The 56870-nt window shown below is 60.2% G+C and carries 51 protein-coding genes (1 of these 51 running past the window's edge); 25 read left to right on the top strand and 26 right to left on the bottom strand.

Annotated features, from left to right (window positions below):
• A protein-coding gene (locus IB254_RS13825) for a cation:proton antiporter (protein WP_192417749.1) crosses the window boundary here: on the top strand, positions 1 to 886 show its 3' portion. It extends 878 nt beyond the left edge of the window; the window shows 886 of its 1764 coding nt (coding positions 879-1764); its start codon lies off the left edge, out of view; the stop codon is at positions 884 to 886.
• A 21-nt stretch (positions 887 to 907) separates the two neighbouring features.
• Here the strand turns inward: IB254_RS13825 and IB254_RS13820 are convergent, their stop codons facing one another.
• The 4 genes from IB254_RS13820 to uvrD form a co-directional block, all read right to left on the bottom strand.
• Positions 908 to 1315 (bottom strand): SMI1/KNR4 family protein, encoded by a 408-nt coding sequence (locus tag IB254_RS13820; protein WP_003187120.1) that lies wholly within the window; start codon positions 1313 to 1315, stop codon positions 908 to 910.
• A gap of 137 nt (positions 1316 to 1452) precedes the next feature.
• On the bottom strand, positions 1453 to 2325 hold the full coding sequence (locus IB254_RS13815) for a Tim44 domain-containing protein (RefSeq protein WP_192229995.1): 873 nt from the start codon (positions 2323 to 2325) through the stop codon (positions 1453 to 1455).
• A 178-nt stretch (positions 2326 to 2503) separates the two neighbouring features.
• Complete coding sequence (locus IB254_RS13810) at positions 2504 to 2944, bottom strand: EamA family transporter (RefSeq protein WP_007934436.1); 441 nt, start codon at positions 2942 to 2944, stop codon at positions 2504 to 2506.
• A 149-nt stretch (positions 2945 to 3093) separates the two neighbouring features.
• Positions 3094 to 5277, bottom strand: coding sequence for a DNA helicase II (uvrD, locus tag IB254_RS13805; RefSeq protein WP_008027451.1), 2184 nt, complete (start codon positions 5275 to 5277; stop codon positions 3094 to 3096).
• Between the two features lie 258 nt (positions 5278 to 5535).
• On the opposite strand from uvrD, the gene IB254_RS13800 reads away from it, so the two are divergent.
• Entirely contained in the window at positions 5536 to 8403 is a 2868-nt protein-coding gene (locus tag IB254_RS13800; protein ID WP_192417747.1) for an EAL domain-containing protein, read from the top strand.
• A gap of 59 nt (positions 8404 to 8462) precedes the next feature.
• On the opposite strand, the gene IB254_RS13795 is transcribed toward IB254_RS13800, so the two are convergent.
• Complete coding sequence (locus IB254_RS13795; protein ID WP_192417745.1) at positions 8463 to 8777, bottom strand: hypothetical protein; 315 nt, start codon at positions 8775 to 8777, stop codon at positions 8463 to 8465.
• A gap of 352 nt (positions 8778 to 9129) precedes the next feature.
• Here IB254_RS13795 and hexR point away from each other — a divergent pair, with 352 nt between their 5' ends.
• Both hexR and IB254_RS13785 read left to right on the top strand, forming a co-directional pair.
• Positions 9130 to 9996 (top strand): transcriptional regulator HexR, encoded by an 867-nt coding sequence (gene hexR, locus IB254_RS13790; RefSeq protein WP_008027445.1) that lies wholly within the window; start codon positions 9130 to 9132, stop codon positions 9994 to 9996.
• 217 nt (positions 9997 to 10213) lie between these two features.
• A complete protein-coding gene (locus tag IB254_RS13785; RefSeq protein ID WP_008030742.1) occupies positions 10214 to 10423 on the top strand; it encodes a PA3496 family putative envelope integrity protein in 210 nt (69 codons plus the stop codon).
• Here IB254_RS13785 and IB254_RS13780 read toward each other — a convergent pair.
• A complete protein-coding gene (locus IB254_RS13780) occupies positions 10365 to 11327 on the bottom strand; it encodes a LysR family transcriptional regulator (protein WP_008038154.1) in 963 nt (320 codons plus the stop codon). The genes IB254_RS13785 and IB254_RS13780 overlap by 59 nt on opposite strands.
• 190 nt (positions 11328 to 11517) lie before the next feature.
• Here IB254_RS13780 and IB254_RS13775 point away from each other — a divergent pair, with 190 nt between their 5' ends.
• Together IB254_RS13775 and oadA are read left to right on the top strand one after the other, a co-directional pair.
• Positions 11518 to 12933, top strand: coding sequence for an acetyl-CoA carboxylase biotin carboxylase subunit (locus IB254_RS13775; protein ID WP_008030739.1), 1416 nt, complete (start codon positions 11518 to 11520; stop codon positions 12931 to 12933).
• An 11-nt stretch (positions 12934 to 12944) separates the two neighbouring features.
• A complete protein-coding gene (gene oadA / locus IB254_RS13770) occupies positions 12945 to 14753 on the top strand; it encodes a sodium-extruding oxaloacetate decarboxylase subunit alpha (protein ID WP_008038148.1) in 1809 nt (602 codons plus the stop codon).
• Positions 14754 to 14943: 190 nt separating this feature from the next.
• On the opposite strand, the gene IB254_RS13765 is transcribed toward oadA, so the two are convergent.
• The 3 genes from IB254_RS13765 to IB254_RS13755 form a co-directional block, all read right to left on the bottom strand.
• A complete protein-coding gene (locus IB254_RS13765) occupies positions 14944 to 17001 on the bottom strand; it encodes an autotransporter domain-containing protein (RefSeq protein ID WP_192417744.1) in 2058 nt (685 codons plus the stop codon).
• A 233-nt stretch (positions 17002 to 17234) separates the two neighbouring features.
• The gene (locus IB254_RS13760) at positions 17235 to 18071 is read right to left on the bottom strand and encodes an amino acid ABC transporter permease (RefSeq protein WP_008030736.1); all 837 of its coding nucleotides are present in this window, start codon (positions 18069 to 18071) and stop codon (positions 17235 to 17237) included.
• A complete protein-coding gene (locus tag IB254_RS13755) occupies positions 18068 to 18889 on the bottom strand; it encodes an ABC transporter substrate-binding protein (protein WP_008038142.1) in 822 nt (273 codons plus the stop codon). Before IB254_RS13755 ends, IB254_RS13760 begins: the two co-directional genes overlap by 4 nt.
• A 110-nt stretch (positions 18890 to 18999) precedes the next feature.
• Here IB254_RS13755 and IB254_RS13750 point away from each other — a divergent pair, with 110 nt between their 5' ends.
• On the top strand, positions 19000 to 19899 hold the full coding sequence (locus tag IB254_RS13750) for a homocysteine S-methyltransferase family protein (protein WP_192417737.1): 900 nt from the start codon (positions 19000 to 19002) through the stop codon (positions 19897 to 19899).
• Between the two features lie 127 nt (positions 19900 to 20026).
• On the opposite strand, the gene IB254_RS13745 is transcribed toward IB254_RS13750, so the two are convergent.
• Genes IB254_RS13745 through IB254_RS13735 form a run of 3 tightly spaced genes read right to left on the bottom strand, consistent with a single transcriptional unit; the run spans position 20027 to position 21795 of the window.
• On the bottom strand, positions 20027 to 20698 hold the full coding sequence (locus IB254_RS13745; protein ID WP_008030727.1) for a GNAT family N-acetyltransferase: 672 nt from the start codon (positions 20696 to 20698) through the stop codon (positions 20027 to 20029).
• Between the two features lie 17 nt (positions 20699 to 20715).
• Positions 20716 to 21162, bottom strand: a complete 447-nt coding sequence (locus IB254_RS13740; protein ID WP_008038140.1) for a GNAT family N-acetyltransferase — start codon at positions 21160 to 21162, stop codon at positions 20716 to 20718.
• A gap of 9 nt (positions 21163 to 21171) precedes the next feature.
• A complete protein-coding gene (locus IB254_RS13735; RefSeq protein WP_192417735.1) occupies positions 21172 to 21795 on the bottom strand; it encodes an FMN-binding negative transcriptional regulator in 624 nt (207 codons plus the stop codon).
• Positions 21796 to 21885: 90 nt separating this feature from the next.
• On the opposite strand from IB254_RS13735, the gene IB254_RS13730 reads away from it, so the two are divergent.
• Positions 21886 to 23436: a PLP-dependent aminotransferase family protein gene (locus IB254_RS13730; RefSeq protein WP_192417733.1), complete on the top strand. Its 1551-nt coding sequence runs from the start codon at positions 21886 to 21888 to the stop codon at positions 23434 to 23436.
• A 132-nt stretch (positions 23437 to 23568) separates the two neighbouring features.
• Here IB254_RS13730 and IB254_RS13725 read toward each other — a convergent pair whose 3' ends face one another.
• The 6 genes from IB254_RS13725 to aspA form a co-directional block, all read right to left on the bottom strand.
• Entirely contained in the window at positions 23569 to 24669 is a 1101-nt protein-coding gene (locus IB254_RS13725; protein WP_008038136.1) for a polyamine ABC transporter substrate-binding protein, read from the bottom strand.
• 5 nt (positions 24670 to 24674) lie between these two features.
• Complete coding sequence (locus IB254_RS13720; RefSeq protein WP_192417731.1) at positions 24675 to 25712, bottom strand: histone deacetylase family protein; 1038 nt, start codon at positions 25710 to 25712, stop codon at positions 24675 to 24677.
• A 239-nt stretch (positions 25713 to 25951) separates the two neighbouring features.
• Positions 25952 to 26944: an AraC family transcriptional regulator gene (locus tag IB254_RS13715; RefSeq protein WP_008030718.1), complete on the bottom strand. Its 993-nt coding sequence runs from the start codon at positions 26942 to 26944 to the stop codon at positions 25952 to 25954.
• 145 nt (positions 26945 to 27089) lie between these two features.
• Positions 27090 to 28094, bottom strand: a complete 1005-nt coding sequence (locus IB254_RS13710; RefSeq protein ID WP_192417729.1) for an asparaginase — start codon at positions 28092 to 28094, stop codon at positions 27090 to 27092.
• Between the two features lie 142 nt (positions 28095 to 28236).
• A complete protein-coding gene (locus IB254_RS13705) occupies positions 28237 to 29688 on the bottom strand; it encodes an alanine/glycine:cation symporter family protein (RefSeq protein ID WP_008030716.1) in 1452 nt (483 codons plus the stop codon).
• 501 nt (positions 29689 to 30189) lie between these two features.
• Positions 30190 to 31614 (bottom strand): aspartate ammonia-lyase, encoded by a 1425-nt coding sequence (gene aspA / locus IB254_RS13700; RefSeq protein WP_008030715.1) that lies wholly within the window; start codon positions 31612 to 31614, stop codon positions 30190 to 30192.
• Between the two features lie 180 nt (positions 31615 to 31794).
• Between aspA and IB254_RS13695 the strand changes: the two genes are divergently transcribed.
• The 5 genes from IB254_RS13695 (at position 31795) to IB254_RS13675 (ending at position 35734) form a co-directional block, all read left to right on the top strand.
• Complete coding sequence (locus IB254_RS13695) at positions 31795 to 32712, top strand: LysR substrate-binding domain-containing protein (RefSeq protein ID WP_008030714.1); 918 nt, start codon at positions 31795 to 31797, stop codon at positions 32710 to 32712.
• 296 nt (positions 32713 to 33008) lie between these two features.
• Positions 33009 to 33500, top strand: a complete 492-nt coding sequence (gene purE / locus IB254_RS13690) for a 5-(carboxyamino)imidazole ribonucleotide mutase (protein WP_008030713.1) — start codon at positions 33009 to 33011, stop codon at positions 33498 to 33500.
• Positions 33501 to 33511: 11 nt separating this feature from the next.
• The gene (locus IB254_RS13685; protein WP_192417727.1) at positions 33512 to 34594 is read left to right on the top strand and encodes a 5-(carboxyamino)imidazole ribonucleotide synthase; all 1083 of its coding nucleotides are present in this window, start codon (positions 33512 to 33514) and stop codon (positions 34592 to 34594) included.
• Positions 34595 to 34864: 270 nt separating this feature from the next.
• Positions 34865 to 35110 carry a GlsB/YeaQ/YmgE family stress response membrane protein gene (locus IB254_RS13680; RefSeq protein WP_033059272.1) on the top strand — a complete coding sequence of 82 codons (246 nt, stop codon included), beginning with the start codon at positions 34865 to 34867 and terminating at the stop codon, positions 35108 to 35110.
• Between the two features lie 87 nt (positions 35111 to 35197).
• A complete protein-coding gene (locus IB254_RS13675) occupies positions 35198 to 35734 on the top strand; it encodes a DUF3299 domain-containing protein (RefSeq protein ID WP_192417726.1) in 537 nt (178 codons plus the stop codon).
• Between the two features lie 75 nt (positions 35735 to 35809).
• On the opposite strand, the gene IB254_RS13670 is transcribed toward IB254_RS13675, so the two are convergent.
• Positions 35810 to 36709 (bottom strand): D-hexose-6-phosphate mutarotase, encoded by a 900-nt coding sequence (locus tag IB254_RS13670; protein WP_192417724.1) that lies wholly within the window; start codon positions 36707 to 36709, stop codon positions 35810 to 35812.
• Between the two features lie 57 nt (positions 36710 to 36766).
• Complete coding sequence (locus tag IB254_RS13665) at positions 36767 to 37171, bottom strand: acyl-CoA thioesterase (protein WP_007896491.1); 405 nt, start codon at positions 37169 to 37171, stop codon at positions 36767 to 36769.
• A gap of 361 nt (positions 37172 to 37532) precedes the next feature.
• Between IB254_RS13665 and IB254_RS13660 the strand changes: the two genes are divergently transcribed.
• The 8 genes from IB254_RS13660 to IB254_RS13625 all read left to right on the top strand — a co-directional run bounded on the left by IB254_RS13660 (position 37533) and on the right by IB254_RS13625 (position 48308).
• Positions 37533 to 38831, top strand: coding sequence for an MFS transporter (locus IB254_RS13660; protein WP_192417722.1), 1299 nt, complete (start codon positions 37533 to 37535; stop codon positions 38829 to 38831).
• 232 nt (positions 38832 to 39063) lie between these two features.
• On the top strand, positions 39064 to 40065 hold the full coding sequence (locus IB254_RS13655) for a phosphate ABC transporter substrate-binding protein PstS (RefSeq protein ID WP_008038131.1): 1002 nt from the start codon (positions 39064 to 39066) through the stop codon (positions 40063 to 40065).
• Positions 40066 to 40282: 217 nt separating this feature from the next.
• A complete protein-coding gene (locus IB254_RS13650) occupies positions 40283 to 42565 on the top strand; it encodes an ABC transporter permease subunit (protein WP_008030700.1) in 2283 nt (760 codons plus the stop codon).
• Between the two features lie 15 nt (positions 42566 to 42580).
• Complete coding sequence (pstA, locus tag IB254_RS13645; protein WP_192417720.1) at positions 42581 to 44251, top strand: phosphate ABC transporter permease PstA; 1671 nt, start codon at positions 42581 to 42583, stop codon at positions 44249 to 44251.
• Positions 44252 to 44411: 160 nt separating this feature from the next.
• Positions 44412 to 45245, top strand: a complete 834-nt coding sequence (gene pstB, locus IB254_RS13640) for a phosphate ABC transporter ATP-binding protein PstB (RefSeq protein WP_008030698.1) — start codon at positions 44412 to 44414, stop codon at positions 45243 to 45245.
• A gap of 71 nt (positions 45246 to 45316) precedes the next feature.
• Positions 45317 to 46078, top strand: a complete 762-nt coding sequence (gene phoU / locus IB254_RS13635) for a phosphate signaling complex protein PhoU (protein WP_084317714.1) — start codon at positions 45317 to 45319, stop codon at positions 46076 to 46078.
• Between the two features lie 168 nt (positions 46079 to 46246).
• On the top strand, positions 46247 to 47203 hold the full coding sequence (locus IB254_RS13630; RefSeq protein WP_008038130.1) for a response regulator: 957 nt from the start codon (positions 46247 to 46249) through the stop codon (positions 47201 to 47203).
• A gap of 208 nt (positions 47204 to 47411) precedes the next feature.
• Positions 47412 to 48308, top strand: coding sequence for a peptidoglycan DD-metalloendopeptidase family protein (locus IB254_RS13625; RefSeq protein ID WP_192417719.1), 897 nt, complete (start codon positions 47412 to 47414; stop codon positions 48306 to 48308).
• A 123-nt stretch (positions 48309 to 48431) separates the two neighbouring features.
• On the opposite strand, the gene IB254_RS13620 is transcribed toward IB254_RS13625, so the two are convergent.
• The 3 genes from IB254_RS13620 to phoB all read right to left on the bottom strand — a co-directional run bounded on the left by IB254_RS13620 (position 48432) and on the right by phoB (position 51953).
• A complete protein-coding gene (locus IB254_RS13620) occupies positions 48432 to 49772 on the bottom strand; it encodes a hemolysin family protein (RefSeq protein WP_192417718.1) in 1341 nt (446 codons plus the stop codon).
• Between the two features lie 123 nt (positions 49773 to 49895).
• Positions 49896 to 51182, bottom strand: coding sequence for a phosphate regulon sensor histidine kinase PhoR (gene phoR / locus IB254_RS13615; RefSeq protein WP_263863982.1), 1287 nt, complete (start codon positions 51180 to 51182; stop codon positions 49896 to 49898).
• A gap of 81 nt (positions 51183 to 51263) precedes the next feature.
• Complete coding sequence (gene phoB, locus IB254_RS13610) at positions 51264 to 51953, bottom strand: phosphate regulon transcriptional regulator PhoB (protein WP_007896474.1); 690 nt, start codon at positions 51951 to 51953, stop codon at positions 51264 to 51266.
• A 153-nt stretch (positions 51954 to 52106) separates the two neighbouring features.
• Between phoB and IB254_RS13605 the strand changes: the two genes are divergently transcribed.
• On the top strand, positions 52107 to 52502 hold the full coding sequence (locus IB254_RS13605) for a hypothetical protein (RefSeq protein ID WP_192417714.1): 396 nt from the start codon (positions 52107 to 52109) through the stop codon (positions 52500 to 52502).
• Positions 52503 to 52634: 132 nt separating this feature from the next.
• Here IB254_RS13605 and ubiA read toward each other — a convergent pair whose 3' ends face one another.
• A complete protein-coding gene (gene ubiA, locus IB254_RS13600; RefSeq protein WP_192417713.1) occupies positions 52635 to 53525 on the bottom strand; it encodes a 4-hydroxybenzoate octaprenyltransferase in 891 nt (296 codons plus the stop codon).
• Positions 53525 to 54076 carry a chorismate--pyruvate lyase family protein gene (locus IB254_RS13595; protein ID WP_192417712.1) on the bottom strand — a complete coding sequence of 184 codons (552 nt, stop codon included), beginning with the start codon at positions 54074 to 54076 and terminating at the stop codon, positions 53525 to 53527. Before IB254_RS13595 ends, ubiA begins: the two co-directional genes overlap by 1 nt.
• Positions 54077 to 54277: 201 nt before the next feature.
• Between IB254_RS13595 and IB254_RS13590 the strand changes: the two genes are divergently transcribed.
• From IB254_RS13590 to IB254_RS13580, 3 genes are all read left to right on the top strand, one after another.
• On the top strand, positions 54278 to 54445 hold the full coding sequence (locus IB254_RS13590; RefSeq protein WP_007954349.1) for a rubredoxin: 168 nt from the start codon (positions 54278 to 54280) through the stop codon (positions 54443 to 54445).
• A 20-nt stretch (positions 54446 to 54465) separates the two neighbouring features.
• Positions 54466 to 55614: an NAD(P)/FAD-dependent oxidoreductase gene (locus IB254_RS13585; protein WP_192417710.1), complete on the top strand. Its 1149-nt coding sequence runs from the start codon at positions 54466 to 54468 to the stop codon at positions 55612 to 55614.
• A gap of 192 nt (positions 55615 to 55806) precedes the next feature.
• A complete protein-coding gene (locus tag IB254_RS13580; RefSeq protein WP_003213368.1) occupies positions 55807 to 56082 on the top strand; it encodes an HU family DNA-binding protein in 276 nt (91 codons plus the stop codon).
• Between the two features lie 220 nt (positions 56083 to 56302).
• On the opposite strand, the gene IB254_RS13575 is transcribed toward IB254_RS13580, so the two are convergent.
• Entirely contained in the window at positions 56303 to 56698 is a 396-nt protein-coding gene (locus tag IB254_RS13575; protein WP_192417708.1) for a DUF6124 family protein, read from the bottom strand.
• Positions 56699 to 56870 lie beyond the last annotated feature (172 nt).

The raw sequence follows: 56870 nt of genomic DNA, 5'->3' as shown, positions 1-56870 counted from the left end.
ATACGCCTGGCCAATCGCAGTCATTACCGTCGCTGTGGTTCTCGGCAAGATGTTGTCCTGCGGCCTCGGTGCTTTTATCGCCGGCAATGACGGACGCACCTCACTGCGCGTGGGGATGGGTCTTTCGCAGATTGGCGAATTTTCTTTCATCATCGCGGCACTGGGGATGACCCTGCAGGTCACCAGCAACTTCCTCTACCCGGTCGCCGTGGCGGTGTCGGTGATCACTACGCTGCTGACGCCGTATCTGATCCGCGCCGCTGATCCGCTGTCCATCAAACTGGCTGGCGTGATGCCGCAGCGGTTGGGCCGTGTATTGGGGATGTATGGCGAATGGCTGCGGAGCATCCAGCCTCAGGGCGAGGGTGCGCTACTGGCGTCGATGATCCGCAGGATTCTGTTGCAGGTGGGGGTCAATCTGGCGCTGGTGATTGCGATTTTCTTCTCGGGCGCTTTTTTTGCCGAGCGGATGTCGCCCTATTTGCAGGACTGGATCAGCGACCCGAGCTGGCAGAAGGCGTTGATTTGGGGCGGGGCATTGCTGTTGTCGCTGCCGTTCCTGATCGCCGCCTATCGCAAGCTCAAGGCGCTGTCGATGTTGTTGGCGGAGATGGGCGTGAAACCGGAGATGGCCGGCCGTCACACGCAGCGAGTGCGTCGGGTGATCGCCGAGGTGATCCCGATCCTTTCGCTGTTGGTGATCTTCCTGCTGTTGGCAGCCTTGTCGGCCAGTATTCTGCCGACCAACAAGTTACTGGTGCTGATTGTCGTGGTCGCGGCCGCCGTGGCGGCGTTGCTCTGGCGCTGGTTCATCCGCGTGCACACGCGGATGCAGGTGGCCTTGCTGGAAACCCTGGACAATCACAAGGAATCTTCGGGGCATTGACCACGCGGCGCGTCAGACGGCTCAGCTTTCCAGCCAGACGTCTCGTGCCCAGTGCCACACCGATTCCCAGGTTTCTTCGGCGATCAGCTCTTCTTCGGCTTGCCACAGCACTACAGTGCCGTCTTCTTCGACGCAGTAGTAGTCGTCACCGTCCTGGCAGATCGGGATCAGGCTGCGATCGACACCGGCGTCCCAGGCGTTGGCGGCAACGTCCGGCAGGTAGGTGTGGGATTGCGGGTCGGTGACGGTCACCGGCTCCAGGCTGCCGTAGACCACGTCGCTGACGGTCAGCAAAAATTCTCTGAAAACAAACGGAATGTCGATAAACAGTTGTTCTTCGATTTCGACCAGCAGATCTTCGTCGGGCAGCTCCAAGGGGACCGGTACCGGTTCGTTGGCTTCACGCAGTTGTTCGATGATTTCTTCCACGTCCGGGATCCTCTTGCTTGTATGGCGCGGTTTAGTTGGGGCGGTTTATACAGTAGCTCGCTATAGATGCAACCGTGAAATAGAAAACCCCGGACTAGGCCGGGGTTTTTGTTGCGACACATCTAACGCAGGTCGGTTCAGCCGTTCTGGCGGATACCGGCAACCAGCCAAGGCTGGTTTTCACCCTGTGGACGTTCCATGTTCCAGCTTTCGCTGAACACTTCGCCCTGGTCGAAACGCGAGGTTTTCGACACGCCGCTGAAGGTCAGGGTGGCGATGGTCTTGTCGGCGCGATCATCGACGCCATCCAGTTGAACATTGAGGTTATCAATGTAGGTGGACTGGAAACCCTCACCCAGATCGGCACGTTCGCGCTTGAGGAACTCAAGCAGCTGCGGGGTCACGAACTCGGCGATCTTGTCCATTTCGTTGGCGTCCCAGTGTTGCTGCAGGGACTGGAAGTGGTTGCGGGCCGCTTCAATGAAGTTCTTTTCATTGAACCAGGCTGGCGCGTTGATGACCGGACGGGCGGCAGCCGGAGCGGCCGAACCACCGAAGATCGAACCCATGGCGCTTGGCTTCTGCTCGAACACTTCACGCTGCATTGGTGCGCCAGCCGGAGCCAGGTGCTCCTGTTGCTTGCGACGACGAGCGGCGATGAAACGGAAGACCAGGAAGGCAATGACGGCCATGATCAGGATGTCGAAGATCTGCATGCCTTCGAAGCCGCCGCCCATGAACATGGAAGCCAGCAGGCCACCGGCCGCGATACCGGCCAGAGGGCCGAGCCAGCGCGAAGCACCGCCGGCCTTGGCGGCAGCGCCAGCGGCACCGGCCGCGCCTGCAGTGGCAGCAGCGCCACCTGCAGCAGAAGAAGGAGCCATTTGGCTGGTCTGGTGAGTCGGCGCAGCGCCGGAGCTCTTGCCGCCACCAAAGCGCTTGGCGTTGGCGTCGAGGCTCATCGTCAGGCCGATGCACAACGCCATGGCGATGCTAAGAAAACGTTTCATAAAGGGAATTCCCATTTGTGGATGGCACGCGCGCCATGTTGCACAGCTGAAGTGTTACTGGCTAGCGGCAGAGTGTTTCGGGCTTTTGCCTGACAGGTCGTGTTCAGCTTCAGTCAGGGCAATAAGGCCTGTTTACTTCGGTCCGTAGGACGAGTGGATAGGTTCTGTAGGAAGGGGCTTAGCGTCGTAGCGCCAGCATGACCACACCGGCCGTGATCAGGCCGATTCCGCCCCATTGGCGCAGGTCGAGTTTTTCACCCAGCAAGATCACGCCGAGCACCGCCACCAACACCACACTGAGTTTGTCCACCGGAGCGACCAGCGAGGCCGGCCCCAGTTTCAATGCGCGGAAGTAGCAGATCCACGAGGCGCCGGTGGCCAGTCCCGACAGCAGCAGGAACAGGTAGCTCCTGGCCGAGATCGATCCTAATGACTGATATTGGCCCGTGGCGTACAAAATCAAGGCCAGGCTGACCAACACCACCACGGTGCGCAGCAACGTGGCGAAGTCGGAGTTGACGTTTTCGATGCCGATTTTGGCAAAAATCGCGGTCATGGCGGCAAAGGCTGCCGACATCAGGGCCCAGAACGTCCAGGAAGAAAAGAAACCCGAGCCCATGGTTCGCGCCTTTATAAGATCAACTTGCCGAAGTGGTTCAAACCCAAACCCCTGTAGGAGTGAGCCTGCTCGCGATAGTCGCACCTCGGTCTATTAGATAACCCGCGGTGCCCTCAATCGCGAGCAGGCTCGCTCCTACAGAAAAGCCTTCAGATCGCTTCCAGTTTGGCGTAGCCCAACATCAGCCACTTGCTGCCTTCGCTGAAGTTCACCTGCACCCGGGCCTGCGCGCCGGCACCTTCGAAGTTCAGGATCACGCCGTCGCCAAACACCGAATGCCGTACGGTCTGACCGAGGCTGAACCCGGTGTCGGGAATCTCGCTGCCGCCAAACAGGCTGCTGGAACTCTGCTGCTGGCCGCCGCCAAACGGGCGACTGACACTGTTGGACAGGCGCACTTCCTGAATCAGGCCTTTCGGCACTTCACGTACGAAACGCGAGACCTTGTTGTAGGTTTCGCTGCCATACAGGCGTCGGGTTTCAGCATAGGTCATCACCAGGTTCTGCATTGCCCGGGTAATGCCGACGTAGGCCAAACGACGTTCTTCCTCAAGACGACCCGGCTCTTCCAGGCTCATCTTGTGCGGGAACAGGCCTTCTTCCATGCCCACGAGGAACACGTAAGGGAATTCCAGGCCTTTGGCGCTGTGCAATGTCATCAGCTGAATGCTGTCTTCGTGCTCATCGGCCTGAGTGTCACCCGCCTCCAGTGACGCATGACCGAGGAACGCCGCCAGTGGGGTCAGGTCCTCGTCTTCTTCTGCGTTCTCGAAGTTGCGCGCTGCGCTGACCAGTTCCTCAAGGTTTTCTACCCGGGCCTGGCCTTTTTCGCCTTTTTCCGCTTCGTGATAGGCAATCAGTCCGGACTGCTCGATGACGGTCTGGGTCATCAGGTGCAGCGGCATTTCCATGCACTTGGCGGCGAGGTTCTCGATCAGCTCGATAAACGCGCCAAGCGCACCTGCTGCGCGACCGGTCAGGCCTTTATTGGCGACCAGCAGGCGCATGGCTTCCCACATCGACACATCACTGTGGCGCGCATGGTCGCGAATCGCTTCAACGGTTTTTTCGCCGATGCCGCGTGCCGGAACGTTGATCACCCGCTCCAGTGCTGCATCGTTGCCACGACCTTCCAGCAAACGCAGGTAAGCCATGGCGTTCTTGATTTCAGCCCGCTCGAAGAAGCGCTGACCGCCGTAGATGCGGTAAGGGATGCGCTCGCGCAGCAAGGCTTCTTCCAAAACGCGGGATTGGGCGTTGGAGCGGTACAAAATCGCGATATCGCTGCGAGCCAAGCCGGTTTTCAGCGCGCTTTCGATGGTTTCCACCACGTAGCGTGCTTCATCGTGTTCGTTGAACGCCGCGTACAGATTGATCGCTTCGCCTTCGCCGCCGTCGGTCCACAGCTCTTTGCCCATGCGCCCGGTGTTGTTGGCGATCAGGGCGTTGGCTGCCTTGAGGATGCCGGCGGTGGAGCGGTAGTTCTGCTCCAGACGAATGGTCTCGGCGTCCGGGAAATCGTCGGAGTACTGATAGATGTTCTCGATTTTCGCGCCGCGCCAGCCGTAGATCGACTGATCGTCGTCGCCCACCACCATCAGGCTGTCGCCACCCTTGGCCAGCAGTCGCAGCCAGGCGTACTGCACGGCGTTGGTGTCCTGGAACTCGTCCACCAGAATGTGCCGGAAGCGCTTCTGATAGTGCGCCAGTAATCCCGGGTGATCGCGCCACAAGTCGAGGGCGCGCAGCAGCAATTCGGAGAAGTCGATCACGCCAGCGCGCAGGCACGCGGCCTCGTAGGCCTCATAAATGCTGCGCATGGTCGCCAGGAACAGGTCGCCGCTGGCTTGAATGTGTTGCGGACGCAGACCTTCGTCTTTCTGCCCGTTGATGAACCACTGGGCCTGACGGGCCGGCCAGCGTTGCTCGTCCAGACCCAATTCGCGAATAACGCGTTTGACCAGGCGTTGCTGGTCGTCGCTGTCGAGAATCTGGAAGGTCTGGCTCAGGCCGGCTTCCTGCCAGTGCGCCCGCAGCAAGCGGTGCGCCAGGCCGTGGAAAGTGCCGACCCACATGCCGGCCGGGTTAATACCCATCAACTGCTCGATGCGATGACGCATCTCGGCAGCGGCCTTGTTGGTGAAGGTCACCGACAGGATTGAGTGGGGCGAGGCGTTTTCGACCTGGATCAACCAGGCGATACGGTGCACCAGCACTCGGGTTTTACCGGAACCAGCACCGGCCAGGACCAACTGACGACCCACGGAGGCAGCTACGGCCTGGCGTTGGGCATCGTTGAGGGAGTTCAGCAGAAGGGAGAGATCATCGCGCATCGGGGCATTCTAGGGGGCGGCGCCACACCGGGCAAACCCCGCTTTGCTTTAGCCGATGAAAGATACGCGGAGGACGACCGGTCGGTCACTGGCTGCAGGCGTTGGCGGGGCTCGCTTCCAGCGTTTCCAGGGGGTAAAAGGGCTCCGGACTTTTGCAGAAATTATGATCTGGAGCAGTTTGGTAAGGGCATTGGCTTGTGTATGCTCCGTCCACGTTTCGGGCTCATGCTCACCATTATAAGAACAAGAACATTGCCTATGACCCTCAGCTCCGACCTGTCGGGCCCCACTGTGGAGCCCCGGGTTATCCGCAAACAGTACGCCATGGAAATGGCGGTCGAGCGCACGCGCCTGCTTTATCAAGGCTCGCTGCTGCCGACGCTGTTCATGCTGATCAATGGCCTGGTGTGTGCGGGATTGCTCTGGAGTCCGCAGCGCTACTTCCTGGTCAGCGTCTGGCTGGTGTGGCTGTTGTCGCTGGTGGCGCTGCGGGTGATTCAGGTCGCCGCTTTCGATTCGGCCATTCCCAACCGCCAGGCCCATCCAGTCTGGCGTCGCATGTTTTTGCTCGGTTCGGCCATGACCGGCCTGACCCTGGCCGGCGCCGGCATTGCTCTGGTGCCCGCCGACAATTTCATCCAGCAAGCCTGGGTGTTCGGCCTGATCGGCGCGGCAGCCCTCTCGGCCAGCGTCGCTTACGCCGTCAGCCTGCCAGCCTTCCTGTCCTTTACCTTACCGTGCCTGTTACCGGCCATCGCCTACCTGTTCTGGGGCGGTGACGAGCAGGAGCAGGGCTGGGGCTGGTTCGGCCTGATTTTGCTGGGAGCGTTGAGCGTGGTCGCCTGGCAGGTCAATCGGCTGATTGATCGCGGGTTGTTGCGCCGCTTCCAGAATCAGGCCTTGATCGAGCACTTGCAGCAGGCCCAGAGCCGCAGCGACCAGTTGAACCATGATCTTGCCAAAGAAATCGATCAGCGCCGTCGTGCCGAAGACGAGTTGCGAGAAATTCAGATTGGACTGGAAAGCCGCGTCGCCCAGCGCAGCCTGGAGCTGGATGCTGCCAACCAGGCCCTGAGCAAAAGCGAGGCGCGCCTGGCGCTGGCCTTGAAGGCCAGTGAACTGGGGCTGTGGGACTGGAACCTGCAAACCGACGAAGTCCATCACACCCATATTCAAGAGTTGTTCGGCCTGGAGCCGGAATTCGTGACGGCCATGCTGCGTCACCTCAAGCCGCGCCTGCATCCCGAGGACTTGCCGTCGCTGAGGCGCGCACTGGTCGAGCATCTGAAGGGCCGCAGCGAGGACTATCAGATCGAATACCGCGTGCGCCATGGCGATGGTCATTGGGTCTGGATCGAAGACCGCGGTCGAGCGGTGGAGCGCAGTGACGGCGGTCGGGTGATCCGCATGGTCGGCACCCGCCGCGACATCAGCGCCAGCAAGATGCTGGAAGCGCAGCAGCAACTGGCGGCGACGGTGTTCGAAGCCGCCAGCGAAGGCATCATGATTTTCGATCCGAATTACGCACTTATCGCGGTAAACCAGGCGTTCAGCCGCTTAACGGGCTATGACATCGACGACATGCTCGGGCGCAACGTCGTGGAACTGCCGTGCAGTCGCGATGCCCGTCGCCACTACGGGGCGATTCATCAGGCGCTGGAGCAACACGGCAGTTGGCAGGGCGAGCTGGTGGAAACGCGCAAGAACGGCGAGCTGTATCCGCAATGGCTGCAATTGAACGCCGTGCGCGATACGCGGGGAAATGTCAGCCATATCGTCGGCTTCTTCGCCGATCTCTCGGCGCGGCGCGAATCTGAAGAGCGCATGCGCTACCTGACTCACTACGATGAACTGACTGGCCTGGCCAACCGTTCGTTGTTCCGCGAAAGGTTGCGTGAAGCCCATCAGCGCGTGCGCCAGGGCGGGCGCAGTCTGGCGTTGTTGCACATCAACCTTGATCGCTTCAAGTTGCTCAACGACAGCCTTGGCCATGAAATCGCCGATCAACTGTTGCAGAAAATGGCCCGGCGGCTGGTCAACGCACTGCCGGAAGCAGACACCATCGCCCGATTGTCCGGCGATGAGTTCGCCGTGCTGTTCGACGCTTACGGCAACCTTTCGAGTCTGGCGCGGGTGGCGACTCGCCTGTCGGCCAAGCTGCGTTTGCCGGTGACCGTCGAGGGACATGAGCTGGTGGTCAGCGCGTCCATGGGCATCAGCATGCTGCCGGACAACGCACGGGAAATCTCCGCGCTGGTGAGTCAGTCGAACATGGCCATGCAACATGCCAAACACTTGGGCGGCAACAATTTCCAGTTCTACACCGACAGTCTGCAAGCCAGCACGCTTGAGCGCTTACAGCTGGAAAACCAGCTGCGTAAAGCCATTGAAGAAAAACAACTGAAAGTGTTTTACCAACCCAAGCTTTGCCTCGCCACCGGCCGGCTGAATGCCGCCGAGGCATTGGTGCGCTGGGACCACCCGACCATGGGCCGCGTGCCGCCGTCGGACTTCATCGGCCTGGCCGAAGAAACCGGGCTGATCGGCCCGATCGGCGAATTCGTGTTGCGACAGGCGTGCTGGCAAGCCTGCGAATGGCAGCGCCAGGGGCTGGAACCGATTCGGGTATCGGTCAATTTGTCGGTGCATCAGTTGCGCCAGGGCAAGCTGGTCAGCCTGGTGCGTCAGGTATTGGAAGAAACCGGCCTGGCACCGCACTACCTCGAACTGGAGCTTACCGAAAGCCAGTTGCTGGATAGCGTTGAGCACATCATCGCGACGTTCCAGCAGCTGCGTGATCTTGGGGTGAAGCTGGCCATCGACGATTTCGGCACCGGCTATTCGTCGCTGAGCTACCTCAAGCGCATCCCGGTGGATTACGTGAAGATCGATCAGGCATTCATTCGCGGCCTGGGGGAGGGGAGCGTGGATGCGTCGATCACCCGGGCGATCATTGCGATGGCCCACGGGTTGTCGTTGAAGGTGGTGGCTGAAGGCGTGGAGCGGTCGGAGCAGCTTGAGTTTTTGCAGGCTGAGCGTTGTGATGAGGTGCAGGGGTATTTGATCAGTCGCCCGATAGAAGCGGGTGGGTTGGCGGACCTTCTGCGAGCGCAATCCGCCGACTGAAGGTGTGTCGCACAATCACACCTTCCCGCCACGTAAATGGCGGGAAGGTGTTTATAGACTTAGTTTGTAATCAGAACTTTATCGATGTGGTGAATTTTTTCACCTTTATAGAAAATGCTCACACCGGAAACATTGGAATTGCCCAGCGACTTATATTCGACAACTTTGTCTGTTTCAACTTGCAGCGAAATTTCGTTGGAGTTTTCAAGAATCAACTCCAGTCGCAGATCAAAGGATTTATCCTGAAGATCGGTCATTACCAGCTTGGGAGTAATGCCTGTGTGTGCAACGGTTACGGTACCGAAAGCGCGGAAAGAAGCTGCGCCAGGCATACGATCAATTTGTGCGGTCCAGTCTTTGGTTTTAATGCTCATAGTGTGTAACTCCTTTAATTAAGTTTGATTGCTTCCTGCACGATTAAGGTAACTAGTCGAAGTTGTTTTTGGAAGAGGGTTGTTATTTGCATTTGTAAGTTTGAGTGTTTTGTTTTTTGCTCTTATAGCAACTAAGACCCTGCTGTTTTTAGTGAGTCGATGAGGGAGGGTTGTTAGCCTAAGGGTGTGCTGCGGTTGCGCTGCAGCTCTGATAATGAGTGCTACATGAAGCGCGCACGCCTGAAAACGAGGGATTCGGTTGCGCATTGAGCAGGCAAAAAGCCAATTCATGTAGTATAACTACAAGCTTGCTACATCCCCGGCGCCTGCCAATAACAAAGAGTCCAGCCCCTTGAATTTGCTGCAACACATCGCCCAGTCACGCCACCTGTTACGCAAGTCGGAGCTCAAGGTCGCCGACCACGTGCTGCTTGACCCGGCGGCGGTGATGCACAGCTCCATGGCCGACCTGGCCCACAGCGTGGGCATCAGCGAGCCGACCATCGTGCGGTTCTGCCGCGCCATCGGTTGTTCCGGGTTTCAGGATCTGAAACTGAAGTTGGCGCAAAGCCTGGCGGCCGGTGCGAGCTTCGGCCAGTTCGCGATCCATGAAGACGATTCGGTCGCCGACTACAGCCTGAAAATTTTCGACACCACACTGCACACCCTGATGGAGGTTCGCGAGAAGCTCGACCCGGTGGAATTGCAGCGGGCGGTGTCGCTGATGTCCCAGGCCCAGCGTGTCGAGTTTTATGGCTTTGGCGCGTCAGGTGCGGTGGCGGCGGATGCCCAGCACAAATTCTTCCGGTTGCTGCTGACGGCGGCCGCGTATTCCGACCCGCACATGCAGGCGATGTCGGCGGTCACCTTGAAGCCGACTGACGTGGCGATCTGCATTTCCCAGTCCGGGCGTTCCAAGGATCTGTTGATCACAGCCAACCTGGTGCGCGAAAGCGGCGCCTCGTTGATCACCTTGTGCCCGAGCCAGACGCCGTTGGCCGAGCTGTCGACCGTCAACCTGGCAATCGACGTGCATGAAGACACCGAAATCTATACACCGCTGACCTCGCGCATCGCTCATTTGGTGGTGATCGACGTGTTGGCGATGGGCGTGGCCATGGCGCGCGGGCCGAGCCTGGTCAACCACCTCAAGAGCGTCAAGCGCAGCCTGCGCAGCTTGCGGTTGTCGCCCAAATCGGTGAAAGCCCTGGACGACTGACGTCGTCGTAAGGTCGTTCCGACCTTAATCGCGAGCGGGCTCGCTCCCACAGGGGGCCGCGTCCGTCAGGACAACTCCGTCAAATGTGGGAGCGAGCCTGCTCGCGATGGCGTCATCGAAAACGCCGAAGATTCACATCCCTGTAACGCACAAGCCGCCAAACCGTCATCCCTCGCGCCCATCCTGTAACTCCCGTAATCGCCTTGGGAGACTCGAAATGGCCCAGCCCTACGAAGAACGCAACAGCGCCGTCAAAACCCGTCGTCAGCAAGAAGACCAGCGGCGCATGGAATTTCGTCGCGCTATCGAAGATCGCTGCGAACGCCGCCAGTTGTTGGCCGAGATCGGTGATTTTCCCGAGCTGGAACTCAACTACTGGCAGGCAGCTCCCGCAACTTCCCGTCGAAACGCTCAACCAGGGCGCTGATCTGCACCCGTTCGCTGCGGATAAACGCAAGGAATGCGTGGGCCACCGGCGACAGCCGTTTGGCCTTGGCCTGCACCAGGCACCAGCTGCGAAACAGTGGCAGTTCTTCGACCGGTAACTCGATCAGTCCGCCGGTCGCCAACTCCAGGTTCAGGGCGTGGCGCGTCAACAGCGCGACGCCCAGACCCGCCAGTACACATTCACGCTGGGCTTCGGCCGATGCGACCTCTTGGGTCTGGTTGAAATGCACGCGCTTCTCTTTGAAATACTCTTCGCACGCCAGTCGCGTACCCGAGCCGGGCTCGCGCAATAGCAGCGTGTAGGGTTCAAGGTCCTGCAAGCGCAACGGCCCCATATGGCACAACGGATGATCCGGCGGCGCCACGGCCACGATCGGATTGTTGAGGAACGGCAGGAACTCCAGCCCCATGTCCTGCGGCACCATGGACATGATCACCAGGTCGTCGCGGTTGTCGGAGAGACGGCGGATCACTTGCCCACGGTTGACCACGGTCAGTTGCAGGTTCACTTCCGGATGCTGACGTTTGAACGCGGCAAACAGGTGCGGCACGAAATACTTGGCGCTGGATTCCACCGCCAGTTTCAGTTGCCCCTGCAGTGATCCCTGCATGTCCGACAGCTGCATGTCGAGGTTTTCCAGGCGCCCGAAAATATCCCGGCTGGCCCGCTGAAGCGCTTCAGCCGCTTCGGTCATGTAGAGTTTTTTGCCGACGTAATCGAACAAAGGCTGACCAATCAGCTCCTCAAGTTGACGAATCTGCAGGCTCACGGCAGGTTGTGTGAGCGACATTTCGTCCGCCGCACGGCTGTAAGACCGTAAATCACAGACCTCATTGAAGATCTGCAATTGACGCAATGTCATACGCATCAATGACTTACGCATTATCTTAAAGCTCCTGCCGCAGGCTGATGCATCAACTATAAGTCTTTACTTATGCCTGACCCAATAATTAATCATTTTTGTTAATCCCTTGCTGGGGCTAGTGTGGGCCTGCGACTGAATTGAAACATTTGGTCACGCGTCGACCTGGTCTAGCAGGTCGTGGGTACCACCGGCTCAAGGGAAACTCCAAGTGATAACAAAGATCCTGATCGCCAACCGTGGTGAGATTGCCGTACGAATCGTGCGAGCCTGCGCCGAGATGGGCATTCGCTCGGTTGCGATCTATTCCGACGCCGACCGCCATGCCTTGCATGTGAAGCGTGCGGATGAAGCCCACAGCATCGGTGCCGAGCCACTGGCCGGTTACCTGAATGCGCGCAAGCTGGTGAATCTGGCAGTAGAAACCGGTTGTGATGCGTTGCATCCCGGCTACGGTTTCCTCTCGGAAAACGCTGAGCTGGCAGATATCTGCGCAGAACGCGGCATCAAGTTCATCGGTCCATCGGCTGAAGTGATTCGCCGCATGGGCGACAAGACTGAAGCCCGTCGCAGCATGATCAAGGCTGGCGTACCCGTCACCCCGGGTACCGAGGGCAACGTCGCGGACATCGCCGAAGCCTTGGTCGAAGGCGACCGCATCGGATATCCGGTGATGCTCAAGGCGACTTCCGGTGGTGGTGGCCGTGGTATCCGTCGCTGCGACAGCCGAGAAGAACTTGAACAAGCATTCCCTCGGGTCATTTCCGAAGCCACCAAGGCCTTCGGTTCGGCGGAAGTGTTCCTGGAAAAATGCATCGTCAACCCGAAACACATCGAAGCGCAGATCCTCGGCGACAGCTTTGGCAATGTGGTGCACCTGTTCGAGCGTGACTGCTCGATCCAGCGCCGTAACCAGAAACTCATCGAGATCGCGCCGAGCCCGCAACTGACCCCGGAACAGCGCGCCTACATCGGCGACCTGTCGGTGCGCGCAGCCAAGGCGGTGGGTTACGAGAACGCCGGCACTGTGGAGTTCCTGCTCGCCGAGGGCGAGGTGTACTTCATGGAGATGAACACCCGGGTGCAGGTTGAGCACACCATCACCGAAGAAATCACCGGCATCGACATCGTGCGTGAGCAGATCCGCATCGCGTCCGGCCTGCCGCTTTCGGTGAAACAGGAAGACATCCAGCACCGCGGTTTCGCGCTGCAATTCCGGATCAACGCCGAAGACCCGAAAAACAACTTCCTGCCGAGCTTCGGCAAGATCACCCGTTACTACGCACCCGGCGGTCCTGGCGTGCGTACCGATACGGCGATCTACACCGGCTACACCATTCCGCCGTTCTACGACTCCATGTGTCTGAAACTGGTGGTGTGGGCGCTGACCTGGGAAGAGGCAATGGACCGTGGCTTGCGTGCCCTCGACGACATGCGTCTGCAAGGGGTCAAGACCACCGCCGCGTACTACCAGGAAATCCTGCGTAACCCGGAATTCCGTAGCGGCCAGTTCAATACCAGCTTCGTTGAAAGCCACCCTGAACTGACCAATTACTCGATCAAGCGCAAACCCGAAGAGCTGGCCCTGGCCATCGCCGCCGCCATCGCCGCCCACGCAGGCCTGTGAGGAATAGAACAATGAGCAAACAAATCCACGTTACCGACACAATCCTGCGCGACGCCCACCAATCGCTGCTCGCCACCCGCATGCGCACCGAAGACATGCTGCCGATCTGCGACAAGCTCGACAAAGTCGGCTACTGGTCGCTGGAATGCTGGGGCGGCGCGACGTTCGACGCCTGCGTACGCTTCCTCAAAGAAGACCCGTGGGAGCGTCTGCGCCAATTGCGCGCGGCGTTGCCTAACACCCGTTTGCAAATGCTCCTGCGTGGCCAGAACCTGCTGGGCTACCGCCATTACAGCGACGACGTGGTCAAAGCCTTCGTCGCCAAGGCGGCGGTCAACGGCATCGACGTGTTCCGCATCTTCGACGCCATGAACGACGTGCGTAACCTGCGCGTGGCCATCGAAGCGGTGAAAGCGGCGGGCAAACACGCCCAAGGCACCATCGCCTACACCACCAGCCCGGTGCACACCATCGAGGCATTCGTGAACCAGGCCAAGCAAATGGAAGCCATGGGTTGCGATTCGGTGGCAATCAAGGACATGGCCGGCCTGCTGACCCCATATGCCACAGGTGAACTGGTCAAGGCACTGAAAGCCGAGCAGTCGCTGCCAGTGTTCATTCACTCGCACGACACCGCTGGCCTGGCTGCGATGTGCCAGATGAAGGCCATCGAAAACGGTGCCGACCACATCGACACCGCGATCTCCAGCTTCGCCTGGGGCACCAGCCACCCTGGCACCGAGTCGATGGTCGCCGCCCTTAAAGGCAGCGAATTCGACACCGGCCTGAACCTGGAACTGCTGCAAGAGATCGGCCTGTACTTCTACGCCGTGCGCAAGAAGTACCACCAGTTCGAAAGCGAATTCACCGCCGTCGACACCCGCGTGCAAGTCAACCAGGTACCGGGTGGCATGATCTCCAACCTGGCCAACCAGCTCAAAGAGCAGGGCGCGCTGAACCGCATGAGCGAAGTGCTGGCCGAAATCCCGCGTGTTCGTGAAGACCTCGGCTTCCCGCCGCTGGTAACCCCGACCTCGCAGATCGTTGGCACCCAGGCGTTCTTCAACGTGCTGGCTGGTGAGCGCTACAAAACCATCACCAACGAAGTGAAGCTCTACCTGCAAGGCGGCTACGGCAAGGCGCCAGGCACCGTAAACGAAAAACTGCGCCGCCAGGCCATCGGCAGCGAAGAAGTGATCGACGTTCGTCCGGCTGACCTGCTCAAGCCGGAAATGACCAAGCTGCGTGCCGAAATCGGTGCCGTGGCCAAGTCTGAAGAAGACGTTCTGACCTACGCGATGTTCCCGGACATCGGTCGCAAATTCCTCGAGGAACGCGCTGCCGGCACCCTCACTCCAGAAGTGCTGTTGCCGATTCCGGAAGCGGGCGGCGTAGCCTCTGCCGGCGGTGAAGGCGTGCCGACCGAGTTCGTCATCGACGTCCACGGTGAAACCTACCGAGTCGACATCACCGGTGTCGGCGTCAAGGCTGAAGGCAAGCGTCACTTCTACCTGTCCATCGACGGCATGCCGGAAGAAGTGGTGTTCGAACCACTCAACGAATTCGTCAGCGGTGGCAGCAGCAAGCGCAAACAAGCCACTGCACCGGGCCACGTCAGCACCACCATGCCGGGCAACATCGTCGACGTGCTGGTCAAGGAAGGCGACGTTGTGAAAGCCGGCCAGGCCGTGCTGATCACCGAAGCGATGAAGATGGAAACCGAAGTGCAGGCAGCCATCGCCGGCAAAGTCACCGCCATCCACGTGGCCAAGGGCGACCGGGTCAACCCGGGCGAAATCCTGATCGAGATCGAAGGCTGAGTTAACAGCCTCGATACAACGCTTTAAACCTCGGGGGGGCATGTGCTCCCCTTTTTTTTCGCCAGTTATTCAAGGCACCACATGACCCATGTGGGAGCGAGCCTGCTCGCGATTACGGTGTGACATTCAGCCTCTTCATTGGCAGATCCTCCGCTAGCGCGAGCAGGTATGGTGATGTGTCAGTGGTTGATCAGAACGCCATCCGCCACTGACCCATTACGCCATGAGTGCGGCTATCGCTGCCCATTTCACCCGAGAGCCCCACTCCAATCGTGTTACGTGCTGAAAGCCTGAGGTCCACACCCGCATCGACCATCAGTTTGTCCCGATCCTGTGGCGCACTGTAGACGCTGTAGTCGTTGCCACCGGTGACAAGGCGTTGCCTGGTTTCTGTGTAGACCTTGCCATACGTGTGTTTCCAGCCTGCGCTGAAACGCGGTGTTAGTTGCATTCCGCTATCCAGCGTATTGAGCTTCGCCAGACGCAGGCCGAATGTGCTGCTGAAGTTTTCCTCGGATTGATCGTGGACTTTCAGCGAAGCATCGCCTCCTTTCTCAGTGAAACTGTCGCGTTGATAGCGCTGGTACCCAAGACTGGCAAACGGTTCGATGATGACGCTGGCGCGGCCAAGGTTGAAACCCACCTCTGCGAAGGCTTGTTGGGTATTGGCCTCGTAACGGCCCTTGGGTCGATCCTTGAAACCGTAAAATTCGACCCGGCGCGTGCTGCTGCCATCATGGTTGTTGTAAGTCGCGCCCAAGCGCAGGGACATTGGCCCGTTCTGGCGAAGTGCGTAAGCCCCCAAGTGCCAGCTGTCCAGATTGCCGTCCAACTCGCGGCTCTTCTGGCGAGTGCGGGATTGACCGCCCATCAGGCCTAGACGCCATTGCTCATCAATTTGCCAGTCGGCACCTATCGCCAATCCGTGGGTGGAGTGCTGCAGCGGGTCATAGTCGCGATCCAGTTTCCCACTGTGTCCCAGCGCCTGGAGCCAGACTCGGCCATTGGCATCGCTGCCGGCTGCCAGTCGAGGCGCACCATTCTGATTATTGGAAACACTGTTGCTATCGAGCTGGCGCATGGCCGAGAGCAGGGTGGCGCTTATCGGGCCGTCACTGTTCAAGGTCGCCTTGGCGAGGTTGGCGTTGCTGTCGCCGGCCAGAATTTCGAGGGCGTGGGCAGCGGTAGCTCGATCGGATCCGAGCAGGGCGGCGACGGCGGCATTGGCCGTGCTGGAGGTTTTTTGTTCGGTCTGGGTGGCCGTTGGCTCTTCAATGCTGGCACCGAACTGCTTGCCACTTTCCGTATCCGCGATGCTCTCGAAAGGTACATCGTTACGTGCGTAGGTCAGGCTGACAATTCTCGGGTCGTCGTAATTCAGTTCAGGTGTCATGAAAACAAGGTTGTTTTCGATGTCGCCGAAACGCCCCACGACGTCGGTCGCCTCAATGAGGGTGTACTGGCTTGTTTGCGGAAAATCACCAGTTGCGGCAATTTTCAGGGTTGCATCGCCAAGGCTCGCCGTGCCATCGACTTTGATCGTCTCACCTCGGCCATCGGCATTTACTTCATAGGTCAGAACTGCGGTCTTGGACAGTTTCATGTCGCCCGCTACGACAGGTGCGCCGAGTTGTCGATTGACGACAAGCCCGCCGCTTACGTCCAGCCCTCCTACACGGCCCTTGCCACTGAAGGTTCCCGACTCATACACCTCGACGTTTCCGCCGATGCTGCCGTTGTTCACCAACGTGCCTTGAGCGACTGCGCGCCCTTCGATATGTCCGTTATTGGTGAGCATCGCCTGAGGACGCACTAAGGCACCGATCTGGAAGTCTCCGGAGTCCTTGCCGCCATTCAGGGTCCACGTACCCTGTTTGATATCCAGGCCAGCGAAATCCCGGGTTTCGCCCAATGTGCCCCCTTTGGTGTGATCGAGTCTGATGACGTTGATGCCACCACCGCCGTCCAGTCGCTTGGTCATGCCCCCTCCGGAAAGGACGCTGACCAGATCGTTACGCTCATCCAACTGCAGATTTCGCCACTCCGCGATTTTGTTGATCAAGTGGGGTTGGGTATCGGCAGCTCCGATGAGCGCATCGAGTTCCATAATCAAGTCTTCGGACGTTTCGAAAGGTGCGGAAGTTTGATCGGTACTGGTTTGTTGGGCCGCCGCGAATTCAGCGCAGCCCACGGCAAGTGCTATCGAAAATGCGAGGTGTTTGGGTCGGTATTTGTGTTGAACGGGCATCGAATTCGGCCTCTTTTGACAGGAGGCCAAACTCTAAAAGGGAGGCTATATGTGCCGATGTCAGCTGCGTCCGGCAGCGATGCAGGCGGCGTCGGATGGTTGCGTGGAAAAAGAACAGCAAAATGGGGATGGCCGTATTTATCGGTTTTGCCAAGGCGCTTTTTCTTACAGGAATTCTCAACGAATGTTAGAAACGTCAGAAGTGCCCATACCCGAAGACGGTGATTTTTTACCTAACTTCGACTCAAATACGCCTTCCCATAATGCCGCTCCATCCGCGCCTGAATCAGCTCCAACCCAATCGACATCACCCAATAAATCACCGCGGCCGTCGTCAGCATCTCGATGTAGCGATAGCTCGAGCGCCCATACGACTGCGCCAGAAACATCACCTCCCAAACACCCATCACCGAGATCAGTGACGAGTCTTTGAGCATCGAGATGAATTGATTGGTGGTCGGCGGGATGATGGTGCGCATGGCTTGCGGCAGGGTGACGCGCCAGAAGATCACGGTTTCGCGCATGCCCAGTGCCAGCGAGGCTTCGCGCTGGCCGTGGGGGACGCCGAGGATGCCGGCGCGGAAGATTTCGCTGAGGTAGGCGCCGTAGTTCAGCGACAGGGCGATGATGCCGGCGACGACGGCGCCCGGCACGATGCCGAGTTGCGGCAGGCCGAGGTAGATCAGCAGGATCTGGATCAGCAGCGGAGTGCCGCGAAAGAACGAGGCGTAGAAACTCGCAATCCCGAAGGCCACGGCGCTTTTCGACAGCCGTGCGAGGGCGGTGATGAAGCCCAGCAGCGACGACGCGACGATTGAGCACAGGCACAAAAACAGGGTCAGCGCCGCGCCTTGCAGAAAGCCGTTTGGCGCCAGGTGCAGGCCGATCAGGTTGGGCAGCTTGTCGAGGATGATCGAAAACTTCAGGTCGAAGCTCAGGAAGAAACTGGCGAACAGTCCCAGCATTGCCGCCCAGGTCAGGTACAGCCGCGTGCGAAAACCGAAGATCCGTTGCAGCCGGGACTCAGCCACCGGTTGTGGCGGCTGAGGTGGGTTGGGAAAGGAAGTCATTTGCTGATGTCGGCGCCGATCCATTTTTGCGAGAGTTTGCTCAGGGTGCCGTCCTGTTTCAGTTGCGCGAAGACGTCACGCACCTTGGCGTCCCACTGTGCATCGCCTTTTTCGATGGCCACCGAGTTTGGCTCCGAGTACAGCGGTTCGCCGGCAAGCTTGAAGCGTTTGTCTTCGGTCAGGCGCGGCTGCGCGGTGACCAGGTTGGTGAGGACCGCATCCAGTCGCACGCCAGCGCCCAGCCCCAGGTCCTGGAACGCCACGTTGTCGGTGTCGTACGGGGCGATCTGCACGTTTTCAAACGGGTACTGCAACTGCGTGTCTTCGGCGCCTTCGATCACCAAGTTTTTGTTCAGGTAGCTTTCGTAGCTGGAAGCGCTGGTGAGGCCGACTTTCTTGCCGCTCAGGTCCTTGGCGCTGTGGATGCTGTCGTCCTTGGCGTTGACCACGATCACCGCAGGTGAGGCGTAGTACTCGACCGGGAAATCAAAGACTTCGGCGCGGGCCTTGCTCGGGGTCATGGAGCAGATGCAAATGTCGTAGCGCCCGCTCCAGCGGCCGGCGGCGATCACGTCCCAGGACGGTGTTTCGAGGCGCAGTTTGACCCCGAGTTTATTGGCCACGGCTTTGGCCACATCAACGTCGAAACCGTCGAGCTGGTTCTGGTCATTGAGGAACGAGAAGGGCGGATAGCTTTCCATCAGCACGCCGACCAGTTCTTTCTTTTGCTCGATGCGGTCCAGCGTGGCGCCGCCGAAGGCTTGGGTGGAGGCAGCCAGAATCGTCAGGCCCAGGGCCAGTAGTGGTTGAAGTTTCACAGTCGAGCCCTAAAAAAAATGGTTGTTATTAACCGGATGGTGCGTATTAAATAGTTATAAGAACGACTCTGATAGTGAGTTATTTTCATAAGCATATGAGTAAAAAGCATATGAGCGCAGCAAGCACAGTGATTCTGGATGGCGGCATGGGTCGTGAGTTGCAACGTCGGGGGGCGCCATTCAGACAGCCTGAATGGTCGGCGCTGGCCTTGAGCGAAGCGCCCCAGGCCGTCGAGGCGGTGCATGCGGCTTATATCGAAAGCGGCGCGAATGTGATCACCAGCAACAGCTATGCGGTGGTGCCTTTCCACATTGGCGAAGAACGTTTTGCGGCTGAGGGCCGAGCCCTCGCTGCGTTGGCCGGGGAGTTGGCCAGGCGTGCGGTGGAGGCTGCGGGCAAACCGGTACGTGTGGCGGGTTCATTGCCGCCGTTGTTCGGTTCCTATCGGCCGGATTTGTTCGACGCGACTCGGGTGACGGAATTGCTCGCGCCGCTGGTTGAGGGGCTGGCCCCGCATGTCGACCTCTGGCTGGCCGAAACCCAAAGCTCGATCGTGGAAGCGCGAGCGATTCACGCCGGTCTGCCGAAGGACGGCAAGCCGTTCTGGCTGTCGTTTACCCTGAAGGATGAGGACACGGACGAAGTCCCGCGTTTGCGTTCCGGCGAACCTGTGGCCGAAGCCGCTGCGGTGGCTGCGCAGCTGGGTGTCGAGACGTTGCTGTTCAACTGCAGCCAGCCGGAAGTGATCGGTGCGGCGATTGATGCGGCGCGGGAAACATTCGAGCGTCTGGGGGTGAAGATTCACATCGGCGCGTACGCCAATGCCTTCCCGCCGCAACCGAAAGAGGCAACGGCCAATGACGGCCTGGACCCGTTGCGCGACGATCTGGACCCGCCGGGCTACCTGCATTGGGCGGCGGATTGGAAAGAGCGCGGTGCCAGCCATTTGGGTGGGTGCTGCGGGATTGGGCCGGAGCATATTGCGGTGTTAGCCCAGAAATTGGTGTGATGCCATTCGCGGGCAAGCCTCGCTCCTACAGGTTTTGCGCAAATTTGAACGCTCCAACAAACCTGTAGGAGCGAGCGGTGCGACGATTCGACTTGCCCGCGAAGGCGTCCGTCGAGGCGCCGCTGATTTACCCGCGACACTCCGCCAGAGTTTTCACCTGCCCCGACCCCGTCTGATTCTCATCACTCAACCACCGCTCAAACCCTGCCCCAACCACCGGCCATTCCGAATCCAGAATCGAATACCAGGCCGTATCCCGGTTCTGACCCTTCACCACCATGTGCTGGCGGAACACCCCTTCAAAACTGAACCCCAAGCGCTCCGCCGCGTACTTGGAACGAGCGTTGCCGTTGTTGCACTTCCACTCCAGACGCCGATAGCCCAGCGCGAACGACTCTTTGGCCAGCAGATACACAGCCTCGGTACTTTTCGGCGAACGCTGCATCGGCGCACCGAAGGTGACGTGGCCGATTTCAATGCGGCCCTGAGACGGAACGATCGACATCAAGCTGAGAATGCCTTGCACATCGCCGCTGGCACGGTCGATCACGCTGAAGAAATACGGGTCGCTGTTGGCCGCGTGATTGTTCAGCCAGTCGTTGAAAACGCTGCGCTCCGGGAAAGGACCGTAAGGCAAATAATCCCAGAGTTTCGGGTCGGCACCGGGGCCTTGCAGGGCTTTGAACAAACCGTCGCCATGGCGTGCCGGGTCGAGTTTTTCCAGGCGGATGAAGCGCCCTTCGATGGTTTGCACCGTTGGCGCCGGGACGCCTTTCCAGTCTGCGAGTGAAGTCGTCATGTCGTTCTCCTTGAACCTTAAAGGGCTTTGCGGAACTGGATGAAGCCAGGGCGCTCGGCGATGCGCTCGTAGAGCTGGATCGCGGTGGCGTTGGTTTCGTGGGTCAACCAGTGGACCTTGCAGCAACCGTCCGCTTTGGCGGTCGCGTAGACAAATTCGATCAGTTTGCGGCCGACGCCGGTGCCGCGGGTTTCGGGTGTTACCAACAGGTCTTGCAGGTAGCAGGAGTTTTCGATGCTCCAGTTCGACCGATGGTAGATGAAGTTCACCATGCCGACCGCTTTGCCGTCGCTCCATGCCAATGCCGAATGAGTCGGTTCATTCGAGTCGAGCAGGCGTTGCCATGTGCTGTCCGTGACCGCCTCGGGCAGTTCGGTGTTGTAGAAGCGCAGGTAGGCTTGCCACAACGGCAGCCACGCAGCGTGATCAGCAGCGGTGACCTGGCGGATTTCAATCTGACTCATGTTCAATCCTTAACGCATCAAGTGGGCGAGGGCCTGGTCGTGCACGTCGGGGCTGGCGGCGAGCCCCTCGCGCACACCGGCGATGTCTGCGGTGCTGCGGTTCTGGCTGAGTTTGCGTTTGCCTTTCAGGCGCTGGATCGGCAGGGCAAACCCGACGATGGCCTTGAGCATGCCGTCGATGTAGTCGGCGGGTGCATCAGCGACTGTCCATGGTTGGTCGCGACCGGCTTCATGGCGATCGGTCAACGCACTGACCAGGTTAAGCAGGCGGTCGGCGTCGGTGAAAACCTCTGCGGTGCCGTAAGCGTGTACGGCGACGTAGTTCCAGGTCGGTACGACTTTGCCGTGCTCGGCTTTGCTCGGATAAAAGCCCGGACTGACGTACGCGTCGGCACCGGCGAAAACGACCAGCGCTTCGGCACCGTTTTGCAGTGCCTTCCATTGCGGGTTGGCCCGGGCGAAATGACCGTACAGGGTGCCATTCGGACCTTGGTCAGGGCTGAACAGCAACGGCAAGTGACTGGCTTGCAAGCCTTGCTCGTCGTGGGTGATCACCACAGCCAGGCGCGTGTCGAGTATCTGCTGCTGCAGTTCATGCAAATCTTTGATGGCAAAGCCGCTGGGGTTGTACATGGAAAAATTCCTTGGCGAATGCGTCCATCCTAGGCAGGCTATTGGTCTGTTGTAAGAGCCATTAACGACCAATTTCATAGGTCCATTGCCATGAGCGAAGCGCCGCTTTCCCTGTCGTTCAACCCCGCCGGTATCGAACTTGATCGCCGTCAGGGGCTTAGTCGTCAGCTCTATCAGGCCTTGCGCCTGCGGGTGCTCGACGGGCGATTGGCCAGCGGCACTCGATTGCCGGCCAGCCGGGACTTGGCGGCGGCGTTGGCGATTTCCCGCAACAGTGTGGTTCGCGCCTACGATCAGCTCTACGCAGAGGGCTTCATCGAGGGACGTGTCGGGGACGGGACTTACGTCGCGCAATTGCCTCAAGCGGCGTTGTCCACGAAAAAACTATCCACAAAAGTATCCACAGGGTTGTCAACAGGGTTACCCACAGTCTTATCCACAAATTGGCTGGATTTACCTGTGATTTCATCCAGTAAAATTATCCACAGCGGCGCGTTGGGGCGCGTTGAAAAGAACCATTTGGCCACGCCGCCCAGCGGTCCGCCTCGGGCTTTTCGGGTGGGCGTTCCGGCATTTGACCTGTTTCCTTTCGAGGTGTGGGCCAAGCTGAATGCGGCTTTCTGGCGTAAACCGGATTTGCAGCAGCTGTGTTATGGCGATCCGGCGGGCGATGCGCGCTTGCGCGGCCTGATCGCCGCTTATTTGCGCAGTTCGCGGGGCATGCAGTGCACGGCTGAGCAAATAGTGATCACCAGCGGCGCACAGCAGGGGATTAGCCTTTGTGCACAGCTGCTGGTGGAGCCGGGCGACGGGGTGGCGATTGAAAATCCGGGGTATCGGGCGGCAGGTCATGCGTTCGCCGTGGCCGGGGCGAAATTGCATGGGGTGGCGGTGGACGGCGAGGGCATCGACTGCACCGAACTGGCCCGGCTCAGCGATTGTCGACTGGCCTATGTCACGCCTTCGCATCAATACCCGACCGGCGTAGTAATGAGCCTGGCGCGGCGTCTTGAATTACTCGCTTGGGCGGAGCGCAACCAAGGCTGGATCGTCGAGGACGACTACGATGGTGAATACCGTTACAGCGGCGCACCCCTGGCGCCGCTGGCGGCACTCGACCGGCAGGGCCGGGTCTTGTACGTCGGGACTTTTGGCAAAGTCGCATTCCCGGCGTTGCGCCTGGGTTATCTGGTGTTGCCGCCGGCACTGGTGCAGGCGTTTTCTCAGCGTCGAGCGGTGGACGTTCGGCATTCCGAAGTCAGCACCCAGGCAGTGATGGCCGAGTTCATGGCCGCCGGGCATTTCCAGCGGCACATCCGCCGCATGCGCCGTGCCGCCCTGAGTCGACGCAATACGTTGCTGGCAGGCTGGCCGCAGGACATCCCCGGCATCGGCAGCCTGCCGAGTGTCGCGGCAGGGTTGCATCTGACGGTGGCGGTCGACTCACAGGCGCGCGAGCACGAGCTGATAGAAAAAGCCGCCAGCGTCGATGTCGAGATCAATGCGCTGAGCAGCTATTGGTTGCCGGACTCGCAGAAACCGGTGGACCAGCGTGCCGGGCTGGTGCTGGGTTTTGCCGCAGTGCCAGAGCCGGCAATCGAATCGGCTCTGGCACGCTTGCGGCAAGTGTGGCGGGTTTGAACGAATCCGTTGCACACCGATTCCGTGTAGGAGCCGGCTTGCTGGCGATAGCGTCCGTCCAGTCGATAAAGGGATGACTGACCCAACGCTATCGCCAGCAAGCCGGCTCCTACACGGGAACGGTGTGGTGTATCAGGTGCCCGACTTGATTTTGGTCCAGGCCCGCGTGCGGGCACGCTCGGCATCACGCGGCAGCGGTTGCAGGGTGTAAAGCGTGGCCATGGCCGTTTCGGTCGGGTACAGGTTCGGGTTGTTGCGGATCGCCGGGTCGACCAGTTCCGTGGCGTCCTTGTTCGGGTTCGGGTAACCGACGAAGTCACTGACCGGCGCGATCACCTGCGGTTGCAGCAGGTAGTTGATGAAGGTGTAGGCGTCCTCGGTGTTCTTCGCGCCCTTCGGAATAGCGAGCATGTCGAACCAGATCGGCGCACCTTCTTTCGGCAGGCGCATGTCGACAGTCACCCCGTTCTTCGCTTCCTTGGCGCGGTTGGCCGCCTGGGAGAAGCTGCCGGAATAACCGACCGCGACGCAGATGTCACCGTTGGCGATGTCGGCCATGTACTTGGAGGAGTGGAAGTACGTGACGTACGGCCGGATTTTCATCAGCAGCGCTTCAGCCTTTTCGTAGTCCGCCGGCTTCTTGCTGTTGGGGTCCAGGCCGAGGTGTTGCAGGGCCAGGGGCAGGATTTCCGACGGCGAATCGAGCAGGGCGACGCCGCACTGCTTGAGCTTGCTGATGTTCTCTTCCTTGAAGATCAGGTCCCAGCTGTCAACCGGCGCGTCGGCGCCCAGCGCGGCTTTGACCTTGTCTGGGTTGAAGCCGATCAGGATGGTTCCGTACATGTACGGCACGGCGAATTTGTTGCCGGGGTCGTTGGCTTCGATCAGCTTCATCAGCTTCGGATCGAGGTGGTTCCAGTTCGGCAGTTTGCTGCGGTCCAGCGGCTGAAAAACACCGGCCTCGATCTGCTTGGCGAGGAACACGTTGGACGGCACCACCGCGTCGTAGCCGGAGTTGCCGGTCAGCAGCTTGGCTTCCAGTGCTTCGTTGGTGTCGAAGATGTCGTAGATCAGCTTGGTCTGGGTGTTCTGCGCCTTGAAGTCTTCCAGCGCTTTGGGGGTGATGTAGTCGAACCAGTTGTAGACGCGCAACGTGCGCTCTTCGGCGTGAGCGGCCCCGCTGAGCACCGTGGCGCAGAGCGCGGGCACGATGAAACGCTTGAGTGTGTTCATTGTTGTTATTTCCCCCGGGCGCTTTCAAAACCTTCAAGAACGTTCACGGCATTGATGCCGATTTCTTCGACCGCGTAACCGCCTTCCATCACGAAGAGGGTTGGCACGCCCAGCTTGGCGATGCGCTCGCCCATCGCCAGGTAATCCGGGCTGTCGAGCTTGAACTGGGAGATTGGATCGTCCTTGAACGTATCGACGCCCAGGGACACGACGACGATCTCGGCACCGTACTTTTCGATCTCTTTGCAGGCTTGTTCCAGCGCGGCGCTCCAGGCATCCCAACCGCTGCCGGCGGGCAACGGGTAGTTGAAGTTGAAGCCTTCGCCCGCGCCTTCTCCGAGCTCGTCTTCATAACCGAGGAAGAACGGAAACTCGGCTTCCGGATGGCCGTGGATCGAGGTGAACAGTACGTCGCTGCGCTCATAGAAAATCGATTGGGTGCCGTTGCCGTGGTGGTAGTCGACGTCGAGGATCGCGACTTTCTTGTGGCCCTGATCGAGGAACGCCTGAGCGGCGATGGCGGCGTTGTTGAGGTAGCAATAACCGCCCATCAAGTCGCTGGCAGCATGGTGTCCCGGTGGACGGCACAACGCGAAGGCGCTGCGCGCGCCACGCTGGATTTCGTCCTGGGCGGTGAGCGCCACTTGGGCTGCGCTGTACGCGGCTTGCCAGGTGCCGGCGGTGATCGGGGCGCCGCCGTCGAAGCTGTAATAACCCAGTTCGCCGTGCAGGCTGGTGGGTTTGATGCGGCGCAAGGTACGAGCCGGCCAGGTGTAAGGCAGCAAGTCGCCGTCGGTGTTGAACTCGGTCCAGCGTGCCCAGGCGCCTTTGAAGAAGTCGAGGTAGTCGCGGCTGTGGATGCGTGCGATCGGGTCGAGGCCGAAATCCTTCGGCGCTTCTACCGGGCCGAGCTTCTGGTTTTGCACCCGTGACAGCACATGGTCGGCGCGCGAGGGCATTTCGAAGCAGGGCTTGAGTTGCCCGTCTATCAATTCACAACGGCCGTGGTGCAGGTGGTGATCGTCCGAGTAGATCGTCAGCATTTCTTGTTCTCCGCAGGCTGATTCGGTTGAACACAGTCTTGCGGCGGATAGCGATTCGGAGAACGGCAGGAAAGGCCAAAAGGGGATCGATGTGGCCAAAATAGTTGACCGAAATTCGCCCCTTTTTGGCATGACGACGGTCCTGTAGGAGCCGGCTTGCTGGCGATCCAGTCGACGCGGTCTGTCTGACATACCGAGTTGTCTGGATCGCCAGCAAGCCGGCTCCTACAAGGTTTGTGTTACGGGCGGAACTGGCTGGGCGCCACGCCGCTCCAGCGCACAAAGGCATGGCGGAAGCTCGCGGTCTCGCTGAAACCCAGCACTTCGGCGATCCGGTAGATCGGCATCTGGTCTTCGCAGAGCAGTTGCTTGGCCTGCTCGAATCGCAGCTCATCCAGCAATTCCTGATAACTGCACCCCAGGTCCTTGAGATGCCGACGCAATGTCCGCGCCGAGCAATTCATCTGCTCGGCCAACCCTTCCAGCCCCGGTGCGGCATTCAATTGCGCGCTGAGCAACTGGCGAATCCGCCCCAGCCACGCCTGACGCCCGGTGAACTCGAGGTTCTGCTTGCGGCAGCGTTCGGCCATGGCCTGATGGGTGATGACATCCGCGAGCGGCAGGGGTTGGTCGAGCCAGCGCTTGTCGAAGGCAAAGGCGTTGTCCCGCGCTTCGAAGTGCAGCGGGCAGTTGAAGTGTGCGGCGTAGGTCGCTTGATAGTCCGGCGCGGCATGTTCGAAGCGCGCGGCGATCAACGGCAGCGGGTGGCCGAGCAGGTCGTCGCAGGTGACTTTCAATGACACCAGGCAGAACTCGGCATTGAACACCGCCATCGCCGGGCTCTCCCGGTAGTCGGCGGCGACGAACCAGATGCGTTCGCCGTCGTCCTCCAGGCTCAGCTCGAAAAGTGTTCCCAACAGCGCCGGAAAACGTATCGCCAGGCGCAAAGCGTCACCGAAGGTGGCACTGGTGAGCAGCGCATAACCAAGCATCCCGTAGCAGGAAACGTGCATGCGCCGACCCAGCTCCAGGCCGATGTCACGCTTGAGCGCGACTGCGTTCGCGCAGACCTGCATTTCCTGGTTGGTGGTGATGCGCGTGTCGGCACGGTTCAAGTCCGCGGCACTGATACCGCTCCCCGCGAGCAAGGCGTCGCTGGACAGGCCTTCGGCCTTGAAGGCGTTGAGCACCAGGGAGACAGCATTGAGGGTGGTGAGGTGGGAGTGCAGCATGAGCGGCTTCCAGCCTTGGGATGGCTGGAACGCAGCAAGTTACATGCCGAGCACTTGTAGGAGCCGGCTTGCTGGCGATCCAGTCGACGCGGTTTTCCTGGCACACCGCGTTGCATGAATCGCCAGCAAGCCGGCTCCTACAAGGTCAGGTGAGTTCACCGGCGAGGTCGAGTTCGACGAGGCGGCGCACTTCAGCAGTATCGAGCCCTGCACCCAGCAACCCATGCAGCTTGCCGAACGCCGCTTCACGGGTCATGCCGCCACCGGACAATACACCGACACCCCGCAACCGGCTGCCGGCCTCGTAAACGTCCAGCTCAACGCCACCTTCATGGCACTGCGTCACTGCAACGACCACCACGCCGTTGTCCCGTGCCCGCGAAAGCGCGGCCAGAAACTCGGGGTTGTCGCTCGGCCCGGTGCCGCTGCCGTAGCACTCAAGCACCAGGCCCTGGATGCCGCTGTTCAACACGCCATCCAGTTGCTCGGCGCCAATGCCGGGGAACAGCGGCAACACAGCGACTTTCGCCAGTTGCTTGCTCTGGTTGTAGTTCAACGCTGCTGGCAATGACGGGGCCTTCGCTCCGCCGCCTTGGCGCTCCAGGCGCTTGAACGGATGCCGACCAAAACTACGCACCTTCGCGCAGCGGGTTGGCGCCAGCAGCTCGCCGTGGAAGTACAGATGCACACCCGGCGCCAGACCTTGGCCCAAAGCAACCAGAGCACCGCCGAGGTTTTCCCAGGCGTCGCTGTCGGTCACGCCGGCCGGCAACATCGAACCGGTGAAGCACACTCGCGCATTCAGGCCGAGCAATTGAAAGCTCATGGCCGCCGCGCTGTAGGCGAGGGTGTCGGTGCCGTGCAGGATCAACACGCTGTCGCAGCCCTGAACGTCGACGGCATCGACTACCGCTTCACGCAGTTGCTGCCAATAGGCCGGGGACATGTTGGCGCTGTCGATCAGCGGCGACATCTCGCGAAAGCGCCACTGCGGCACCACCAGCTCAGGCTGGCTGTGCAGGTATTCACGCATCCGCGCTTCGAAACCGGAGGCCGGAGCCAGGCCGTGTTCGCTGGCTTGCATGCCGATGGTGCCGCCGGTGTAGAGCACCATGACGTGCTGGGCGGCAGGGTAGGTCGAGGAATTCATGGAGATGCTCCGAGAAGGGTCGCTTACCCATGTGGGAGTGAGCCTGCTCGCGATGAGGGCGAGTCAGGCGACACTAATGCTGGCTGATAGACCGCTATCGCGAGCAGGCTCACTCCTACAGGGTTTTTCGCACTTTAACCGATCAGCGTTGCGCTGCGGGTATGCCTTGCGCTTCAGCTTCAGCCTTGGTGGCAGCAGCTGGCGGGTTGGCTGGCCAGGCGTTCAGGTCCAGGTCCAGATCCGGGAACTTGCTCGAATCGAACACTGGGGTCTTGATGCCGGCAGCGCGCTGGTCATCGTAGTCACGCAGGATGCGCATGCCGACCTTGAACAGCAGGAACAGCGCGATCAGGTTGACGAACGCGAGCAGGGTCATGGTGATGTCGGCAAACGCGAACACCGTGCCGAGGTTCTCGATCGCCCCCCAGAAAATCAACACCAGTACCAGCGCGCGGTAGCCGATCAGCGCCTTGCGGTTTTCACCGATCAGGAAGCGCAGGTTGCTCTCGCCCAGGTAGTAGTTGTAGAGAATCGAGGTGAACACGAACAGCGCCAGTGCCACGGAGATGAACATCCGGCCCCAGTCACCGACCACGGCGGCCAGAGAGTTCTGGGTCAGGGCAATGCCGTCGCCTTCGAAGCCCGGGGTGTAGAAACCCGAAAGCAGGATCAGCAGCGCGGTGCAGGTGCAGATCACGAAGGTATCGAGGAACACGCTGAACGCCTGAACCACGCCTTGTGACACCGGGTGTTCAACCGACGCCACGGCCGCTACGTTTGGCGCACTGCCCAGGCCTGCTTCGTTGGCGAACACGCCACGCTTCACGCCCATGACGATGGCGCTGCCGATCAGGCCGCCGAACGCCTGGTCCAGACCGAACGCGCTTTTGACGATGGTCATCAGCATCGCCGGTACGTGGTCGAATTGCAGCACGATCACGTAGATGGTCACGCCGATGTACACCAGGGTTTTCACCGGCACCAACAGGTCAGCAACCTTGGCGATGCGCTTGATCCCGCCGATGAACACCAGGCCCAGCAGCACCGCCAGGGCCAGACCGGTCCAGGTGGTGTCGAAGCCGAACGCGTTGTTCAGCGAGTGAGTCACGGCGTGGGATTGCAGGCCGTTGAAGGCAAACCCGAAGGTGATCAGCAGCAGGAACGCCATGATCATGCCCAACCAGCGTTTCTGCAGGCCGTGCTGGATGTAATAGGACGGGCCGCCACGGTAAGTGCCGTCGGCGTCGGCGCGTTTGTAGAGCTGGCCGAGGGAGCATTCGAAGAAGCTGCTGGACATGCCGACCAGCGCGGTCACCCACATCCAGAACACCGCACCTGGCCCGCCGAGGGTTACGGCAATGCCGACACCGGCGATGTTGCCCGCACCGACGCGGCCGGCGAGGCTGAGCATCAGGGCCTGGAAGGAGCTGAGTTGACCGGCGCTGCTTTTGAGGCTGTCGCGGAACACCGCGAACATGTGGAAGAAGTGACGCAATTGAACGAAACGCGAGCGGATCGTGAAGTAGCTACCGAGCCCGACAATGAGCACGATCAGTACTTTCCCTGAGAGGAAGTCGTTAATGACTTCGAGCATGGATTATTCCTCGCTGTTTTTTTTGTGTAGGCAAATGCTGGTCGGTCGGAAACATCGCGTTACACCGCTGTGCGCACGGCACAACAGGCGAGGCGAAGGTTCGTCCCGATTTCATATTGCGGGTTTGTTATTAGTTCGGGTTTCGCATGGGTTTGGGCCTCGTTACCGACGACCGCTCACGCGAAGAGGGGCGGCACTATACCGATGACAGTGCCGTCCGTCTGCACGATTGTGGTGCATTCGGTGAAGCGAAGCCTTTGAAACACCCGACGTTACCGGCGCCGGGCTCTTGTAGGAGCGAGCTTGCTCGCGATGCAGACGCTGCGGTCTTTCAGGTAAACCGCGTTATCGTTCATCGCGGGCAAGCCCGCTCCCACAGGTTCTGGGTTGTTGTAAAACAGTTAAAAAAAAGGGCCTGGGGAGTAAATCCCCAAGCCCTCAAAAGGTGAGAGGTGTCTAGTCCCTCGACCTGGTGAGCGGTGCTACAAGTAACGCGTCGGTTCAGGCTTTAAGCGGAACCAGACGCGGAGCAATCATGTTTTCCGGGCGCAGGATGTCGGCGAGCATTTCTTCGTCGAGCAAGCCTTCTTCGCGCACCAGTTCCAGCACGCCACGGCCGCTTTCAAGGGCGATACGGGCGATACGGGTGGCGTTTTTGTAGCCGATGTACGGGTTCAGTGCGGTGACCAGACCGATCGAATGTTCGACCAGTTCACGGCAGCGCGCTTCGTTGGCGGTGATGCCGACGATGCAGTGCTCGCGCAGCATGTCCATGGCGCGTTGCAGCAGGCGGATCGAGTCGAGGATCTTGAAAGCGATCAGCGGCTCCATCACGTTCAGTTGCAGTTGGCCGCCTTCGGCTGCCATGGTCAGCGCCAGATCGTTACCGATGACCTGGAACGCAACCTGGTTCACGGCTTCCGGGATCACCGGGTTGACCTTGCCTGGCATGATCGAGCTGCCTGGCTGACGCGCCGGCAGGTTGATCTCGTTGATACCGGTGCGTGGGCCGCTGGACAGCAGGCGCAGGTCGTTACAGATCTTCGACAGCTTGACCGCGGTACGCTTGAGCATGCCGGAGAACAGCACGAAGGCGCCCATGTCGGAGGTGGCTTCGATCAGGTCGGCCGCTGGAACCAGCGGTTGACCGCTGATCAGCGCCAGACGCTGTACGGCCAGGGCCTGATAACGCGGGTCGGCGTTGATGCCGGTGCCGATCGCGGTGCCGCCCAGGTTGACTTCGGTCAGCAGTTCCGGGGCCAGCGTCTTCAGACGGGCCAGGTCTTCGCCCATCGTGGTGGCGAAAGCACGGAACTCTTGACCCAGGGTCATCGGCACGGCGTCTTGCAGTTGGGTACGACCCATCTTCAGGACGTGGTTGAATTCTTGACCCTTGGCCGCGAACGCCTGAATCAGGCTGTCGAGGCTGGCCAGCAGAGCGTCGTGACCCAGCAGCAGACCCAGGCGGATCGCGGTCGGGTAGGCGTCGTTGGTCGACTGCGCCATGTTCACGTCGTCGTTCGGGTGCAGGTACTGGTATTCGCCTTTCTGGTGACCCATGGCCTCCAGCGCGATGTTGGCGATGACTTCGTTGGCATTCATGTTGGTCGAAGTGCCAGCGCCGCCTTGAATCATGTCCACCACGAACTCTTCGTGGAAGTCGCCGCGGATCAAACGTGCACAGGCTTCGCTGATGGCAGCGTGCTTGGCTTCGCTCAGGTGACCCAACTCACGGTTGGCGTCAGCAGCGGCCTGTTTAACCATGGCCAGGCCGACAACCAGTTTCGGGTAGTGCGAAATCGGAACACCCGAAAGGCGGAAGTTATTCACCGCTCGCAGGGTCTGGATACCGTAATACGCTTGAGCCGGTACTTCGAGAGCGCCAAGCAGGTCATTTTCTGTGCGGAATGATGCAGCGGAGGACATGATAGAAATCATCTCAATATGGACCCGGTCTGTGCCGGAACACTGCAAATGCTAGGCTTGTAGAGAATTTTCGGCCAATGCTGTTAAACACTGGCCTATGCATATTCGGCATAATGCCCGTGTGACGCCGTGTCTGTGGCGAACGTGTGACCTAATTTGGTGCGTGTCCGGGAGGACTTGATGAATCTGGAAAGCAAATGGCTTGAGGACTTTAGTGCTCTGGCCGCCACTCGCAGCTTCTCCCAGGCTGCCGAACGCCGCTTCGTGACGCAGCCGGCGTTCAGCCGTCGGATCCGCAGCCTTGAGGCCGCGCTGGGGCTGCAACTGGTCAATCGTTCGCGCACGCCGATCGAGCTGACGGCGGCGGGGCAGTTGTTCCTCGTCACCGCGCGGACCGTGGTCGAACAGCTCGGCGAAGTGCTGCGCCATCTTCATCATCTGGAAGGCGGGCAGGGCGAAGTGATGCAAGTCGCGGCGGCTCACTCGTTGGCGTTGGGTTTCTTTCCGCGCTGGATCGCGCAGTTGCGTAATGAAGGTTTGAACATCGCCACGCGGTTGGTGGCGACCAACGTTGGCGACGCGGTGCATGCCTTGCGCGAAGGCGGTTGCGACTTGATGCTGGCGTTCTACGACCCGGACGCCGCGATGCAGATGGACCCGGAAATTTTCCCGTCGCTGCACCTTGGGCACACGGAAATGTTGCCGGTGTGCGCAGCAGATGCCGACGGCAAGCCGCTGTTCGATCTGGAAGGTGAAGCCAGTGTTCCGTTGCTCGCCTACAGCGCCGGCGCCTTTCTCGGGCGTTCGGTGAACGGCTTGCTGCGCCAGCGTGCGCTGCGGTTTACCACGGTGTATGAAACCGCCATGGCCGACAGCCTGAAAAGCATGGCGCTGGAAGGGTTGGGGATTGCCTGGGTGCCGCAACTGAGTGTGCGTGCCGAACTGGCCCGCGGTGAGCTGGTGGTCTGCGGCGGCCCGCAATGGCATGTGCCGCTGGAAATTCGTTTGTATCGCTGTGCATTGGTGCGTAAGGCGAATGTGCGGTTGCTATGGCGCAAACTCGAAGGCGGCGCCGCCCAGACCCCCACCGGACTGTAGGAGCCGGCTTGCTGGCGATCCAGTCGACGCGGTTTGTCTGATACACCGAGTTGTCTGGATCGCCAGCAAGCCGGCTCCTACAGGGGATTTTGATTGACCTTCGAGTCAATAAAACCGGGGTTTTGCGCTGTATGACAGATGGTCGCATCGGGGGCTGTTTATCTGCTTCATTGAGGTATACTGCGCGGCCTTCGGCCGGTTCGTCCGGCCATTTTTCGTACAATCAAGCCACGCATTTTGCGTGGCTTGTTGTTTTTTGACGCGCCTGCGGGCGCCCAGAGAGAAGAGGCACGACGATGAGTGCACTGGTTGGCGTGATCATGGGCTCCAAGTCCGATTGGTCCACCCTTAGCCACACCGCCGATATGCTGGAAAAGCTCGGCATCCCTTACGAGGTGAAAGTGGTCTCTGCCCACCGCACCCCGGACCTGCTGTTCCAGTACGCCGAAGAGGCCGAGGCGCGTGGCATCGAGGTGATCATCGCCGGTGCCGGTGGCGCGGCCCACTTGCCAGGCATGTGTGCGGCCAAGACCCACCTGCCGGTGCTGGGCGTGCCGGTGCAGTCGGCGATGCTCTCGGGCGTCGACTCGCTGCTGTCTATCGTGCAAATGCCAGCAGGCATTCCGGTTGCCACTTTGGCCATCGGCAAGGCCGGCGCGATCAACGCCGCGCTGCTGTCGGCGAGCATCCTCGGCGCCAAGCACCCGCAGTTCCACGAAGTGCTGAAGACTTTCCGCGCTGAGCAGACAGACAGCGTCCTGGACAATCCAGACCCACGCATCGCCTGAGGTTGTTGACGATGAAGATCGGTGTAATCGGTGGCGGCCAGTTGGGTCGCATGTTGGCGCTGGCGGGCACTCCGCTGGGCATGAACTTCGCTTTCCTGGACCCCGCGCCGGATGCTTGCGCAGCCGCGTTGGGCGAACACCTGCGGGCCGATTACGGCGATCAGGATCACCTGCGCCAACTGGCCGATGAAGTCGATCTGGTGACCTTCGAGTTCGAGAGCGTCCCGGCTGAGACCGTGGCGTTCCTGTCGCAATTCGTTCCGGTCTACCCGAGTGCCGAAGCCCTGCGCATCGCCCGTGACCGCTGGTTCGAGAAGAGCATGTTCAAGGACCTGGGGATTCCGACCCCGGCGTTCGCCGACATCCAGTCGCAAGCCGATCTGGACGCCGCCGTGGCCTCCATCGGTCTGCCGGCCGTGCTGAAAACCCGCACCCTGGGTTACGACGGCAAGGGCCAGAAAGTCCTGCGCACCGCTGAAGACGTAGTCGGCACCTTCGCTGAACTGGGCAGCGTTGCCTGCCTGCTGGAAGGCTTCGTGCCGTTCACCGGCGAAGTGTCGCTGATCGCCGTGCGCGCCCGCGATGGTGAAACGAAGTTCTACCCGCTGGTTCACAACACCCACGACAGCGGCATCCTCAAGCTGTCCGTGGCCAGCACCGACCACCCGCTGCAAGCCTTGGCCGAAGACTACTCCAGCCGTGTGCTCAAGCAGTTGAACTACGTTGGCGTGATGGCGTTCGAGTTCTTTGAAGTCGACGGTGGCCTCAAGGCCAACGAGATCGCCCCGCGCGTGCACAACTCCGGGCACTGGACCACTGAAGGCGCCGAGTGCAGCCAGTTCGAAAACCACCTGCGCGCCGTAGCCGGCCTGCCGTTGGGTTCGACCGCCAAGGTCGGCGAAAGCGCGATGCTCAACTTCATCGGTAAAGTGCCGGACACCGAGAAAGTCCTGGCCATCGCCGATTGCCATCTGCACCACTACGGCAAGGCGTTCAAGGTCGGCCGCAAGGTCGGTCACGCCAACCTGCGTTGTGCGGACCGCGAGACGCTGGCGGCACAGATCCTCAAGGTCGAAGCCGTCATCGCCGAATAAATAGTTTCATGTGGCAGCGGCGGAACCATTCAGGGGCCGCCGTTCTCTCATGGCAGGATGCCAAAGTCTGACTAGGCTTTGGCTTGGTGTCCTGTCTCACCAATACTCTTCCTTTTTGACGGCGTCTGTTGCCGTCATGCTGCGTTGCCGCTCCTCGCCATAGCTGGCTATGACTCGTCGCGGCGCCTTGCCTGACGACAACAGCCACTCGTCAAAAGAGGAACATTATTGGTGAGACAGGACACTGCCACTTACTCAGAGGGAAATGCCATGGGAATTATCGGAACCATCTTTATCGGCTTGATCGTTGGCCTGCTGGCGCGGTTCCTGAAACCGGGCGATGACAGCATGGGCTGGATCATGACCATCCTGCTCGGTATCGGCGGTTCGCTGGCGGCCACTTACGGCGGTCAGGCCCTGGGCTTCTATCAGGCGGGCCAAGGCGCAGGCTTCCTGGGTGCGCTGGTTGGCGCCGTGATATTGCTGGTGATCTACGGCTTGATCAAAAAGAACTGATTCAGGCGACAAAGTCCTCTCGGCTGCGCAGTCCGGGAGGACTAGAATGCTCGGCGACTTATCGTCCTTCCTTTACCGAGCACCTCCATGCGCCGTCTTCTATTGACTGTCCTTTTACTGGGTTCGGGTCTTGCCCATGCCGGCGAACTGCCGGAAACCGACTGGCTCGAACTGATGCCCAAGTCGGACCAGAAAGCTCTCGAGGCCATGCCCGAAATCGATCACAACTCCCCCGAAGCCAATGGCACCTTTACCGAAAAGGGTGGCATGAAGCAGAGCAAGGGCTTGCCGGCGGTGATGTACTCGACCAAGACCGTGCCGTCGATGAACGACAAGAACATCCGCATCGGTGGTTATCCGGTGCCGCTGGAGTCCGACGCCAAGGGCCGCAGCACGTTGTTCTTCCTCGTGCCGTATCCGGGCGCCTGCATCCACGTGCCGCCACCGCCGCCTAACCAGTTGGTGCTGGTGCGATATCCGAAAGGGTTGAAGCTCAATGATATCTACACGCCGCTGTGGGTGACCGGCACGTTGAAGATCGAGAAGGTCAACAACGACCTGGCCGATGCAGCGTATGCGCTGGATGCGGCGCAAGTCAGAGTGGTGAAGGAATCGGATCTATAAATACCCTGTAGGAGCCGGCTTGCCGGCGATAGCGATCTTGAGAGCGCCATCGCCGGCAAGCCGGCTCCTACAGTTTTACAGCGGCATGCTGGCGATGCTTACGCCGAGGGTATGACTCGCCCCCGGCGCCAGCGTCACCACATCATCCATCACGTTCGCCGTCTCGATGCACAGCATCCGTTGCCAGCCATCATCGGCCATGTCGCTGAACGCCGCCGCGCGATCAATCCACGGGTTCCAGATCACTGCCGAGCGCGAACCGCTGCTGGTCAGCTCGATACGCCGTTCCCAGGCCGGGTCGACAATGCTCAGCTTCGCCGGGGTATTGAGGTAGATGCGATCGGTCTCGCCGGCAAAACGCAGGTCGCCGGTCTGAGTCTTGGTTTTCCAGTCTTCCAGCGTCTCGATGTACTTCAAGCCATCCAGCCCATCAACATGCACATTGCGCACATCGCTGACCGCGAAATAGCTGTGCAGCGCCTGGCTGATCGTGACTTTTTCCGAGCCCTGGTTGTGGCTGGTCAGGCTGATGTGCAGTTGCTCATCCAGACGAATGCTCAACTTCAAATCCACCTGATGCGGCCAGCCGGGGAAGCCGCCATCGGGGTAGGGCAGGACGAACTCCACCTTCAGGCTTTCACCTTCGGTTTCGATGCCGCCCAGTTCCCAGTCCATCGCCCGTACAAAACCGTGGGCGCTCGGCGGTTCGTTGCTGACGCGCATCGCCTGAACGCTCTGCGGGTTGCGCGCAAGGTTGCCGAACCACGGCCAGCACACCGGCACGCCGGCGCGGATGTTCTTGCCGGTCTTGAACACGGCCTCGTCGTTGAGCCAGATCAGCGGCGGTTGGCCGGCCAATTGATAACTGAGGATGTGCGCACCTTGCTGGGCGACCAGCAATTCGGCCTGACCGTGGCGGATGCGCCAGCAGTTCAGTTCATCCAGTTTCACGGCTTCAACGTTGGGCGTGCTCATGGGGCAATTCTCGATCAGGAACAATGACTGCAATGGACCGCAAAACGCTCGCCGGGTTTAACGTGCGCGTGGCGGAACCGAACGGGTGCGACCGCTGCCGTCGATGGCCACGAACACAAACACGGCTTCAGTCACTTTACGCCACTCGCTGGACAGTGGATCGTCGCTCCAGACCTCGACCATCATCTGAATCGAGCTGCGGCCGATTTCCAGCGCCTGGGTATAGAAGGAGAGCTGAGCGCCCACCGCCACTGGAACCAGGAACGCCATACGATCGATCGCCACGGTCGCCACGCGTCCGCCCGCGACTTTGCTGGCCATTGCGGTGCCGGCCAAATCCATCTGCGCCACCAGCCAGCCGCCGAAAATATCGCCGAAACCGTTGGTTTCACGCGGAAGCGCGGTGATTTGCAGGGCCAGGTCGCCTTGCGGGATTGGATCTTCTTGTTCGAGCTCTATCATTCCGGGGGTGCCTCTGACCCGTGACTCTTCATTGGTACTTCAGGTGAATAGCCGTCTCAGAAAAAACGATTCAGCCCCGAACATACTACGTTCGTCACGTTTTTCGTAAGGCGCCTAAAGGGAAACTCTGCGAAATCGACTGGTAGGCCAGCAGCGTCTTCGCACAGCAACCCTTTCAAACTGTTGCAAGATCCCGAGTATATCGGTCGGTAGACTCCGAGACGACCGTCCGGTTCTCATTTTGACCGTCAAATACGCACCTCTATGTGCTTTTTCGAACAATTTGCTATCGTGCCGGACCTGCCCAAGCCTCCGCCAGCGTTGTTGAGGTTGCAGATCCGACTATAAGAGAAGCCTTGCCATGACCACAGCGCCCTCGAGCATCGCGCAGCCGACCCAGCCCGCACGTCCGTTGACCCGCAATGACTACAAGACTTTATCGCTGTCCGCCCTTGGCGGTGCGCTGGAGTTCTACGACTTCATCATCTTCGTGTTTTTCGCCACGGTGGTCGGCAAGCTGTTCTTCCCGGCCGACATGCCCGAGTGGCTGCGCCTGATGCAGACCTTCGGCATCTTCGCCGCCGGTTACCTGGCGCGTCCGCTGGGCGGCATTGTAATGGCGCACTTCGGCGACCTGCTGGGTCGCAAGAAGATGTTCACCCTGAGTATTTTCATGATGGCGGTGCCGACCCTGATCATGGGTTTGCTGCCGACGTACGCGCAGATCGGCATGTGGGCGCCGATCCTGTTGCTGCTGATGCGCGTGATTCAGGGCGCAGCGATTGGCGGTGAAGTGCCCGGCGCGTGGGTCTTCGTTTCCGAACACGTGCCACAACGACATATCGGCTACGCCTGCGGCACCCTGACGAGCGGTCTGACGGCGGGGATCCTTCTGGGGTCGCTGGTCGCCACCGCGATCAACAGCATTTACACCCCGGTGGAAGTGTCCGATTACGCCTGGCGGATCCCGTTCCTGCTCGGTGGCGTGTTTGGCCTGTTCTCGGTATACCTGCGTCGCTGGTTGCACGAGACCCCGGTGTTCGCCGAGCTGCAACTGCGCAAGGCCTTGGCTGAAGAAGTGCCGCTGCGCGCCGTATTGCGCGACCATCGCGGCGCGATCGCGATTTCCATGCTGCTGACCTGGTTGCTGTCCGCCGGCATCGTGGTGTTGATTTTGATGACCCCGACGGTGTTGCAGACGGTCCACCACTTCTCGCCCACCACCGCCCTGCAGTCCAACAGCGTGGCGATCGTGTTCCTGAGCATTGGTTGCATCATTGCCGGCGCCCTCGCGGATCGTTTCGGCGCGGGCCGAGTGTTCGTGTTCGGCTGTGCCGCCTTGCTGGCCAGCTCCTGGACCTTCTACCACAGCCTGGCGGAGCATCCTGACTGGCTGTTCCCGATGTACGCCTTGACTGGCCTGCTGGTGGGCACCATCGGTGCAGTTCCGTATGTCATGGTCAAGGCATTCCCGCCGGTGGTGCGCTTCAGCGGCCTGTCGTTCTCTTACAACGTGGCTTACGCCATTTTCGGTGGCCTGACGCCGATGATCGTCAGCCTGCTGCTCAAGGAAAGCCCGATGGGCCCGGCGTATTACGTCGCTGTTCTGTGCGGGGTCGGAATTTTGGTGGGTGCGTATCTCTGGAAGAAGGGGCGCTGATCCCGAAATTGTCTGTAGCTGTACCGGCCCAAATCGCTAGCAGGCTAGCTCCCACATTGAAATGCATTCCAATGTGGGAGCTAGCCTGCTAGCGATTTGGGGCGCATGAATTATCCGGTAAAAACTCGAATACTGGCCTTTCATCCAATTGTCATATTTCAGCCATAGAGTGTTCACACGGCCTGCTGATACTTGGCCCCGACTAACACACCCTATCTGCTAGGAGTAAGGCATGAAACTGAAGCGTTTGATGGCGGCAATGACTTTTGTCGCTGCTGGCGTTGCGACTGCCAACGCGTTCGCCGCTGTTGACCCTGCTATCCCGAGCTACACCAAGACCACTGGTGTGTCGGGCAACCTGTCCAGCGTCGGCTCCGATACCCTGGCCAACCTCATGACCCTGTGGGCTGAGAACTACAAAAAAGAATACCCGAACGTAAACATCCAGATTCAGGCCGCTGGCTCCGCCACTGCGCCACCTGCGTTGACTGAAGGCACCTCCAACCTGGGCCCGATGAGCCGCAAGATGAAGGACACCGAACTGGCTGCCTTCGAGCAGAAGTACGGCTACAAGCCGACCGCTATCCCGGTTGCCGTGGATGCCCTGGCTGTCTTCGTTCACAAAGACAACCCGATCCAGCACCTGACCATGGAACAAGTCGACGCGATCTTCTCGTCCACTCGTCTGTGCGGCGCTAAAACCGACGTGAAAACCTGGGGTGACCTGGGTGTGACCGGCGACCTGGCCAACAAGCCGGTTCAACTGTTCGGTCGTAACTCGGTATCCGGCACCTACGGCTACTTCAAAGAAGAAGCCCTGTGCAAAGGCGACTACAAGCCAAACGTCAACGAACAACCAGGCTCGGCTTCAGTCGTGCAGTCGATCAGCTCCTCGCTGAACGGCATCGGTTACTCGGGCATCGGCTACAAGACCGCTAGCGTGAAGACTGTGGCCCTGGCCAAGAAAGGCAGCCAGGACTTCATCGAAGACACCGAAGAAAACGCCCTGAACGGCAAATACCCGCTGTCGCGTTTCCTCTACGTTTACGTCAACAAAGCCCCGAACAAGCCTCTGGCCCCGCTGGAAGCCGAGTTCGTGAAACTGGTTCTGTCCAAACAGGGCCAGGAAGTTGTAGTGAAAGACGGCTACATCCCTCTGCCGGCCAAGGTTGCTGCAAAAGCACTGGCTGACCTGGGTCTGCAAGAAGGCGGGGCTGAAGTCGCAAAAAAGTAAAACCCTAGGCCCGGGGCACGCCCCGGACCTGTAGGAGCCGGCTTGCTGGCGATGGTCGTCCACCCACAGAAGAGGTGTCGGATGTCCCATTTTTCGCCAGCAAGCCGGCTCCTACACCCCCCAATTTTTTGATCCACTGCCAGTTCCCGCTGGCGGCGGATTTGTTGCGTCACTGCATTGTCATCTTTCTGTCATACAGGATCGCTAGGGTGTGCGCATGAATGATCTGGCCAATTCCACCATGACTACAAATCCCCCCAAGCGAATTGATTTCAATACGCCTGAGTTGCAACGCAAGCGCCGCATCCGCGCGCTCAAAGATCGCCTGACCCGCTGGTACGTCCTCGTTGGCGGCCTTGCCGTTCTCGGCGCGATCACGCTGATCTTCTTCTTCCTTGCCTACGTCGTCCTGCCCCTGTTCCAGGGTGCCGACCTGACCGCCAAGGAATCCATCACGCCCGCCTGGATGCAGGACGCCGGCAAGCCGCTGATGATCTCCCTGGAAGAGCAGAACCAGGTCGCCATGCGGGTTTCCGACAAAGGGCAGGCATTGTTTTTCGACATCGACAGTGGCGCCGAACTCAAGCGCGTCGATCTGCCGGTTCCGGCCGGCGCTACCGTGACCTCCATCGGCGAAGACCAACCGGGCCATCCATTGGTGGCGGTGGGCTTCTCCAATGGCCAGGCGCTGGTGTTCCGTCACACCTATAAAGTCAGCTACCCGGACGGCAAGAAGACCATCTCGCCGGCCGTCGAATATCCGTACGGCGAAACCCCGATTGCACTGAACGAGGCGGGCGGTGCGCTGGAGCACGTCAGCCTCAACGCCACCGATTCGACCCTGATGCTGGTCGGTTCCACCGGTTCGCAACTCAATGTTCTGTCGCTGACCAGCGAAGAGAACATGATGACCGGCGAAATCACCAACGAGCAGAAACGCATCGACCTGCCGCAGATGACCGAGCCGGTGAAGAACATCTTCGTCGACCCGCGCCAGCAGTGGCTGTACGTGATTAACGGTCGTGCGCAAGCCGACGTGTTCAGCCTGCGCGACAAGAGCCTCAACGGTCGCTACAAGCTGCTCGAAAACGGCGAAGCCGAGATCACCGCCAGCACCCAACTGGTGGGCGGTATCTCACTGATCCTCGGCGACTCCAAAGGTGGCCTGGCCCAGTGGTTCATGGCTCGCGACCCGGATGGCGAACTGCGCCTGAAGCAGATCCGCACCTTCCAGATGGGCACCACGCCAATCGTTGAAATCACTGCCGAAGAGCGTCGCAAAGGCTTCATCGCCCTCGACGCTTCCGGCAAGCTCGGCGTATTCCACAGCACCGCGCACCGCACCTTGCTGGTGGATCAGGTCGTGGAAGGCCAGGGCCTGTTCGGTCTGTCGCCACGGGCCAACCGCGTGATCGTGGAAGCCGGCGGCAAGATTCAACCGCTGCTGCTCGACAACCCGCACCCGGAAGTGTCGTGGAGCGCGCTGTGGAGCAAGGTCTGGTACGAGAACTACGACGAGCCTAAATACGTCTGGCAATCGACCGCCGCCAACACCGATTTCGAACCGAAGCTGAGCTTGTCTCCGCTGACCTTCGGCACCCTGAAAGCCGCGTTCTACGCCATGCTGCTGGCCGCGCCACTGGCCGTCGCCGCGGCGATCTACACCGCGTACTTCATGGCCCCGGGCATGCGCCGCAAGGTCAAGCCGGTGATCGAGCTGATGGAAGCGATGCCGACGGTGATCCTCGGTTTCTTCGCCGGTCTGTTCCTCGCACCGTATGTAGAAGGGCATTTGCCGGGCATCTTCAGCCTGCTGATGCTCTTGCCGATCGGCATTCTGGTGGCCGGCTTCGTCTTCAGCCGCCTGCCTGAGTCCATCCGCTTGAAAGTGCCGGACGGTTGGGAGAGCGCGATTCTGATCCCGGTGATCCTGTTCGTGGGCTGGCTCTCGCTGTACATGAGCCCGTTCATGGAGAACTGGTTCTTCGGCGGCGACATGCGCATGTGGATCTCCCACGACCTGGGCATCACCTACGACCAGCGCAACGCACTGGTGGTCGGTCTGGCCATGGGCTTCGCGGTAATCCCGAACATCTACTCCATCGCCGAAGACGCCGTGTTCAGCGTGCCGCGTGGCCTGACCCTCGGTTCCCTGGCCCTCGGTGCCACGCCGTGGCAGACCATGACCCGCGTGGTAATCCTCACCGCCAGCCCGGGCATCTTCTCGGCGCTGATGATTGGCATGGGCCGTGCGGTCGGTGAAACCATGATCGTGCTGATGGCCACCGGTAACACCCCGGTCATGGAAATGAACCTGTTCGAAGGTCTGCGAACGCTGGCCGCCAACGTCGCAGTGGAAATGCCCGAATCGGAAGTCGGCGGCAGCCACTACCGCGTGCTGTTCCTCTCGGCGCTGGTGCTGCTGTTGTTCACCTTCGTCATGAACACCCTCGCAGAACTGATTCGTCAGCGTCTGCGCAAGAAATACTCGTCGCTTTAAGAAAGGTAGAAGTCTGTGAAACAGAACTCCCTGAATGGATGGTTCAAGAGCGGCGCCCCAGGCGTCTGGATCAGCGGTGGCGCGGTGTCCATCGCGGTCATCATGACCATTGGCCTGCTGGCGGTGATTGCCGTGCGCGGTCTGGGTCACTTCTGGCCGGCGGATTTGATTCACGCCAGCTACGACGTGCCGGGCCAGGCCAATCACCTGGTCATCGGCGAAGTGGTGCAGAAAGAAGAAGTGCCGCGTGCGCGCCTGAAAAGCGCCGGGCTGCCGGTGCCTGACGAAGGCCCGGAGTTCATGACCCGCGAGCTGATCAAGGTCGGCAACCGTGACTTGAACGGCACCGACTTCACCTGGATCGTCGGCGAGTGGCTAACTAACCAAACCACCCCGCCTGAGCTGATGGCCATCGAGCGTCGCGAGTGGGGCAATTTCTACGGCTACCTGGTCAACGTCAAACAGGACGGCAAGGTCATCGCTGAAGGCGAAGCCGCGTGGCCTGAGTTGCAGGCCCGTGTTGCCCGCGTCAATCAGCTCGCCTCTCAGCTCAAGACCCTGGAAAAAGTCGACATCGGCGCGATCAACTCAGGCCTCGAACGCATCCGTCTGCACGGTCGAAAACTGGAACTGGCCGGTAAGCTCGATGCCACCGCGCAAGCGGACATGGAATCCGAGCGCGCCGAGCTGAACGCACGTTATCAGGACATCGAAGCACGCCTGAACGACCTGCACGCTCAGTTCAATCGCGACAGCCTGACGGCACGCGACGCCAACGGCAAAGAGATTGAAATCGGCATCGGCAAAGTGGTTCACGCCTATCAGCCGAACGCCATGGGCACGATGACCAAGATCGGTTTCTACTTCAGCAAGGTCTGGGAATTCCTCAGCGACGACCCGCGTGAAGCGAACACCGAAGGCGGGATCTTCCCGGCCATCTTCGGCACCGTGATGATGACCCTGATCATGGCGATGATCGTGACCCCGTTCGGCGTACTCGCGGCGGTTTACCTGCGTGAATATGCCAAGCAGAACGCGCTGACGCGGATTATCCGCATCGCCGTGAACAACCTGGCGGGCGTTCCGGCGATCGTTTATGGCGTGTTCGGTCTGGGCTTCTTCGTTTACGTGCTGGGCGGCTCGGTCGACCGGTTGTTCTTCCCTGAAGCGCTGCCGGCACCGACCTTCGGTACGCCGGGTCTGCTCTGGGCTTCGTTGACCCTGGCGCTGCTGGCGGTGCCGGTGGTGATCGTGGCCACCGAAGAAGGCCTGGCGCGGATTCCTCGCACCGTGCGTGAAGGCTCGTTGGCCCTCGGCGCGACCAAGGCGGAAACCTTGTGGAAGATCGTGCTGCCGATGGCCAGCCCGGCGATGATGACCGGCATGATCCTCGCCGTGGCTCGCGCCGCCGGTGAAGTGGCGCCGCTGATGCTGGTGGGTGTGGTGAAACTGGCGCCGTCGCTGCCGCTGGATGGCAACTACCCGTACCTGCACCTTGACCAGAAGATCATGCACCTGGGCTTCCATATTTATGACGTCGGCTTCCAGAGCCCGAACGTTGAAGCCGCACGTCCGCTGGTGTACGCCACAGCGTTGCTGCTGGTGCTGGTGATCGCGACATTGAACCTGTCGGCCGTTTATATCCGTAACCACCTGCGCGAGAAATACAAAGCGCTGGATAGCTAATCAACTGTAGGAGCCGGCTTGCTGGCGATGGCATCACCGCGGTGAGACTGCGGGACCGAGTTGCCTGCATCGCCAGCAAGCCGGCTCCTACAAAAGAATTGTGTAACCGCAGGCCCGGCCTGCGGCCCCGAACCGAATTTGTCAGCACAGGGAGCTTCCCATGCAGCACGAAACACATACCCACGGCATCAACATGTCTGCCCTGGGCCGCGACAAACAGAGCCTGAGCCTTGCGCAGGAAACCGTGGCCATTGAAGTGCCGGGCCTGAGCCTGTTCTACGGCGACAAACAAGCGCTGTACGACGTCAGCATGAACATTCCGAAACAGCGCGTGACCGCCTTCATCGGCCCGTCCGGCTGCGGTAAGTCCACGCTGCTGCGTACCTTCAACCGCATGAACGACCTGGTTGACGGTTGCCGCGTAGAAGGCGAAATCAACCTCTACGGCAACAACATCTACCGCAAGGGCGAAGACGTGGCCGAGCTGCGTCGTCGTGTCGGCATGGTGTTCCAGAAGCCGAACCCGTTCCCGAAAACCATTTACGAAAACGTGGTTTACGGCCTGCGCATCCAGGGCATCAACAAAAAGCGCGTCCTCGACGAAGCCGTCGAGTGGGCGTTGAAAGGCGCGGCGCTGTGGGACGAAGTCAAAGACCGTCTGCATGAGTCGGCACTCGGCCTGTCCGGTGGTCAGCAGCAACGTCTGGTGATCGCGCGCACCATCGCCGTGGAACCGGAAGTGCTGCTGCTCGACGAACCGTGCTCGGCACTCGACCCGATCTCGACGCTGAAAGTCGAAGAGCTGATCTACGAACTGAAATCGAAATTCACCATCGTCATCGTGACCCACAACATGCAACAGGCCGCGCGGGTTTCCGACTACACGGCGTTCATGTACATGGGCAAACTGGTGGAATTCGGCGACACCGACACCTTGTTCACCAATCCGGCGAAGAAGCAGACCGAAGACTACATCACTGGTCGCTACGGCTAGGAAGCTGTTGTTGCTCACTGAACTGACGCTGCGGTCCACCGCACCTTACCGGACGCTCCAAGGACGCCAACATGATTAGCAAAGAAGGCCTTACCCATCACATCTCCGCGCAGTTCAACGCTGAGCTGGAGGAAGTTCGCAGCCACCTCCTGGCCATGGGCGGGCTGGTTGAGAAACAGGTCAACGACGCGGTCACCGCGCTGATCGAGGCCGACTCCGGCCTGGCCCAGCAGGTTCGCGAGATCGACGACCAGATCAACCAGATGGAACGCAACATCGACGAAGAATGCCTGCGCATTCTGGCCCGTCGTCAGCCGGCCGCGTCCGACTTGCGTCTGATCATCAGCATCTCCAAGTCGGTGATCGACCTTGAGCGCATCGGCGACGAAGCAACCAAGATCGCTCGTCGCGCCATCCAGTTATGTGAAGAAGGCGAAGCCCCGCGCGGCTACGTCGAAGTGCGCCACATCGGCGACCAGGTGCGCAACATGGTTCGCGATGCACTGGACGCGTTTGCCCGTTTCGACGCCGACCTGGCGTTGTCGGTGGCGCAGTACGACAAGATCATCGACCGCGAATACAAGACCGCCCTGCGTGAGCTCGCCACCTACATGATGGAAGACCCGCGCTCTATCTCGCGGGTCTTGAGCATCATCTGGGTGCTGCGTTCGCTGGAGCGCATCGGCGACCACGCGCGCAATATTTCCGAGCTGGTGATTTATCTGGTGCGCGGCACCGACGTGCGTCACTTGGGTCTCAAGCGCATGAAAGAAGAAGTTGAAGGCACAAGTGGTGAAACCGCTAATGTTCCGGGCAAAGTTGACGATAAGTAAGATTGCCCAAGTAAAGCGCCCGGCCTTTTGGCCGGGCGTTTTTGTTTACGGGTTTGTGAATTTGAATGCAGCACCCGCGAACGAAAAGTCCCGGCGTGACTGAAGGTTTATGGCGATGCGCCATCAGTAAAGCGGTATGCTTGCCGGGATTTTTTAAAGGGGTGATGGATGAGTAAGGTCAGTGTATTGGTCGTGGATGATGCGTCGTTCATTCGTGACCTGGTGAAGAAGTGCCTGCGCAACTACTTCCCGGGGATCCGGATCGAAGACGCGGTCAACGGCAAGAAGGCTCAGGCCTTGCTGGCGCGGGAAGCGTTCGATCTGGTCCTGTGCGACTGGGAAATGCCGGAAATGTCCGGCCTGGAACTGCTGACCTGGTGCCGCGAGCAGGACAACCTCAAGACCATGCCCTTCGTCATGGTGACCAGCCGTGGCGACAAAGAGAACGTCGTCCAGGCGATTCAGGCCGGTGTCTCCGGCTACGTCAGCAAGCCGTTCACCAACGAACAACTGCTGACCAAGGTCAAGCAGGCGCTGAACAAGGTCGGCAAGCTCGACACCTTGATGAACAGCGCGCCGACCAAAATGAACTCGGCGTTCGGCAATGATTCCTTGAGCGCGTTGACCGGCGGCAAGCCTGCCATGGCCAGCGTTGCACCTGCTGCTGCACCGATTGCCCGACCTGCCGCTGCTGCACCAGCGCCAGCACCCGCGGCGGCTGCCCCGTCCCGTGGTTTGCTCAACAGCCCGCCGGTAAAAGCACCGGCGGCGTCTGCAGCGCCAACCGGTGGTCGTGGCCAAGGCCAATTGCGCCTGCCCAATGGCATTCAGCAATGCGTGATCAAGGCGTTGAGCCTCAAGGAAGCGCTGCTGGTGGTCAAACGCAGCGAAGCCCTGCCGCAAGTGCTCGACAGCGCCGTGCTCGATCTGGAGCAGGGCGACAACGCTGAAGTCGCCCGCCTGAACGGTTACCTGCACGCCATCGTCGCCCACGAGCAGAAACCCGACAGCGAATGGCTGCAACTGACGTTCCGCTTTGTCGACCAGGATGCGCAGAAGCTGGATTACATCTCCCGTTTGATAGCACGTGGTACGGCGCAGAAGCATTTCGTTCCAGGCGCATAACCTTCGTCGCCTGACAGTCCGCCTTCGCTAGCAGGCTAGCTCCCACATTGGAATGCATTCCCCTGTGGGAGCTAGCCTGCTAGCGATGTGGGGCCATCACATACACCGCACATCTGCGCAACTGCCCATTTTGAAACATCTGCCGACTACCCGGGTCCATTGCAGCTGCTAGGCTCATCCCCAGGCCTTACTCGACAGAATCCTGCCCATGCTCGCGCGCCTGCTGTTTTGCTGTGGTCTGTTCATGGCGTCCTCTACGGCCATGGCCATGACCATCTACAAATCCACCGATGCCAATGGCGTGGTCTCCTACAGCGACCGCCCCACGAAAGGCTCCAAGGTGTTCACTTTTCGTGATCGCATGGTCGAGCACCTTGAGCGTCAGGTGTACCTCGTCATCACCAAGAAAAAAGGCGTGGACAGCGTGTACGTGCGCAACGACCTGTACGCGCCGGTACAGATCGAGTTGAGCTTTGCCGGGCTGCAGAACGTCAGCGGTGCGCCGAGCCGGCCGATTCGCCGGGTCATGCCGGCGCGCAGCAGCATTCGTCTGGCGCTGCTCACGGCGACGCGGGCTGAAAGGCCGCTTGCGTACACCCCCAGATTTGAATACTTCCTGGGTGATCCCTCAGGGGCCGCCATGGCCTATCGATACCCGTTCCCCTGGCGCGGTGGACCGTTTCGGCTGAGCCAGGGCGCCAATGGCCAATACAGCCACTTCGGCCCCAAGAATCGCTACGCCATGGATATCGCGATGCCTGAGGGCACGCCGATCATTGCCGCGCGGGGCGGGGTAGTGGTGAAAACCGAGAATGCCCAGACCGGGCGCGGCAACGATCCGTCAGGCAATTTCGTGCGGGTGCTGCACGATGACGGGACGATGGGCGTGTACTTGCACCTCAAGCGAGGTTCGGTGAGTGTTCGCGAGGGGCAAAGGGTGTCGGTGGGCAGTCCGCTGGCGCTGTCGGGCAACACCGGCAACAGCAGCGGGCCGCACCTGCATTTCGTGGTGCAGCGCAATACCGGGATGGGGCTGGTGTCGATTCCGTACCAGTTCAATCAACCGGTGGGGGCATTGCCCAACTTTGCGTTGGGCAAGCAATGATGTGTGGTCCGGACTGACGCCTTCCTTGTAGGAGCCGGCTTGCTGGCGATGGCAGCGCCGCGGTGTCATGTGAAACCGCGTTATCGTTCATCGCCAGCAAGCCGGCTCCTACAGGGGTAGGGCTCAATCCAGCATCAACACCTTGGCCAAAATAATCTTCGGCCCTTTCATCTTCTTGATGATGATCCGCAAACCTTCGACTTCCAGCACTTCTTCCTCTTCCGGCACCCGTTTCAGGGATTCATACACCAGCCCGGCGAGGGTTTCGGCTTCGACGTGGTCCAGATCGATGCCCAGCAGGCGCTCGACCTTGAACAGCGGCGTATCGCCGCGAACCAGCAACTTGCCCGGCTGGTACGCGAGAATCCCACGCTCAGCCTTGCGGTGTTCGTCCTGAATGTCGCCGACCAGCACTTCCAGCACGTCTTCCATGGTCAGGTAACCGATGACGTTGCCATCGGCCTCTTCGACCAGCGCGAAGTGCGAGCCGCCTTTGCGGAACTGCTCCAGCAACTGCGACAGCGGCATATGGCGCGACACGCGTTCCAGCGGTCGGGTCAGCTCAGCCAGGTTGAACGACTCGGGAATGTGGTCCAGCGCGGCCAGTTCCAGCAGCAGGTCCTTGATGTGCAGCAGGCCGACGAACTCCTGGCGATCGCTGTCGTACACCGGATAACGGCTGAACTTGTGGCGACGGAACATCGCCAGGATTTCCTTGAGCGGCGCGTTGAACTCCAGCGTCACCAGGTCTTCGCGGGAGTTGGCCCAGTCGACCACTTCCAGCTCGCCCATTTCCACCGCCGAGGCCAATACGCGCATGCCTTGGTCGCTCGGGTCCTGGCCACGGCTGGAGTGCAGGATCAGTTTCAGTTCTTCACGGCTGTAATGGTGCTCGTGATGGGGGCCGGGTTCGCCTTGGCCAGCAATGCGCAGGATGGTGTTGGCGCTGGCGTTGAGCAGGTAAATCGCCGGGTACATCGCCCAATAGAACAGGTACAGCGGCACGGCGGTCCACAGCGACAGCAATTCGGGTTTGCGGATGGCCCAGGATTTCGGCGCCAGTTCACCCACCACGATGTGCAGGTACGAGATGACAAAGAACGCGGCGAAGAACGACACGCCCTTGATCACTTCGGCCGACTGCACGCCGACGGCTTCCAGCAGCGGTTCGAGGATGTGTGCGAACGCCGGTTCACCGACCCAGCCAAGGCCGAGGGAGGCGAGGGTGATACCCAATTGGCACGCCGACAGGTAGGCATCGAGCTGACTGTGAACGGTGCGCAGGATGTGCCCGCGCCAGCCGTTTTTATCAGCGATCGCCTCGACCCGGGTCGAGCGCAGTTTGACCATGGCGAATTCCGCCGCAACGAAAAATCCGTTGAGCAACACCAGGATCAGAGCAAAAAGAATCATGCCGAAGTCGGCAAAGAGTGTTGCGAGGGTCAAGCCAGGGGAAGGGTCCATGATGGAGTTTTGCGGGTTCCGTGTATTCGAAAAGGGGGTCAATGCGGTGCCTGAAGGGCAGGCACAAGTCAGCCAATGTAGCGGCTGACCGGGTGCTTGCCTAGTGGCGAATGCTGGCCGGTATCAGTCGGCCGTGCTGATGACCCGGGATTTGGTGACCTGGGCGGGCGCGAAATGGCAGGTAAACGTACTGCCGTGGCCCGGCACGCTGCTGATTTCCATCCGTGCGCGGTGGCGCAGCAGCACATGTTTGACGATTGCCAGCCCAAGTCCGGTGCCGCCGGTGTTGGAGTTGCGGCTGGAATCGACGCGGTAGAACCGTTCGGTCAGGCGCGGCAGGTGTTTGCTGTCGATGCCGATGCCGGAGTCCTGCACGCTCAGGTGCGCGCCTTGCTCGTCGCCCCACCAGCGAATGCGGATATTGCCTTCGGCCGGGGTGTATTTCACCGCGTTGAACACCAGGTTGGAGAACGCACTGCGCAATTCGGCTTCGCTGCCCTTGAGCAGAGTCGTCGGATCGGCTTCCAGGGTGATGCGCTGATTTTTTTGCCCGGACAGTTGCTGAGCGTCGCCCTTGATCGATTGCAGCAAGCCATCGATGGCCACGGGCTGGTTGTCCGACGGGTAATCGGTGGCTTCCAGTTTGGCCAGCAGCAGCAAGTCGTTGAGCAACGTCTGCATGCGCCCGCCTTGCTGCTGCATTTGCTGCAGGGCACGGGTCCAGCGCGGGTTTACGTCATCGACGTTGTCCAGCAGGGTTTCCAGATACCCGCAGATCACCGTCAGCGGCGTGCGCAGTTCATGGGAAACGTTGGCGATAAAGTCTTTGCGCATCTGTTCCAGCTGATGGATGCGTGTCACGTCGCGCACCAGCATCAAGTGTTCGTTGTTGCCGTAACGGGTGATGTACAGCTGAATGCGCAGTCGATCATTGATCGGCGAAGGGATTTCCAGCGGCTCGGCGTAGCTGTCCTGCTCGAAGTATTCCTTGAAGCGCGGATGGCGCACCAGGTTGGTCACCGGCTGGCCACTGTCCTGCGGCGTCTTGAGACCGAGCAGGGTTTCCGCGGCGCGGTTCCACCATTCGAGGTTGCCGTCGGTGTCGAGCATGATCACCGCGTCTTTCAGCGCGGCGGTGGATTCCTGGACCCGGTCGATCACCGCTTGCAGGCGTCCGCGCACGCGTTGGTCGCGGCGTTGCAGGTGATAGATGCTGTCGAACACTTCGCCCCACAGGCCATAGCCATCGGGCGGCGCTTCATCGGGTTTGTGCAGGCGCAGCCACTCGTGCAAACGCAACAATTGCTTGAGGGTCCAGGCCAGGTAAAGGCCCAGGCCCGCAGCGAGGCTCCAGCCGTAGTAGCCGGTAATCAGGCCGATCACCAGGCAGGCGGTGACCAGTAGCAGCATGTGGCGAATCAGGGTGCCATGCCAGTTTTGGTTCACTTGAACGCGCGTCCTTGTCAGCTTGTCGGGCGGGAAAGGGCTGAATCAGGCTTTGGTGGAAAACCGGTAGCCGGTGCCGCGCACGGTTTGTACCAGATTTTCGTAGGCGTCACCGAGGGCTTTGCGCAGGCGACGGATGTGCACGTCGACGGTGCGTTCTTCGACATACACATTGCCGCCCCACACCTGATCCAGCAACTGGCCACGGGTATAGGCGCGTTCCTGGTGGGTCATGAAGAATTGCAGCAAGCGGTATTCGGTCGGGCCCATCTCGGCGGGTTTGCCGTCGATGGTCACGCGGTGGCTGATCGGGTCCAGCAGCAAGCCGCCGACTTCAATCGGCGCTTCGCCATCGGTAGGGCCGGCGCGGCGTAGCACGGCTTTGAGGCGCGCAACCAGCTCACGTGGAGAAAACGGTTTGGTGATGTAGTCGTCGGCGCCGACTTCCAGGCCCTGGATCTTGTTGTCCTCTTCGCCCTTGGCGGTGAGCATGATGATCGGGATGTCCCCGGTCAGCTCATCGCGCTTGAGGCGGCGGGCCAACTCGATGCCGGAGGTGCCGGGCAGCATCCAGTCGAGCAGGATCAGGTCCGGTTTGCGATCGACGATGATCGCGTGGGCCTGTTGCGAGTTTTCGGCCTCCAGGCAGTCATAGCCGGCCATTTCCAACGCAACGGCGATCATTTCGCGAATGGGCGCTTCGTCGTCGACGATCAGAATGCTCCTGCCAACCATGCCTTTAATCCTCTTGTCATTTAACTGTCTTGCGCCGCATTAGATAACGGAATTATTGCAGTCGTGTGACAGTATTTTAGTCGCCCGGCGATTGTCGCGAACCTGAACTATTCTCTAAGTCCGAATCCTGACAACCACAAAAGGAAGGTTTCCATGAAGAAATACTCGCATTCCTTCAAGGCTCTGATGCTGACCGCAGCCCTGGCGTTGCCAGCAATGGCATTCGCGGCTGAGCCTGTGATGATGAAAGAAGGTGTGATGGCGGACCACAAGGGCATGACGTTGTACACGTTTGACAAGGACACCACCGCCGGCAAGTCTGTGTGCACTGGTGAGTGTGCGGAATACTGGCCAGCGTTCAAGGCGCCAGCGGATGCCAAGGCCGAAGGTGACTGGACAATCGTCAAGCGCGACGACGGCACGATGCAGTGGGCCTACAAGGGCAAACCGCTGTACTACTTCAAGAAGGACGCGAAACCGGGAGACAAGGCCGGTGACGACATGAAGAAGGTCTGGCACGTCATCACCAACTCCGGACCGAAGATGTAACATGTTTCTGATCTGACCTGTGGGAGCGAGCCTGCTCGCGATGGACGTCAACGATAACGCTGGGCGCCTGACACCCAGATGCGTTCTTGAGTCCATCGCGAGCAGGCTCGCTCCCACAGTTTCATGTGTGGTTCACCGCACCGCGTAATCCAAAACAATCCCCACAAAAATCGCCAACCCCGCCCAATGGTTGTGCAAGAACGCCTTGAAGCAACGCATCCGGTCCTTGCCTCGGGTGTACCAGAACTCCCAAGCAAAACAGCCCGCCGCCGCCAGCAGTCCCAAGTGGAACCAGCCACCCAACTCGAATTTCGACCCGGCCAGCAGCAGGCAACCCAGCGCCAAGCCCTGCAAGGTCAGGATGATCACCCGGTCCGCCTCGCCAAACAGAATCGCCGTGGATTTCACACCGATCTTCAAGTCGTCGTCGCGATCAGTCATCGCGTAATAGGTGTCATAACCCACCGTCCACAGCAGGTTGGCGATCCACAGCAACCACGCCGCCGCCGGCAGTTCGCCGGTTTCGGCGGTGAACGCCATCGGCATCCCCCAGGAAAACGCCGCGCCCAGCACCACTTGCGGGTAATAGGTGTAGCGCTTCATGAACGGGTAAGTGAAGGCCAGCGCCAAACCGCCGAACGACAACCACACCGTCGCCGCATTGGTGCACAACACCAGCAGGAAACTCACGCCCATCAGCAATGCAAAGAACACCAGCGCTTCTTTGGAGCTGATCTTGCCGCTCGGCAGCGGGCGCTGTTCGGTGCGTTTCACATGGCCATCGACCTTACGGTCCGCCCAGTCGTTGATCACGCAACCGCCGGCGCGGGTCAGCACCACGCCGAGCACGAAGATCACCACGTTGGCCAGCGAAGGCGAACCTTTACCGGCAATCCACAGCGCCCACAGCGTCGGCCACAGCAGCAGGTAAATGCCGATGGGTTTGTCCATGCGCGTCAGCTGAATGAAATCCCAGGCCCGAGGGTTCAAGCGGTTCAGGGACTTGAGCAGGCTCTGGTACATCAGCAGTTCTCCGGATGGGCGCGGGTGGCGTGCCACAAGGTCGGCAGGAAAATCTCGGCCACCAGCACGCTCAAGGCGCCACGGTCGAAGCGCGAGCGACGGCCCCACAATTCAGGTGCCCGGCACTCCACCGGCAGCCACTCCTGAGGATAGTGACAAACCTCGATGGCGCGACGCTGAAACGCCTGATCGCAAAACAGCAACTCGCCCAGCGAGCGACTGCCCAACTCGTCCATGTGCAACCCGTCGCCCTGCAACGCGCTGCGTGCCGCCACGCTGCGGGCGAACACCCAGGCTTCACCGTGGCCGCGCAGATACACCTCGCGCACCCAGCCTTCACTGTCTTCGGCCAGGTCCAGTGCCGCGCATTCGTCCGCGCGCAGCGGTTGCCAGCCTTCGAAAAGCGGCGTGACGCTGAAGCGGTCATTCGACAGACGGGTCAGCCGTCGGGTCAGCGAACCTTCGTCGAACAACCAGTCGAGGGTAGACGTGTCGGGGAGCGGCGAAAGTCGGCTTTGGGGAAGCCAGAAAGGAGGTTTTGAGTGCGGCACAGTGAGTCATTATTGGCAGCAAATGAGGCGGCGAGCTTACCATGTCGGTCGGTGATTTTGATTGATCCGGCGCCCCATTGCGTCGAACAGGCTTGCATCTGCCGGGCCCGATCAGTACAAAACGCCCTGAGCCGGACGGCAGCGCTGCAACCATCGACCGTTCGCGCCGGCAATAAGCCTGAATCCTGAGGATGTACCTGAATGAAAAAGTGGCAATGTGTGGTCTGCGGCCTGATCTACAACGAAGCCGACGGCTGGCCGGATGACGGCATTGCGCCGGGCACCCTGTGGCAAGACGTGCCGGAAGACTGGCTGTGCCCGGACTGCGGCGTCGGCAAGATGGATTTCGAAATGATCGAAATCAACTAAGACATTTAGAGGAGTAAGGAATGAACGCACCTGTCGTGATCGTCGGCACCGGGCTGGCTGGCTACAACCTCGCCCGGGAGTTTCGCAAACTCGATAGCGAAACCCCGCTGCTGCTGATTACCGCCGATGACGGGCGCTCCTACTCCAAGCCGATGCTCTCCACGGGCTTCGGCAAGAACAAAGACGCCGACGGCCTGAGCATGGCCGAACCCGGCGCCATGGCCGAACAGCTGAAGGCCGAAGTGCGCACCCACACGCGCATCAGCGGCATCGACCCTGGCCACAAGCGCCTGTGGATCGGCGAAGAATCAGTGATCTACCGCGACCTGATCCTGGCCTGGGGCGCCGAAACCGTGCGCGTGCCTATCGAAGGTGACGCGGCGGACGCCGTGTTCCCGATCAACGACCTCGAAGACTACGCGCGCTTTCGTGCGGCAGCGGCCGGCAAACGTCGGGTGCTGTTGCTCGGTGCCGGCCTGATCGGCTGTGAATTCGCCAACGACTTGATCCTTGGCGGTTACGAGGTGCAACTGGTTGCACCGTGCGAACAGGTCATGCCGACCTTGCTGCACCCGGCGGCAGCCGCTGCGGTCCAGGCTGGGCTGGAAAGTCTCGGCGCACGTTTTCACCTCGGGCCGGTGCTCAACCGCTTGCTGCGTGTTGAAGAGGGATTGGAAGCGCATCTGTCGGACGGTCAGGTCATCCCGTGTGACGTGGTGGTCTCCGCCATCGGTCTGCGTCCGCGCATCGACCTGGCAGCCGCCGCCGGTGTGCAGGTCAATCGCGGCGTAGTGGTCGACCGTCACCTGAAAACCTCCCACGCCAACATCTACGCCCTGGGCGACTGCGCCGAAGTCGATGGGCTGAATCTGTTGTACGTGATGCCCCTCATGAGCTGTGCGAGAGCGCTGGCACAAACCCTCGCCGGAAACCCGACAGCCGTGAGCTACGGCGCGATGCCGATCACCGTCAAAACGCCGGTTTGCCCGTTGGTGGTATCCCCGCCACCACGGGGTTTGGAAGGCGTCTGGACCGTCGAAGGGCAGGGCGCTGACATCAAGGTTTTATGCCGAGATGCGGCCGGGAAACTGCTCGGTTATGCCCTGACTGGCGCAGCTGTGATGGAAAAACTCGCGCTGAACAAAGAGCTTCCACCGCTGCTGGCGTAAATACCGGTCGTTCTGTCGGAATCACCCCGCTTTTGCCCCTACAAACGTCGCGCCGAGACTGGCGCGGCTCTTCCGTGCGTGCCATTCTCACTCCCGTCTGCCGCAGAGTAGAGCACCTGCGGCGCTTTGGGCGCTGTTCCAACGAGAACAGCACGGACATAACAACAAAAAACCGTCAAAGGGGCTTCACTAATGCGTAAACCAGAACTCGCCGCCGCCATCGCGGAAAAAGCAGATCTCACCAAAGAACAGGCCAACCGCGTTCTCAACGCCGTTCTCGAAGAAATCACCGGCGCCCTGCACCGCAAGGACAGCGTGACGCTGGTCGGCTTCGGCACCTTCCTGCAACGCCACCGCGGCGCCCGCACCGGCAAAAACCCGCAAACCGGTGAGCCCGTCAAAATCAAGGCCAGCAACACCGTTGCGTTCAAGCCAGGCAAATCGTTGAAAGACAGCGTTAATCCGTAACACGCACCGACGCCCGCATAGCGGGTGAACGGAACAAAAAATGGGCACGCCAACCAGGTTGGGTGCCCATTTTTTTATGGCTGACGAATGCACATAAGACGCACGACCACCTGTAGGAGCCGGCTTGCTGGCGATCGCGGTAGATCAATCAACATCAATGTCGCCTGACACACCGCCATCGCCAGCAAGCCGGCTCCTACAGGTTTACGTGCGTGGCGAATCAGCCGGTTCGACTTTGTTGCCTGGCGAAAATCGCCGCCATTTCCGGATCATCGAGGTGATCCAGCGCCCGCTCCACCAACAAATGCACCCCGTCGGCCATGCGGCTGAGCGCCAGGGCTACGGAGCGGCGTGAGCCGTCCACATCGTCAGCGAGGTCGGCGGCGATGGCGCTGATGGACAGCAGGTCTTCCGAGGCGTTGGCGAGGAGGGCTTCGGTGTTGATGCCGGGGCAGACGCTGAAGAGCTGGCCGTTGCGTTTCGGAGGTTTGGGTTCGGTTGGCGGGAAGTGATGGTCGAGGGCGCGTTCGGCGGCTTCGTTGAGTTTGTTTGAGTCGGGGCTTTCGTATGGGGAGATTGGGTCGGTGTCTGGCGGGTTGGGAGTTACCTTGAACATGATCTTCAATTCCTTGAGTGATGCCGACACCACTTCGCCGACTAAACGAATGTATGGTCAGCCCATCTCCTGCAACCACGAGCGATGAGCGGTAAAGCGTGCTTGCGCTAATGTATCCGGGCTCATGGTCGGCAGTGTTGCCGCCTGGCCCTTGATGAGTAGTCGCTCCTGC

It is taken from the genome of Pseudomonas sp. PDM03 (genome assembly GCF_014852385.1).
GTDB classification, from domain to species: domain Bacteria; phylum Pseudomonadota; class Gammaproteobacteria; order Pseudomonadales; family Pseudomonadaceae; genus Aquipseudomonas; species Aquipseudomonas migulae.
This window is presented reverse-complemented; position numbering and strand designations above follow the sequence as displayed.

Excerpts from the sequence above, each read along its gene's own strand:
- IB254_RS13740 (WP_008038140.1), bottom strand. The coding sequence starts at position 21,162 with ATGAGTCAGATTGAAATCCGCCAGGTCACCGCTGCTGATCACGCTGCG.
- IB254_RS13670 (WP_192417724.1), bottom strand. The coding sequence starts at position 36,709 with ATGAGCACGCCCAACGTTGAAGCCGTGAAACTGGATGAACTGAACTGC.
- IB254_RS13575 (WP_192417708.1), bottom strand. The coding sequence starts at position 56,698 with ATGTTCAAGGTAACTCCCAACCCGCCAGACACCGACCCAATCTCCCCA.
- IB254_RS13810 (WP_007934436.1), bottom strand. The coding sequence starts at position 2,944 with ATGGGCTCGGGTTTCTTTTCTTCCTGGACGTTCTGGGCCCTGATGTCG.
- IB254_RS13765 (WP_192417744.1), bottom strand. The coding sequence starts at position 17,001 with ATGCCCGTTCAACACAAATACCGACCCAAACACCTCGCATTTTCGATA.
- IB254_RS13680 (WP_033059272.1), top strand. The coding sequence starts at position 34,865 with ATGGGAATTATCGGAACCATCTTTATCGGCTTGATCGTTGGCCTGCTG.
- IB254_RS13785 (WP_008030742.1), top strand. The coding sequence starts at position 10,214 with ATGGCCCAGCCCTACGAAGAACGCAACAGCGCCGTCAAAACCCGTCGT.
- IB254_RS13580 (WP_003213368.1), top strand. The coding sequence starts at position 55,807 with ATGCGTAAACCAGAACTCGCCGCCGCCATCGCGGAAAAAGCAGATCTC.
- IB254_RS13605 (WP_192417714.1), top strand. The coding sequence starts at position 52,107 with ATGAAGAAATACTCGCATTCCTTCAAGGCTCTGATGCTGACCGCAGCC.
- IB254_RS13625 (WP_192417719.1), top strand. The coding sequence starts at position 47,412 with ATGCTCGCGCGCCTGCTGTTTTGCTGTGGTCTGTTCATGGCGTCCTCT.
- IB254_RS13585 (WP_192417710.1), top strand. The coding sequence starts at position 54,466 with ATGAACGCACCTGTCGTGATCGTCGGCACCGGGCTGGCTGGCTACAAC.
- IB254_RS13650 (WP_008030700.1), top strand. The coding sequence starts at position 40,283 with ATGAATGATCTGGCCAATTCCACCATGACTACAAATCCCCCCAAGCGA.
- IB254_RS13685 (WP_192417727.1), top strand. The coding sequence starts at position 33,512 with ATGAAGATCGGTGTAATCGGTGGCGGCCAGTTGGGTCGCATGTTGGCG.
- IB254_RS13780 (WP_008038154.1), bottom strand. The coding sequence starts at position 11,327 with ATGCGTAAGTCATTGATGCGTATGACATTGCGTCAATTGCAGATCTTC.
- IB254_RS13620 (WP_192417718.1), bottom strand. The coding sequence starts at position 49,772 with ATGGACCCTTCCCCTGGCTTGACCCTCGCAACACTCTTTGCCGACTTC.
- phoR (WP_263863982.1), bottom strand. The coding sequence starts at position 51,182 with ATGCTGCTACTGGTCACCGCCTGCCTGGTGATCGGCCTGATTACCGGC.
- IB254_RS13695 (WP_008030714.1), top strand. The coding sequence starts at position 31,795 with ATGAATCTGGAAAGCAAATGGCTTGAGGACTTTAGTGCTCTGGCCGCC.
- IB254_RS13730 (WP_192417733.1), top strand. The coding sequence starts at position 21,886 with ATGAGCGAAGCGCCGCTTTCCCTGTCGTTCAACCCCGCCGGTATCGAA.
- pstB (WP_008030698.1), top strand. The coding sequence starts at position 44,412 with ATGCAGCACGAAACACATACCCACGGCATCAACATGTCTGCCCTGGGC.
- IB254_RS13800 (WP_192417747.1), top strand. The coding sequence starts at position 5,536 with ATGACCCTCAGCTCCGACCTGTCGGGCCCCACTGTGGAGCCCCGGGTT.
- phoU (WP_084317714.1), top strand. The coding sequence starts at position 45,317 with ATGATTAGCAAAGAAGGCCTTACCCATCACATCTCCGCGCAGTTCAAC.
- IB254_RS13665 (WP_007896491.1), bottom strand. The coding sequence starts at position 37,171 with ATGATAGAGCTCGAACAAGAAGATCCAATCCCGCAAGGCGACCTGGCC.
- IB254_RS13675 (WP_192417726.1), top strand. The coding sequence starts at position 35,198 with ATGCGCCGTCTTCTATTGACTGTCCTTTTACTGGGTTCGGGTCTTGCC.
- IB254_RS13590 (WP_007954349.1), top strand. The coding sequence starts at position 54,278 with ATGAAAAAGTGGCAATGTGTGGTCTGCGGCCTGATCTACAACGAAGCC.
- IB254_RS13745 (WP_008030727.1), bottom strand. The coding sequence starts at position 20,698 with ATGACGACTTCACTCGCAGACTGGAAAGGCGTCCCGGCGCCAACGGTG.
- IB254_RS13715 (WP_008030718.1), bottom strand. The coding sequence starts at position 26,944 with ATGCTGCACTCCCACCTCACCACCCTCAATGCTGTCTCCCTGGTGCTC.
- IB254_RS13795 (WP_192417745.1), bottom strand. The coding sequence starts at position 8,777 with ATGAGCATTAAAACCAAAGACTGGACCGCACAAATTGATCGTATGCCT.
- IB254_RS13655 (WP_008038131.1), top strand. The coding sequence starts at position 39,064 with ATGAAACTGAAGCGTTTGATGGCGGCAATGACTTTTGTCGCTGCTGGC.
- IB254_RS13660 (WP_192417722.1), top strand. The coding sequence starts at position 37,533 with ATGACCACAGCGCCCTCGAGCATCGCGCAGCCGACCCAGCCCGCACGT.
- IB254_RS13760 (WP_008030736.1), bottom strand. The coding sequence starts at position 18,071 with ATGACTTCCTTTCCCAACCCACCTCAGCCGCCACAACCGGTGGCTGAG.
- IB254_RS13815 (WP_192229995.1), bottom strand. The coding sequence starts at position 2,325 with ATGAAACGTTTTCTTAGCATCGCCATGGCGTTGTGCATCGGCCTGACG.
- IB254_RS13720 (WP_192417731.1), bottom strand. The coding sequence starts at position 25,712 with ATGCTGACGATCTACTCGGACGATCACCACCTGCACCACGGCCGTTGT.
- IB254_RS13750 (WP_192417737.1), top strand. The coding sequence starts at position 19,000 with ATGAGCGCAGCAAGCACAGTGATTCTGGATGGCGGCATGGGTCGTGAG.
- IB254_RS13630 (WP_008038130.1), top strand. The coding sequence starts at position 46,247 with ATGAGTAAGGTCAGTGTATTGGTCGTGGATGATGCGTCGTTCATTCGT.
- phoB (WP_007896474.1), bottom strand. The coding sequence starts at position 51,953 with ATGGTTGGCAGGAGCATTCTGATCGTCGACGACGAAGCGCCCATTCGC.
- IB254_RS13705 (WP_008030716.1), bottom strand. The coding sequence starts at position 29,688 with ATGCTCGAAGTCATTAACGACTTCCTCTCAGGGAAAGTACTGATCGTG.
- purE (WP_008030713.1), top strand. The coding sequence starts at position 33,009 with ATGAGTGCACTGGTTGGCGTGATCATGGGCTCCAAGTCCGATTGGTCC.
- IB254_RS13735 (WP_192417735.1), bottom strand. The coding sequence starts at position 21,795 with ATGTACAACCCCAGCGGCTTTGCCATCAAAGATTTGCATGAACTGCAG.
- IB254_RS13710 (WP_192417729.1), bottom strand. The coding sequence starts at position 28,094 with ATGAATTCCTCGACCTACCCTGCCGCCCAGCACGTCATGGTGCTCTAC.
- IB254_RS13725 (WP_008038136.1), bottom strand. The coding sequence starts at position 24,669 with ATGAACACACTCAAGCGTTTCATCGTGCCCGCGCTCTGCGCCACGGTG.
- oadA (WP_008038148.1), top strand. The coding sequence starts at position 12,945 with ATGAGCAAACAAATCCACGTTACCGACACAATCCTGCGCGACGCCCAC.
- uvrD (WP_008027451.1), bottom strand. The coding sequence starts at position 5,277 with ATGCGCGATGATCTCTCCCTTCTGCTGAACTCCCTCAACGATGCCCAA.
- ubiA (WP_192417713.1), bottom strand. The coding sequence starts at position 53,525 with ATGTACCAGAGCCTGCTCAAGTCCCTGAACCGCTTGAACCCTCGGGCC.
- aspA (WP_008030715.1), bottom strand. The coding sequence starts at position 31,614 with ATGTCCTCCGCTGCATCATTCCGCACAGAAAATGACCTGCTTGGCGCT.